This window comes from Sporolactobacillus vineae DSM 21990 = SL153, assembly GCF_000377985.1.
Lineage (GTDB): Bacteria > Bacillota > Bacilli > Bacillales > Sporolactobacillaceae > Sporolactobacillus > Sporolactobacillus vineae.
The window spans coordinates 1-46,429 of sequence record NZ_KB899057.1; the positions used below are offsets into that span (position 1 = coordinate 1).

The 46,429-nt window shown below is 47.1% G+C and carries 39 protein-coding genes and 1 riboswitch; of the genes, 13 read left to right on the forward strand and 26 right to left on the reverse strand.

The genetic code is table 11. The annotated features are described in order from the left end of the window. Positions 1-334: 334 nt before the first annotated feature. On the forward strand, positions 335-1,417 hold the full coding sequence (locus D889_RS0112735) for a BMP family lipoprotein (protein WP_026039116.1): 1,083 nt from the start codon (positions 335-337) through the stop codon (positions 1,415-1,417). Between the two features lie 114 nt (positions 1,418-1,531). Then, complete coding sequence (locus tag D889_RS0112740) at positions 1,532-2,470, forward strand: nucleoside hydrolase (protein WP_010632432.1); 939 nt, start codon at positions 1,532-1,534, stop codon at positions 2,468-2,470. Here the strand turns inward: D889_RS0112740 and D889_RS0112745 are convergent. Both D889_RS0112745 and D889_RS0112750 read right to left on the reverse strand, forming a co-directional pair. Beyond that, complete coding sequence (locus D889_RS0112745) at positions 2,467-3,015, reverse strand: phosphoribosyltransferase family protein (protein WP_010632431.1); 549 nt, start codon at positions 3,013-3,015, stop codon at positions 2,467-2,469. The two genes, D889_RS0112740 and D889_RS0112745, sit on opposite strands and share 4 nt — an antisense overlap. Positions 3,016-3,046: 31 nt before the next feature. Next, positions 3,047-4,630: an APC family permease gene (locus D889_RS0112750; protein ID WP_010632430.1), complete on the reverse strand. Its 1,584-nt coding sequence runs from the start codon at positions 4,628-4,630 to the stop codon at positions 3,047-3,049. Positions 4,631-4,815: 185 nt separating this feature from the next. Here D889_RS0112750 and D889_RS0112755 point away from each other — a divergent pair, with 185 nt between their 5' ends. After that, positions 4,816-6,384, forward strand: coding sequence for a class I adenylate-forming enzyme family protein (locus D889_RS0112755; protein WP_010632429.1), 1,569 nt, complete (start codon positions 4,816-4,818; stop codon positions 6,382-6,384). Between the two features lie 472 nt (positions 6,385-6,856). Here D889_RS0112755 and D889_RS15780 read toward each other — a convergent pair whose 3' ends face one another. The 4 genes from D889_RS15780 to D889_RS0112780 form a co-directional block, all read right to left on the reverse strand. Further along, a complete protein-coding gene (locus tag D889_RS15780; protein WP_202948140.1) occupies positions 6,857-7,054 on the reverse strand; it encodes a hypothetical protein in 198 nt (65 codons plus the stop codon). Between the two features lie 27 nt (positions 7,055-7,081). Beyond that, entirely contained in the window at positions 7,082-8,164 is a 1,083-nt protein-coding gene (locus D889_RS0112770; protein ID WP_010632427.1) for a plasmid pRiA4b ORF-3 family protein, read from the reverse strand. Positions 8,165-8,340: 176 nt separating this feature from the next. Continuing rightward, entirely contained in the window at positions 8,341-9,039 is a 699-nt protein-coding gene (locus tag D889_RS0112775) for a fructose-6-phosphate aldolase (protein WP_010632426.1), read from the reverse strand. A gap of 197 nt (positions 9,040-9,236) precedes the next feature. Beyond that, entirely contained in the window at positions 9,237-10,184 is a 948-nt protein-coding gene (locus tag D889_RS0112780; RefSeq protein WP_010632425.1) for a sugar-binding transcriptional regulator, read from the reverse strand. 235 nt (positions 10,185-10,419) lie between these two features. Here D889_RS0112780 and D889_RS0112785 point away from each other — a divergent pair, with 235 nt between their 5' ends. The 3 genes from D889_RS0112785 to D889_RS0112795 are packed head-to-tail and all read left to right on the forward strand — an operon-like array spanning position 10,420 to position 12,328. Continuing rightward, a complete protein-coding gene (locus tag D889_RS0112785; RefSeq protein WP_010632424.1) occupies positions 10,420-10,890 on the forward strand; it encodes a PTS sugar transporter subunit IIA in 471 nt (156 codons plus the stop codon). Next, positions 10,887-11,210 carry a PTS fructose-like transporter subunit IIB gene (locus D889_RS0112790; RefSeq protein ID WP_010632423.1) on the forward strand — a complete coding sequence of 108 codons (324 nt, stop codon included), beginning with the start codon at positions 10,887-10,889 and terminating at the stop codon, positions 11,208-11,210. The genes D889_RS0112785 and D889_RS0112790 overlap by 4 nt, the downstream gene beginning before the upstream one ends. 11 nt (positions 11,211-11,221) lie before the next feature. Then, positions 11,222-12,328 carry a PTS fructose transporter subunit EIIC gene (locus D889_RS0112795; protein WP_010632422.1) on the forward strand — a complete coding sequence of 369 codons (1,107 nt, stop codon included), beginning with the start codon at positions 11,222-11,224 and terminating at the stop codon, positions 12,326-12,328. A 135-nt stretch (positions 12,329-12,463) separates the two neighbouring features. On the opposite strand, the gene D889_RS0112800 is transcribed toward D889_RS0112795, so the two are convergent. Then, positions 12,464-13,231 (reverse strand): DeoR/GlpR family DNA-binding transcription regulator, encoded by a 768-nt coding sequence (locus tag D889_RS0112800; RefSeq protein WP_010632421.1) that lies wholly within the window; start codon positions 13,229-13,231, stop codon positions 12,464-12,466. Between the two features lie 180 nt (positions 13,232-13,411). On the opposite strand from D889_RS0112800, the gene D889_RS0112805 reads away from it, so the two are divergent. Together D889_RS0112805 and D889_RS0112810 are read left to right on the forward strand one after the other, a co-directional pair. Next, entirely contained in the window at positions 13,412-15,763 is a 2,352-nt protein-coding gene (locus D889_RS0112805; RefSeq protein ID WP_010632420.1) for a formate C-acetyltransferase, read from the forward strand. Positions 15,764-15,777: 14 nt separating this feature from the next. Then, positions 15,778-16,560: a glycyl-radical enzyme activating protein gene (locus D889_RS0112810; RefSeq protein WP_010632419.1), complete on the forward strand. Its 783-nt coding sequence runs from the start codon at positions 15,778-15,780 to the stop codon at positions 16,558-16,560. Positions 16,561-16,636: 76 nt separating this feature from the next. Here D889_RS0112810 and D889_RS0112815 read toward each other — a convergent pair whose 3' ends face one another. Then, positions 16,637-17,482: a MurR/RpiR family transcriptional regulator gene (locus tag D889_RS0112815; RefSeq protein WP_010632418.1), complete on the reverse strand. Its 846-nt coding sequence runs from the start codon at positions 17,480-17,482 to the stop codon at positions 16,637-16,639. Next, the gene (locus D889_RS15015; RefSeq protein ID WP_033403979.1) at positions 17,466-18,488 is read right to left on the reverse strand and encodes a Gfo/Idh/MocA family protein; all 1,023 of its coding nucleotides are present in this window, start codon (positions 18,486-18,488) and stop codon (positions 17,466-17,468) included. The genes D889_RS0112815 and D889_RS15015 overlap by 17 nt, the downstream gene beginning before the upstream one ends. Before the next feature lie 434 nt (positions 18,489-18,922). Between D889_RS15015 and D889_RS0112825 the strand changes: the two genes are divergently transcribed. Then, positions 18,923-19,330, forward strand: a complete 408-nt coding sequence (locus D889_RS0112825; protein WP_010632416.1) for a hypothetical protein — start codon at positions 18,923-18,925, stop codon at positions 19,328-19,330. A gap of 409 nt (positions 19,331-19,739) precedes the next feature. On the opposite strand, the gene D889_RS0112830 is transcribed toward D889_RS0112825, so the two are convergent. Beyond that, a complete protein-coding gene (locus D889_RS0112830; protein ID WP_010632415.1) occupies positions 19,740-22,448 on the reverse strand; it encodes an MBL fold metallo-hydrolase in 2,709 nt (902 codons plus the stop codon). A 202-nt stretch (positions 22,449-22,650) separates the two neighbouring features. Between D889_RS0112830 and D889_RS0112835 the strand changes: the two genes are divergently transcribed. Then, a complete protein-coding gene (locus D889_RS0112835) occupies positions 22,651-23,718 on the forward strand; it encodes a tartrate dehydrogenase (protein WP_010632414.1) in 1,068 nt (355 codons plus the stop codon). Positions 23,719-23,892: 174 nt separating this feature from the next. On the opposite strand, the gene D889_RS0112840 is transcribed toward D889_RS0112835, so the two are convergent. The 13 genes from D889_RS0112840 to D889_RS0112900 all read right to left on the reverse strand — a co-directional run bounded on the left by D889_RS0112840 (position 23,893) and on the right by D889_RS0112900 (position 38,776). Further along, positions 23,893-26,196, reverse strand: coding sequence for a glycoside hydrolase family 65 protein (locus D889_RS0112840; RefSeq protein WP_018962381.1), 2,304 nt, complete (start codon positions 26,194-26,196; stop codon positions 23,893-23,895). 6 nt (positions 26,197-26,202) lie between these two features. After that, positions 26,203-27,084 carry a maltodextrose utilization protein MalA gene (locus D889_RS0112845; protein WP_154649990.1) on the reverse strand — a complete coding sequence of 294 codons (882 nt, stop codon included), beginning with the start codon at positions 27,082-27,084 and terminating at the stop codon, positions 26,203-26,205. Between the two features lie 66 nt (positions 27,085-27,150). Next, positions 27,151-28,002, reverse strand: coding sequence for a sugar ABC transporter permease (locus D889_RS0112850; RefSeq protein ID WP_010632411.1), 852 nt, complete (start codon positions 28,000-28,002; stop codon positions 27,151-27,153). 1 nt (position 28,003) lies between these two features. Further along, positions 28,004-29,308, reverse strand: coding sequence for a carbohydrate ABC transporter permease (locus D889_RS0112855; protein WP_010632410.1), 1,305 nt, complete (start codon positions 29,306-29,308; stop codon positions 28,004-28,006). Between the two features lie 35 nt (positions 29,309-29,343). Further along, positions 29,344-30,612 carry an extracellular solute-binding protein gene (locus D889_RS0112860; protein WP_010632409.1) on the reverse strand — a complete coding sequence of 423 codons (1,269 nt, stop codon included), beginning with the start codon at positions 30,610-30,612 and terminating at the stop codon, positions 29,344-29,346. 98 nt (positions 30,613-30,710) lie between these two features. Continuing rightward, complete coding sequence (locus D889_RS0112865; protein ID WP_010632408.1) at positions 30,711-32,507, reverse strand: glycoside hydrolase family 13 protein; 1,797 nt, start codon at positions 32,505-32,507, stop codon at positions 30,711-30,713. Positions 32,508-32,638: 131 nt separating this feature from the next. Further along, positions 32,639-33,598 carry a LacI family DNA-binding transcriptional regulator gene (locus D889_RS0112870; protein WP_010632407.1) on the reverse strand — a complete coding sequence of 320 codons (960 nt, stop codon included), beginning with the start codon at positions 33,596-33,598 and terminating at the stop codon, positions 32,639-32,641. A 364-nt stretch (positions 33,599-33,962) separates the two neighbouring features. Beyond that, the gene (locus D889_RS0112875; protein ID WP_010632406.1) at positions 33,963-35,228 is read right to left on the reverse strand and encodes a zinc-binding dehydrogenase; all 1,266 of its coding nucleotides are present in this window, start codon (positions 35,226-35,228) and stop codon (positions 33,963-33,965) included. 62 nt (positions 35,229-35,290) lie between these two features. Further along, on the reverse strand, positions 35,291-36,121 hold the full coding sequence (locus tag D889_RS0112880) for a mannose/fructose/sorbose PTS transporter subunit IID (RefSeq protein WP_010632405.1): 831 nt from the start codon (positions 36,119-36,121) through the stop codon (positions 35,291-35,293). Between the two features lie 13 nt (positions 36,122-36,134). Continuing rightward, entirely contained in the window at positions 36,135-36,944 is an 810-nt protein-coding gene (locus D889_RS0112885; RefSeq protein ID WP_274517446.1) for a PTS mannose/fructose/sorbose transporter subunit IIC, read from the reverse strand. A gap of 23 nt (positions 36,945-36,967) precedes the next feature. Then, complete coding sequence (locus D889_RS0112890; RefSeq protein WP_010632403.1) at positions 36,968-37,474, reverse strand: PTS sugar transporter subunit IIB; 507 nt, start codon at positions 37,472-37,474, stop codon at positions 36,968-36,970. Continuing rightward, positions 37,471-37,890: a PTS sugar transporter subunit IIA gene (locus tag D889_RS0112895; RefSeq protein WP_010632402.1), complete on the reverse strand. Its 420-nt coding sequence runs from the start codon at positions 37,888-37,890 to the stop codon at positions 37,471-37,473. Before D889_RS0112895 ends, D889_RS0112890 begins: the two co-directional genes overlap by 4 nt. 70 nt (positions 37,891-37,960) lie before the next feature. Continuing rightward, on the reverse strand, positions 37,961-38,776 hold the full coding sequence (locus D889_RS0112900; RefSeq protein ID WP_010632401.1) for an SDR family oxidoreductase: 816 nt from the start codon (positions 38,774-38,776) through the stop codon (positions 37,961-37,963). 233 nt (positions 38,777-39,009) lie between these two features. Here D889_RS0112900 and D889_RS0112905 point away from each other — a divergent pair, with 233 nt between their 5' ends. The 3 genes from D889_RS0112905 (at position 39,010) to D889_RS0112920 (ending at position 41,735) form a co-directional block, all read left to right on the forward strand. Further along, positions 39,010-39,966, forward strand: a complete 957-nt coding sequence (locus D889_RS0112905) for a sugar-binding transcriptional regulator (RefSeq protein WP_010632400.1) — start codon at positions 39,010-39,012, stop codon at positions 39,964-39,966. Positions 39,967-40,166: 200 nt separating this feature from the next. Next, positions 40,167-40,278, forward strand: a riboswitch (SAM riboswitch). A gap of 124 nt (positions 40,279-40,402) precedes the next feature. Continuing rightward, positions 40,403-41,482, forward strand: a complete 1,080-nt coding sequence (locus D889_RS0112915) for a YeeE/YedE family protein (RefSeq protein ID WP_010632399.1) — start codon at positions 40,403-40,405, stop codon at positions 41,480-41,482. Between the two features lie 28 nt (positions 41,483-41,510). Further along, the gene (locus D889_RS0112920) at positions 41,511-41,735 is read left to right on the forward strand and encodes a sulfurtransferase TusA family protein (protein ID WP_010632398.1); all 225 of its coding nucleotides are present in this window, start codon (positions 41,511-41,513) and stop codon (positions 41,733-41,735) included. 466 nt (positions 41,736-42,201) lie between these two features. Here D889_RS0112920 and D889_RS0112930 read toward each other — a convergent pair whose 3' ends face one another. From D889_RS0112930 to D889_RS0112940, 3 genes are all read right to left on the reverse strand, one after another. Next, on the reverse strand, positions 42,202-44,841 hold the full coding sequence (locus tag D889_RS0112930; RefSeq protein ID WP_158511569.1) for a sigma 54-interacting transcriptional regulator: 2,640 nt from the start codon (positions 44,839-44,841) through the stop codon (positions 42,202-42,204). Positions 44,842-45,044: 203 nt separating this feature from the next. Then, the gene (locus D889_RS0112935; RefSeq protein WP_010632396.1) at positions 45,045-45,827 is read right to left on the reverse strand and encodes an alpha/beta hydrolase; all 783 of its coding nucleotides are present in this window, start codon (positions 45,825-45,827) and stop codon (positions 45,045-45,047) included. 24 nt (positions 45,828-45,851) lie between these two features. Continuing rightward, a complete protein-coding gene (locus D889_RS0112940) occupies positions 45,852-46,142 on the reverse strand; it encodes a PTS system mannose/fructose/sorbose family transporter subunit IID (RefSeq protein WP_018962388.1) in 291 nt (96 codons plus the stop codon). Between the last annotated feature and the right edge of the window lie 287 nt (positions 46,143-46,429).

The following is a 46,429-nucleotide window of genomic DNA, read 5'->3' on the forward strand; positions in this document are numbered from 1 at the left end:
GCCTGTTATGGACAATGTTCTGATCAAGCCCGCCGCACTCATCGTGGTCGGCTGGCTGTTCGTTTTCGTCCTGATTCACAGCGGGCTGCGACAAATCATGGCGATCCAGAGCAGTCCCCACCAAGGTGATTCGTCAAAAGCGGCCATGTGAGCGATAACTTTTTTTCGATTTGGAATAAAAAAGCATGCTGTTTCGAGTGAGCAAAAAAGGCGAACACTAGCGATTCATATAATCTAATTGTTCGCTTTTTTGGTAAAGTGCTCTATCTTTTTCCTCAATAATAGGATATAGTATCCCTATAAATGAATGTTACAACTGACAAGGGGTTGATTCGTGTTGAGGAAATTGACCGTCCTGATCACGTTTGTAGTGATCATGGCAGCAATTCTTTCTGGCTGTGGAAACAGTGCAAGTTCATCTGGAAGTTCGAAGGAAAAACTCTTCAAGGTCGCTATGGTTACCGGAATTGGCGGCGTTGATGACAAATCATTTAATCAGTCTTCCTGGGAAGGGCTGGAACGCTTCGCCAAAGATAACCATCTCAAGACCGGTTCTGACGTAAAATACCTCGAATCCACACAGCCGAGTGATTTTGCACCAAACCTAAATCAGCTGGTCGTACAAAAATATAACCTGATTGTGGCGATTGGTTTCCAGATGCAACTGGATCTTCAGAAGATTGCCCAGCAGCATCCGTACCAGAACTTCGCTCTGATTGACAGTGTCGCAGTAGACAAGAACAATAAGCCGCTAATAAATGTAGCCAGTCTGACTTTTAAAGAACAGCAGGGGTCTTTCCTTGTTGGTGTTGTCGCCGGACTGACAACCAGGACCAATAAGGTCGGTTTTATCGGCGGTGTTAATTCAGCACTGATCAAGAAGTTTGAAAGCGGGTTTAAGGCCGGGGTCAAGACCGTCAATCCTAAAGCTCAAATCTACACACAATATGCCGGCAGCTTTGTTTCGCCGGATAAGGGACGCAACATTGCCGCAACCTTATACAGCAAAGGCGCCGACATCATTTATGCCTCTGCCGGAGATACGGGAAACGGCGTTTTCACCGAAGCTAAATCCCGGGCCAAGAGCGGCAAGAAGGTATGGGTCATCGGCGTCGACAGAGATCAATATGATCAGGGACTGCCGCAGAACGTCACCCTAACTTCGATGGTGAAACGTGTCGATCAGGCAATTGATGACGCTTCAACCAAAGCTAAGTCAGGCAAATTCCCCGGTGGTAAAGTTCTCGAGTACGGCCTTGCCGAAAAAGGCGTCGGTATCGCTCCGACAACTAAGAATGTTAAGCCGTCCGTGCTTGCTAAAGTGAAGCAGTATCAAAAGAAGATCATTGACGGAAGCATCGTCGTTCCGACCACGGATAAAGAATATCAGACTTATGCCGCTTCTCTAACCAAATAAATCAGCTACCTAAATACTATGAAAAGGCGATGGAAATGAAGAGAGCGGTCTTCATCCATCGTCTTTTTGTTAAAGCATTACCATAACAGTCATTAAAACAGGAGCGTGCTTGCCATGAACAAGAAATCCATATATTTTCTACATGATGCCGATGTTGACGACCTGGTATCACTGTTTCTGCTGACGCAAATGGAACACGTCACGCTGAGCGGTGTTTCCGTCATCCCGGCCGACGGCTATCTGACACCCGGAACCGAAGCCAGCCGTAAAATCATCGACCGATTTAGCCGGCAACAAATTGAGGTTGCCCGTTCCAGTTCACGTGGAATGAATCCCTTTCCCAGGGAATGGCGGATGCGCTCTTTCTATATCAACGCCCTCCCCATTCTGAATGAATCCGGGAAGATGGATACACCTGTGAGTCCGTTGCCCGCACACAAACACCTGATTCAGGCAGTACATCATGCCGATCAGCCCATAACATTACTTTGCACAGGTCCGCTCTCAGATATTGCCCGTGCCCTGGATGAGGCTCCGGACATTGAAGAAAAGATTGAACAATTAATCTGGATGGGTGGCACTTTAAATCCGGTCGGCAATGTCCTTGAACCTGAACACGACGGTTCTGCCGAATGGAACGCATTCTGGGACCCTGAAGCCGTCGCCCGTGTCTGGCAGAGCCGTCTGAATATAAAGATGGTGGCACTTGAAAGCACCAATCAGGTTCCGCTGACCATCCCGATCCGCAATCAATGGGCCAGGCTGCGCGAATACATCGGTCTTGACTTTATCGGGCAGTGCTATGCCTCCGTCCCGCCGCTGGTCCATTTTGAAACGAACGCGACTTATTATCTCTGGGATGTGCTCACCACGATAGTAGCCGGCTTCCCGGATCTCGTTCAGACGAAACAAGTTCGGACCAAGGTTCATGTAGAAAAACCCAGTCAGGGAAAAATAGAAACCGCAGAGGATGGCCGCCCGGTCGAGATTGTTTACGACGTGGACCGGGATGCCTTCTTTTCATCGATCATCGATCTGGCCGAAAGGGCTTAATCTCCGTTCACTGGAAAGACCGGTAGTTTTTCAAGATAAATAATGTCCTGGCGATCGGCGGCCTTGCCTTCCGCCAATAGTGCAGCCTTGCCTGCGATGATCCCGCCGGCTTGCTTCACAAGCTTTTCCATCGCCTGAAGCGATTCGCCGGTACTGATCACATCGTCAACAATGAGAATACGCTTTCCCTTAATCTGTTCACTTTCTGATTTGTCCAGGCACAAAATTTGTTTCTTTTGCGTCGTAATTGAGTGAACTTCAGTAACAAAAGGCTCGGCCATATATGGTTTGATGCTTTTTCTGGCAACGAAATAACGACGCTTACCAAGTACTCGTGACAGTTCCTGAACAAGAGGAATCCCCTTAGCTTCCGCTGTAAGCAGATAATCTGCCTCCGGAAGCTTTTTCTTTAATTCCTGAGCGGCATGAACCACCAGTTCTGCATCTCCAAGAATCACAAAACTGGCAATTTCGATCGAATCGGAAATCCGGATCAACGGCAGCTTCCGTTCCAAATCAGCCACTTTCAATGGATAAAAACGCATGGGGCATCCAACCTCTTCTATGTGAATTTTATTAACCCGGACTTTTTTCTGTTTCTTCCGATGCTTTGTCGAGCACGGCTTTCGGCAGGCAGGAAAAGAGTGCCCAGTAATAAGCAATCAGGGAAACAATAACGATGGCCAGCACATCCCATGGCTGAGTGAGCAGATGGTTCCCGCCAAATGTACCGAAGAAAGAAACGACCATCAAACCGATGTAATAAAAGATCAGCCAGAGCGAAGATTTAATCTGCTGCCGGAATCCGACCTGATCCTTCGGGACAATTTTCCGGCAAAGCAAGTAGACCAGATACATCAGAATCTGCGATCCGAGCAGCCAGGAAATCGTCGTCCAGCCCGTCCAATAGGCGACAAGCGAAGCGATGATAAACGATATCGGCCCGATGACCGGCATCCCTCTGAGGTAGAATGGCCGTTCCAGCCCGACAGCGTTCCGTCTCAGTGCCGCCGCGGAAATCGGCGCGATGGCGTAGCTCAGGATCAGTGCCGCCGAAACGACATTGACCATCACCTGCCAGGACGGGAAAGGCAGTGTCCAAAAAACACAGAAAGCGAAAGAGAGCCAAAGCGCCGGCCGCGGAACACCCGACTTTTTATCGATCCGCGTAAATAGCCTGAACAATGTCCCGCTCTTTGCCCAGGCGTAAACCACCCGCGGAGAAGAGGACATGAAAATGTTTCCTGCTCCGGCCGGTGAAATAATGGCATCCATCACAATGATCACCGCAAACCATCCGAATCCGAGCATCAATGCAATGTCTCTGAATGGAAGACGGAACTGATCCGAGATGCCGCCCCACCCCGATGTCAGTGTACGGGTGGGAACAGAACCAACGAAGGCCGACTGCAGGAGAATATAGATGATTGTCGACAGAACGGCCGACAAAATCAGAGCGAGCGGAATCGTCCTTTTGGGATTTCTCGTCTCGCTGGCAACAGACAGAATCGGCGTCAGGCCCAGATAGGCAAACATGACCCCGCCGGTCGATATCGCCTTCTGAACGCCTGAAAAACCGAATGGCGCAAATCCATCAACTGTGAAATTGCCCGGTTTGATCTGCGAGAAAAGAATGAGAATCGTCAGTGTCGGGACAATCCATTTAAAAAGCGTGATCACCGTATTAGACTTGGCAAAAATCCGGACACTCCAGTAATTTAAAGAAAAGAAAATGACCAGAAGCAGAAGCTGGAACAGCCAGCCGGATACCGTCGGAAGCGTCGAATTTTTCTGCGTGAATCCGGGGATCCACGCAGCCAGATACTGCCGCGCCGCTTCAACCTCAATCGACGAAAGACTGGTGAAGGCAACAAGATTCATAAACCCCATCAGATAGCCGATGATTGGTCCGTGCGAATAGACCGGAAAACGGACGATCGCGCCGGCTCGCGGCAGCGCCGCACCCAGTTCGGCGAACACCAGCCCAAGCAGAAGGATGGCGATGCCCCCGATCACCCACGACAGAATACCTGCCGGCCCGGCAATCGTTGCGACCTGGCTCGATGCAAACAGCCATCCGGAACCAAACATCGATCCCAGACCGATAAAGGTCAGATCAGATAGCGAGATTTCTTGCTTGAATTTTCCTTGCTTTGACATGAAGCGTCGCCTTTCTCTTATAATATCGATTTTTAATGATTAAGAACAATTTACCAAAAAAAGCGGCTGATTGGCAAATCGATTGGGTGTTCTGAAGGATTGTCTCGCTTGCCTGTTGCCTCAAACCATCCTATCATTTTAACCAGAGGAGAAATGTAACCGTTTTAAGAGGAGGGGCTGGCAAAATGACTGAGGATACGATGACACTAAGCGCGCTGCTTCATCACCAGGCTGATGTTTTCTCTGAAAAGACGCTGTTCTACTACCAGAACAGATCTTTTTCCTATGGCCAGGTGGATGAGCAGGCATCCCATGTTGCCGCGGCATTAAAACGTCTTGGCGTGAAAAAAAGCGACCGGATCCTTGTCGGACTGGATAATACGCCAGAGGAACTGGTCGCCTTTGCAGCGGTTGCCCGACTCGGCGCCTTATATATTCCTGTGTATACCGCTTTTCAGGTGCCGGAAATTGCCTACTTCTTGCATGATTCTCAGGCCGTGGCAGTGATCGGATCTCCTGATTGGATCGAAAAAGTCAAAAAGTGCGATACGGCAAACAGGCTGAAATGGGTGATTCAGATGGGCGGTACGGTGGATACATCCGTAATTGCCTGGAACGAATTGATCCAGGAGCCTGATCGCTGGTCGGAAACGGTAGCCGGAGACGATCCACTCGCCATTTACTATACTTCCGGAACGACCGGTCATCCTAAAGGCGCTGTACTGCTGAATCAGCGTTTTCTCCATAATGCGTTTCGACTTAAGGATCAGTGGCATTATACTCACGATGATGTGTCCGTCAACACGCTGTCCTACACACATATTTTCGCGCCGATATGCGAGTGGTTTCCATTAATGGCCTGTGGGGGCCGTTTTGTGCTTCGCAACCGCTTCAGCCCTCGCGGTGTCCTTGACGATATCCGCAACTATCAGGCAACATTTCTCTGCGGTGTCCCGTCGATGTATCGATTAATATTGGACGAGCTGATGCGGAAACGGACCGAGCAATCTTTTGCATCGATGCGCTTCGCGCTGGTCGGCGGTGCCCCGATGCCGGTTCCGCTGCAGCAGGAGATAGAAACGATCATGGGCATCCCTTTTGTCCAGGGCTATGGCCAGACCGAAAGCGGGCCGGTCGTGTCGATCGAACTGCTTGACCGCCCGGACGGAAAACATCCCGGGACATGCGGGACGAACAAAATGTTTGAGGATGTGCAGCTCCGGGTCATCGATCAGCGGGGAAAAAATGTGCCTCCCGGTGAAGTCGGCGAATTGCTCGTTCACAGTCCGGACATCATGGCCGGCTACTGGAACCGCCCGGAAATAACAAAGAAAACCATCCGTGACGGTTGGCTGCATACCGGCGATCTCGCCCGTACAGACAGCGACGGCTATTATTATCTTGTTGATCGAAAAAAAGATCTAATCATCACCGGCGGCCAGAATGTCTACCCGGCAGAAGTCGAAAAAGTGCTCGATCACCTGTCCGCAATCAAAGACGCGGCAGTGATCGGTCTGCCGGACCCGGTTCGCGGCGAATCCGTCGCAGCCTATATCTCTTTGAAAGAAGACGCGATACTGACCGAGCAGCAAGTGAAAAATTACTGCAAAAATAATCTGGCTGAGTTCAAACGGCCGCGGCAGATTCATTTTATCAAAAGTTTGCCGAAAACCGTATCCGGCAAGATTCGAAAAGGCCTGCTTAAAGCTCAGATACTGGACAGCCCGCCCGGTATCATCCGGAAATCTGAGTAATTTGGAAAGTTCGGAGCGAGTTCAGTGCAATTCGGTGCGAGTTTCCGTGGTTTCGGTGCGACTTGGGAACGATTAGGTGCAACCTTCCGTGATTTCGGAGCGTCTTGGGCCTGTTTCGGAGCGTCTTGGGCCTGTTTCGGAGCGTCTTCATCTTTCCTGCTCCCCAGACAAAAAGTAATCCCCGCCTGTCCTAGCGCGGGGAAAGAGTGGGGGGATTGTCAGAGTCATGAGTACCTCTGACAGGAGATTTGTCGTATCATGACTTAAATACCCGAATTTTATCTTTCGAAACATAATTAAACCGCCAAACTGTTTACTTCTTCATTCTGGTAAAAACAAGGCCGAAATGATAGGGCGGCAGGGCCACTTTTTTTTAGGAGAAGAAGTCCGGACTGTGCCATTGAAATATCCCCGCACAGAAGATCAATATTCTTCAGGTGCTGCGTCTGGATTTTTTTCTCGCAGGCGTCAATCATTTTCGGATCAATATCAATACCAGCAGCCCTCCCGCCGGAATAAGAAACGTGCCGTAACCGCAGCCGATGTCTACCAGTGTGCGTACTTTTTGATCAACACCGAGCTGCTGTAGAATTTTTACTGGTCTGAAAAAGGTATCCCATAACGCTTCATCCGGCATTCCGGATTCCCTGTACTTCAACTTCCAGGTCACTTCTTTACCAGCATTTTGATTCCCGGTTCACAGAACATATTTAAGTTGATTGTTCACCATTTGCAGATTAAAATTCGCGGATAAATTGTTACCACTCCACTCGGCCATTGTCTGATATTCCGGGTGATGAGGATACGCCATGACTTCAAGATAATATTCATAACCGGGTTCACCGCCGACATCTTCCGGCGGCGTGGTACCTTCCCCGGCGAGACATTCCGGATCAATTTTCGGATAATCTTTATCTATAGATTCAACCATTATTTCATGCTCCCAGTTGTCGCCAAAATCATAGATATAAGTGATTCGTGTGCCGGGAGAAACATATTCTGACAAAAGGTGATCTGTTTCCATAGACATCGGCACATTTCCCGGGAAATCAAAGGATTCATCATCACAGACCAGATTGACGATGGCTCGGTTTCCTTTATAAACAGTAAAATCGTGCAAATGACTGTCTGTCCAGCCAAACACCGTCTGTAATAGTTCATGAAACTGTTCAAAATTAATATCCACCGGAATAACAAGCCGTCGCCAGATTTTATGGTTTCTAAGCTTGAGCGTCACTTTCATCGTTGCCGCCGAACATCGGAAAATCGGCGATCCAGCCAAGCCTTCAAGTTGTTCATACAGTTTTTTTGAAGGATAATAATAATCACCTTTCCCATCGCCGACAAACTCTTTAGCGGCCTTCCGGCTGACAAGGCTCTGGATCATTTGTTCAGGATCCATTTTGTTCATAAAAATCGAGGCATTTACGCAAATTTGAGTGAGCTGCGCGACCCTTTTTCGATTCTTTGTTTTCGTAAAAATACAATGCGGTGAGCTGCCGAGGTACTGCTGGATCACCTCTGGTTTCATTCGTGCATCAGACCAGACCTGACGAATTGCTTCAATAATATGAGTTTCCAGATGACTGAAATCTCCAGCTTTTAACCCATAAAGAATGATGGGATAACGACTTGCATCATTCATCAGAACAACTGTTTTTCGCCGGTTGATCGTCAACAGATTGGCGTGCCAGGAAAACAGCGGCTGTTCCTCACCCGCGATCGGCTCCGGTTGCCGTTTCATCTGATCCAGTAATTTTTTCGTGCATTGAATGAACATAAGCGTAACCCTTTCGTGTCGCACAAGTGAATTCAGTATACGGCCTGTCCCAAGTTTACATGAAAATAGGGGTGAACTACAATAAAGAGCAGCCGGATGGCCCGCACTTGAGACATGTGCTGACGTTCTGGCTGCTTCTGGATCTGGCAGCGCTTACTATTAACCTGGAATTAAATTCAGACCGGGATGTCCTGCTTCAGTGTATAGATTTTTTCTCCCGCGCCATATACGGATTCCCAGTCTGAGGTGAAATCATCAACTGCTTTCTTGATTGCCGGCATACCCAGGGCATTGGCAAGAATGTCTGCGCTCATTGTTGCTGCCTGGGATCCGGCTTCAAAAGCACTGTTTACCTGGCCCACATTTTTGAAACTTGCCGCAAGAATCTTTGTGTGGCTGTGCTGACGCTCAATGGCTCTGGCAAATTCCGAAATGACTGCTCTGGCATCGATATTCATATTTTCCATCCGGTTAAAATAGGGCGCAATATAGTCGGCGCCGGCTTCAATCGCCAGATAGCCCTGGAATTTTGTATAAATTGCCGTGGCCGTGACATGGACCTGCTCACGTTTCAGCTGCTTTATCGCTGCCAGGCCGGCTTCCGTAACCGGAACTTTGATGAACACATTTCGGTCAATATGGTCCAGAATGGCATGTGCATCTTTAAGGATGCCTTCTGTATCGCCAGCAACGACCTGAACATGGAGAGAAGCTTCCGGCCCGATTAATGAACGAACGGCATTCAAATGTTGAAAAAGGTCGACTTTCCCTTCCTTTTTAATAATTGATGGATTCGAGGTCACGCCTGCCAGCGGAATGATATCCACATACTTTTTGATTGACGCCAGATGAACCGTATCCAAAAGAAATTCCATGACTTACACCCCTTTTTTAAGTCCATGCACATATGTGATTTTTCTTAATCTCCTTTGCTAACAAGTAAATGATAGCACATATCTGTCTGAATCAAGGTTGCCGTCTTCTTCCTTTATGGTCTCCGGTTCTAAGAAGCGTTGATAGAGCGGCATTTATGAATATAAAAGCGGATACAAATTGCACATTAGTGCAGCTCCTATTCAAGTATCTTCCGAGCTGTTTCATCATCTGTGATCAGTGTGTTCATCATGCCCGTTTTCATAAAAGCACGAATGGACGGTGCTTTCGCCGCTGAACGCGCGACACCAATTGAGTGCGGTACGTTTTTCAACAGCTCCGGATCGATGCCGATGGTCCGGTTATACAAGCCTTCCTTGATCAGGCGCCCGTCTGAATCAAAGAAGCGGCAGCAGCAGTCGCCGATCGCATGATGATGGCTCAGGCTGTGCTGATCTGCTTGGGTCAGAAAATCACGCCAGATGCTGGTGTGACTTTCAATGCCCAGCGGTCCGCCGATGCCGAACACGGCGATATCCAGGTGATTCCACAGCTCATAGAATTTCTGAAAACCCTGAGATTTCGTGATACCGTCACGTAATAATTTCGAATCCTGAATGGCTCCGGCATTAATGAAGATGCATTCGCCGCCAAAATACTTGGACAGGTCATAAATAATCGCATTCACATGAAAGCGTGCGTTGACGTGGCTCGGCCCGCCGACCAGCGGAACAAAGGTCGCACCTGTCTGCTTATTCCCTTTAAGCTTACCGATCAGACCGGCCAGCGTCTCCCCCCAGCTGAACCCCACAGTTTGTTGCCCGTTGATTAAATGCTTCAGATAATAAGCTGCTTCCTCTGCCAGTTTGTCTGCTTTTTCCGTTTCTGTGTCTTCGGAACGCGTCGGTACCACAACGACATCACGCATTTTGAAACGTTTCTGCAATCGGCTTTCCAATTCAAAAATATCCGGATTAAAATCGTGAATCTGAATATCGACAATGCCTTCGGAACGTGCCTTCTTCAACATTCTGCTGATGGTCGTCCGGTAGATGTTCAGTTCATTGGAAATTTCAGTCTGGGTCGCCCCTTTGATGTAATAGAGATAAGCGACCTTAGTCAGAAGCTTCTTCTTATCTTCCTCCATAATTTTCCCTCCGAGTTGCACGATTGTGTCATATATAATCTGCTTATGTTCATTAAAACGCCTTTGTTAAGCCATTTTTGATGAATTAGCTTGTTTAAATGTGCTACAAATGTCTTTCCATTTAAACATAAGCCTTTATACTGAAGATGTCGAGAAGAAAGAATCATGGTGAAATTAACTGTAAACGTTTTCATTTTAACCACTTTCATTAATTTAAAAATAGGGAGGTTCTCCAATGAACGTCATTAGCGAAAAGTTAATTAACCTGGATATTGTTGCCCACTCGAAACAGGAAGCTGTTAATAAGCTTGGCAGTCTGCTGAGAGATAGTGGAAGATTAAATGATTTTGACGCTTACATTAACAATGTCATAGAACGGGAGAAACTGGCAACAACGGGTATCGGCTTTGGCATCGCTATTCCCCATGGAAAAACAGATGCCGTCAATGTAGTATCTGTTGCAATTGGCAGATTAGTTGAACCTCTTGAATGGAACTCGTTGGATGGAGAAAAAGTTCAAATGATCTTTCTTCTCGCTGTTCCTGAAAAGAGTAAAGGCGATGAGCACTTGCGCATTCTTTCCGAGCTCTCGCGAAAATTGATTCATAAAGATTTTCGTGAACGGCTTTTCCAGGCTGAAAACAGTTCTGAGGTAATCAGCCTTATTGGTGAAACTCTTAACAAAACTTTGGAGGCGGTAATATGAAAGTCATCGGCGTTACAGCTTGCCCATCCGGGGTAGCACACACTTATATGGCAGCTGAAAGTCTTCAGGAAGCATGTAAGGAAAACGGCGTATCAGTGCATATCGAAACCCAAGGATCAATTGGCATCGAAAATGAGTTAAAACCAATTGAAATTAGAGAAGCAGATGTAGTGATCCTGACAAACGACATTGGTATAAAAAATGAAAACCGTTTCAAAGGAAAACCAGTTCTTCGAATCAGTACCAGCGAGTGTATCCAAAAAGGTTCAATCATAATCAAAAAGTTAGCAGCTAAGTTTTCAACAATAAATGCGAATTGAGGCGATAATCGATGAACGACTTTAAAAAATTAATGGCCGGAATGCGAAAGCATTTGATGACAGGTGTTTCGTATATGATCCCATTCGTTGTTGCAGGAGGCGTCTTGCTTGCTCTAAGTGTTCTTCTTTCCGGCAAGTCGGCTGTTCCTTCTGCTGGTTCTCTCGGACAGCTCGCACTCATTGGCAAAGCAGGCCTTTCATTGATGGTTCCTATTCTCTCGGGATACATTGCATTTTCAATGGCTGATCGTCCAGGTATTGCTCCGGGTGTGATCGGTGGACTACTGGCAAGTCAAATAGGAGCAGGCTTCATAGGCGGACTGATTTCCGGTATTCTTTCAGGAATTGTCGTCTTTTATCTGAAAAAGATTCGTGTCCCGTCCGCATTAAAGTCGATCATGCCGATCTTGATTATCCCGTTATTTGGTACATTTATCATCGGCAGTATCATGGTTTATGTGATCGGCAGTCCAATATCTTCAGTAATGGCAGCAATGACACACTGGCTTCAGGGGCTGGGAACGGGCAATCTCGCCATCCTTGGTATTATCTTAGGTGCTATGATAGCTTTTGACATGGGTGGCCCGGTTAATAAGGTGGCATTCAGCTTCGGAGCCGCACTGGTTGGAACCATTAATCCAGCGACTGGACTTCCTAGTGCCACAGCGATGTCAATCATGGCCGGAATTGGTGTAGCAATCTGCATCCCTCCACTGGCAATGGGTACCGCGACACTGATTTCAAGGAATAAATTTACCGTAGAAGAACGTGAAGCAGGAAAACCGGCTCTCGTGATGGGACTTGTCGGGATTACAGAAGGAGCGATACCGTTTGCTGCTTCCGATCCATTGAGAGTGATTCCAAGCAATATGATTGGTTCTGCAATCGGAGCCAGTCTGGCCATGGTCTTTGGTGCTGGAAATCCTGCACCTTGGGGCGGTTGGATCGTTACCCTTGTCTCAAGCCATCCATTTTTCTACATCCTTGCTTCTTTAATTGGTGTTGCAGTAACCACAACAATGATTCTTTTACTGAAAAAAAAGGTCGTTAGTCGAACGGAAAAGTCAGAAATTAATCATGACGATGAGGATTTTGATCTTGATCTGAAAATTATGTAATCCATGTAACCATATTAGAAACATCAGGAACTGACACCGCGGGATCTTCCTGAAAGCTGAAAAAGAGAGTGCTTCAAAGCCAAAAATGAAGCTTGAAGCAGTCTCTTTTTATCGTTCATCAACAGGCAGTATGTTTTATTCTGCTATGATGACTTGTGTCATACTCCTGAGTTCGCGGAGTGCATCCTCAGGAGCTTCTCTATCCGTGATCACATAGTCGATGGCCTCCCAGTCAGCCACTTTAACAAATGAGCTCCGGGAAAATTTTGAGTGATCAATCAGAACCACTTTCAGCCGGCATTGATCGAGCATCGTCCGCTTCATTTCCGCATCCGCAAGACTTGAGGAGCACATCCCGTTACGGTCCAGGATCCCGCTTGACCCGAAAAAGCCGATATCCAGCTGTATATTGTGCATCAGCCCTCCTGCCGCTTCCCCCTGGAACGACATATCGGCCGGCTGATATTTGCCGCCGATACAGTAGAATTCGTTCGTCCCATGGATCAATTCAAGGATGGATGTTAATGAACGGGTTATCACAACTTTGTTTCGATACTGATTCAGTTCATGCGCCAGCAATGCGACAGTGCTGCCCTGATCGAGTCCGATGATGCAGCGGTCTTCAGGAATGAAAGCAAGCGCCCGCTTGACAATTTTCTGCTTGTCTTTGAGAAAAGTCGTGGTCCGCTGCATGACCGGTTCGATAAAATCAGACCGGTCGCTTACCGCACCGCCATAGACCGTGCGCAAGATGCCCTGCCCTTCAAGGTACTTTAAGTCCTTGCGTATCGTTTCATCTGAAACATGAAAGAGATCCGTCAGCCGATTCACTTTGACTTTACTTTGTTCCGCAAGCATGCGGGCAATCTGATCGCGCCGCTGCTGGATTTCTGCTGCTTTCACTGTCTGCCGATACTCCATTCTGATTCATGTTCTGATCCAGGTAAAATCAACGAAATCAATGAAATAGTTTGCACTTATGTGCTATATCGTTATTATAGCACATAAATTCCAAGTTTTTCATTGATTGTTCCCGGCAAACCCTTATACTTAGGATAGAAACAGTAAAGGAGTGTTTCACTAATGGTAGGAATGAAAACGATTACAGAACATAAGCCGTCCTTTTTGACCGTACGAAAAACCAGCCGGATTGATGAAATGAAAGCCAATCTGTTTAAGCAAAAGCGACGTATTTCTCTGGAACGTGCCCTACTGTTCACAGCCAGCGACAAAGAAACGGAAGGCCAGCCGCAGATCATTCGCCGGGCGAAAGCAACCGCATATATTCTTGACCATGTTGCGATCAGTATCCGCCCAGGTGAATTGCTCGCAGGAAACAGGACGATCGCGCCGAGAAGCGGCATCCTGTCTCCGGAAATGGATCCTTACTGGATTATGGAGGAAATCGACACCATCCACAATCGCCCACAGGATGCTTTTGAATTCACTGAAGAAGATAAGAAGATTTACCGCGATCAGCTGCTCCCCTATTGGTCCGGACGTTCGATGAAAGATTTTATCAATGGAAAAATCACTTCCGATGCCAAAAAAGCCGTAGACGACCGGGTGATCAAACTCAATCAGACCGACAAGGGGCAGGGCCATATTATCATGGACTTCGCATCAATTCTGAACCATGGGATTAGCTTCTATCAAAAGCAGCTAGAGGCTAAACGGCAGCAATATCCGGACAATCTTTTTTACCAGGCCGGACAGCTGATCTACGCCGCTATGTCCCGCCATTTTCTCCGTTACGCTGAAAAGGCACATGACCTGGCGCTGCAGCCGGGTGTGACCGAGTCCAGAAAAATCGAATTGAACGAGATGGCGGCGATGTGCCGGCGGCTCAGCACCCAGGCACCGCAAACCTTTTATGAAGCGCTGCAGCTTCTGTGGATGACCAGCATTGTCGGGCAGTATGAATCCAATGCTTCCTCGCTCTCACTGGGACGCATGGATCAATATCTGTACCCATTTTATGACGCATCCGTTCAAGCAGGCGTTCCCTCATCTTTTCTGCGGGAAGTGCTCGGCGATTTCTACATCAAGACCAATGATGTCGTGCTCTTGCGCAGCCGTGAAAGTGCCAAATGTTTCGCTGGATTCCCGACCGGCTATACGGTTGCCTTGGGCGGTCTGGACAAATACGGGCAGCCGTCTGTCAACGAGTTGTCCTATGAGATGCTGGACCTTTACCAGCAGATCCGGCTGCCGCAGCCCAATCTGTCTGTACGCATCAACGAACTGATCCCGAGAAGCTTTCTCGTCAAAACCTGCGAGACAATCCGGCTCGGCACCGGCATTCCGCAGATTTTCAATGATGAAGTCATCATCCCCGGTTTCCTGAGCAAGGGCGTTTCCCTGGATGATGCACGCGACTATGCAGTGGTCGGCTGCGTGGAAACAACCATTCCCGGCCGGACATACGGCCTTCACGACATTGCCCTGTTCAACTTGCTTCGCGTCATGGAGATCTGCTTGTATGAACTGCGCGACCGCAAGCACCTGACCTATGGCCAGCTGACGCACTATCTGTTTGGCCGAATTGATGATTATGTTAAGGCGGTCACGGCGGGTTCCGACATCGTCGACCTCGCCCACAAGGAATTTGCTCCGATCCCGTTCCTGTCCACCTTGATTCAAGATTGCATTGAAAACGGTCAGGACGTCACATCCGGAGGAGCCCGTTACAACTTTTCAGGAGTACAGGGTATCGGTGAAGCGAACTTAAGCGATTCACTCTATGTGATTAAAAAAATTGTTTTTGAAAATCACGAAATGACACTCGGTGAACTTGTAGATGCACTGGAAGCCGATTTTGAAGGCAAGTATGCGCCTCTGCGTGCGCATTTCATTTCTGATTTTGGTAAATACGGCAACGACAATCCGGAAATTGATCAGATCGCCGCGAAAATTTTCCGGCATTTCGCCTGCGAACTGGATAAATACCGGAATATCCGCGGCGGCGTCTTCAACGCCGGGGCCTATACCGTTTCCGCCCATATTCCGCTTGGTGAAGATGTCGGTGCCACCCCGGACGGCCGAAAAGCACAGGAACAGCTTGCCGACGGCGGACTGTCGCCAATGGTCGGCCGCGATAAGCTCGGCCCGACCGCCGTTCTGAAATCCGTCAGCAAAATCGACAACATGCTCGCCGTCAACGGCAGTCTGCTCAACCTCAAGTTTCAGCCGTCCGCTTTGAACGGAACAGCCGGCATCAATAAGTTTGCCGATTTCCTGATGGCATTCACAAAGCTGAAAATCCGTCATGTCCAGTTCAACGTGCAGTCGCGTGAAACGCTCCTTGACGCGCAGAAGCATCCGGAAAAATATACCGGATTAATTGTCCGTGTCGCTGGCTACTCCGCGTTTTTCATCGATCTGAATAAGAAGATACAGGACGATATCATTGCCCGCTGCGAACATGTTCTGTAAAGAAGGTCTGCTTTATGACAAAAGGTCTGGTTTTCACTATCCAGCGCTACTCCATTCACGATGGAACCGGCATCCGTACGATGGTCTTTCTCATGGGCTGCCCGCTTCACTGTCCGTGGTGTTCCAACCCAGAATCTCAGGGGACGGTCCAGCCGAAAGTATGGATGAAAAATAAGAAACCGGAGACCCTCGGCCGCTGGATGTCGGTCGAAGAAGTCATCCGCGAAGTGGAGAAAGATGAAATTTTTTACCGTACATCCGGCGGCGGTCTGACGCTGTCCGGCGGCGAAGTGCTGATGCAGGCCGATTTCGCTTCCGAACTGCTCCGGGCTGCTAAAGAACTGGGGATCAGTACGGCCATCGAAACAGCCGGATCACTGCCCCTGCATCAGTTTGAAAAAGTGCTTCCGTATGCTGACCAAATCCTGTTCGATCTGAAGATTATGGATTCTGCACGTGCATTAGCGATTATCGGCGACAAAATGTCCCTGATCAAAACGAATTTTGAAGCCGCATTGCGCACGAAAACCGTGCAACTCATTCCAAGAGTCCCGCTGATTCCCGGATACACAGTCCGGCAGGAAAATCTGGAACAGATCCGCGATTATCTGAAGGAACAGGGGATTCATGAACTTCATATTTTGCCCTTCCATCAGTTCGGCAGCCAGAAATACGAGGATCTGGATCAGGCGTATGCGCTCAAGAATACACCGTTACTGAAAAAAGAGGACGTGGAACAGATCAGGGAATTTTTTGAACACAGTGCGCTGAACGTCGTCGTCAGCGGTCTCGCCTGAGGAGATTCAATACACGAAAAAAGGAGCCTGGAATGCGCTGGGTCGGCACATTTCAGGCTCCTTTTATTCCTTCTGTTCAGATCTTGTTCGATGCGATCAGCAATTCATGCTTCTGAATGTGCTTCTTCAGCTGCGGATCGTCCGCAATCAGCAGCATGAACAGCGCTTCAACAGCGGTCACCGCAGACACGCGGGAAAAGAAGTATTCCGACATAAAAATGGTGCCGCGGCTCGCCGTCACGATGTTATAATCCGCCAGTGCAGCCATTGGCGAATGGTCACTGTTCGTCAGCGTAATGACGGTCGCCTGATTTTTCCTGGCTGTATTGATCAGCTGGATCAGCCGGCGGGATTCACCGGAGTTGGAAATGACCATGACCACGTCGGAATCCGTCAGATTCAGCGTCTGTCCCATCGCTACTTCCCAGGAAGAAGCCGTAAAGGCCAGCCGTCCGATCTGGTTGAACTTAAAGCAGGCATCAAGCGCCACCGGGAACGTATTGCCCTCCGCCATCACCTGAATCAACCGGGACCCTTTTATAACACGAATGATCTGTTTCGTAGTCTCCGGGTCAAACCCCTCCAGCGTCGCCTCGATCTCATCCTTTTTATCGCCCATCAGTTTCTCCAGGGTTTTATCTTCGCTGTGCAGAGATTGATTATTCTGAGTCTCGTCATTGACGACCGAAACCTGGGCCAGCATGACTTTTAAATGATGAAACCCGTTCAGGCCGATCCGTTTACAGAAACGGGACACCGACGCCTCACTGATTTTGGCCCGCCCGGCAAGCTGTGAAATCGTCGCATTGATCACAAACTGCGGATCGTTGATGACCAGATCGACGATGCTCTTTTCCGATTTGGAAAACTTGCCCAGGTGTGAATAGATACGATTGACAAATGCCTTATAATTTGACTCCATATTTTTCTTCCTGTTCACTCTTTATCTGATCAAAGGGATACTTCATGCCCCATTGATTCCGTACATTGGTCAGGATATTCATCACGTCGAACGACAGAGCAAATTCGCCGTCGTCATGGCCCTGCTCGATATAGCGCTGCATATCCCTGACTTCATACTGCAGGGCAAGCGATTCATCACCGGCAGTGATCACATCATGGGTTTCCGTGTGCGCATCTTCGGTGTAAGTAATCGACGCCCTGGTTGCCCGCGGATAATTGCTGATTTCAATATATCCTCCGGTTCCGGAAATCACACCGCGTTTCGGCTGTTTTGCCCGCATTGACAGCGCCATCACCGCCAGCTGATCATCGAGATTTTTCAGAATGATCCCCGACTGTTCATCCACGCCGGTTTCAAAATAGTCGACCGTCGTCAGTACGCTGACCGGCTGCGACTTTAAGAAGGAACGGGCAAAAGCAGTGGCATAACCGCCGATGTCCAGCAGCGCGCCGCCGGCCAGATCCTTATTGAAGAAACGGTTCCGGACGTCGTAATCTTTCAGGCTGCCGAAGTTCACCTGAACCAGTTTGATCTGGCCAAGTTTTCCAGACTGGATCAGCCCTTTGATCTTTTTGTACAGCGGCATGTGCAGCAGTGTCAGGCCCTCAGTGACAATCAGCCCTTTTTCTTCCGCCAGTTTCCGGACATTGTTCAGCTGCTGCGCATTCACCGTGATCGCTTTTTCGGCGAACACGTGCTTGCCCGCCTCCAATGCCTTCATAATATAACCATAGTGGAAATTGTGCGGCGTGGCAATATAAATCACGTCAACATTCGGATCGTTGATCATTTCATCCGGATTCAGATATGAATGCTGAATGTGCTTTTCGCTGCTGAATGTGCGCAGCGCCTTTTCATTCACATCCGCCACCGCATAAATTTCTCCGTTAACACTGTTCAATGCATCTGCCATTTCATGTGCGATCCATCCAGTACCAATCATACCCCAGTTATACTTTGTCATCTTATTCATCCTCCTGATGTTTGATTTTTTACTCACCGGCAAAAAGGTTTGCGATGCAGAATCCATAAGAAGTGCTTCCATCCCCCTTTTTCCCTTTTAAAAATTGAACTAATTTCAATTAATTATTTATCTCTGAAACTAATTTTAATATATACACTCAGAGCCATTTTGTCAACGAAAAACAGTTGGTAAATGAAAACGGTTTTACCGGCTTCACAAAATTGCCACAGGTATGAAATCCAGTCAAAAAGAACACGTTGATCATGTGCTGCCCTTCGGCCTATACGAGAAGACATCCTTTGGAAACAGCACTGTTCCGGATCCAAACGGATCACAACCTGTAGTGCATGCGATCAAAAAAAATATATACGAGCCCGGCATTTCCAGATATAATATTTGTGTCAGGACAAATCCACGTAAGGAGGTGTGAAACGATGAATGACGAAGTGAAGCTAATCCTCACAGAAATGCAGCACGGGTTCGATAAAGTCAATCAGAGACTTGATAAGTTCGAAGTGAAATTCGAAGAAATCGACCGGAAGTTCGAAGCTATTGATCAGCGGTTTGGTGCAATTGAACGACGGCTCGACGCGATGGATCAGAAGTTCGAAGCCATTGATCAGCGGTTCGGTACGATGGATCAGAAGTTCAACGGTATTTATGAGCGACTGGATCGGCTTGAAAGTAAAGTTGACGCAATCCAGGATCAAGTTGTAAAAAAATCAGAAGCCATTACCGAACTGAACACAAAATTTGAACAGCATTCAAAGGTACTGACCACTCTTTCATTACGGTCAATTGTCCATGAAGGTGAAATCAGAAACCTGAAGCAAGCGCAATAATCAACATCCTCTTGTGTTTCCGAAGCAAGTATGCCCCCGAACACATCTTTAATGATTTTCCCAGATCGCATTGGACGAACATTACCCGGTATATTTAATAATTTGAGCGTTTACATGTATGCCCTGTCGATTCAGAGTCTGAATGCGGCAGGGCACATTTTATTTTCATCGTGAATGACCGAGTTTTGGTCCAAATCAGATAAAAAATTCTGCTGTTCAGGCACTTTTTCAGGAAAAATGAGCCGTTCATAAGTAAACCTGGCAAATCAGGGTTACAAAAACGATACTTTTTTGAATAGCAGCAACACATAGATCAGCCGAAATAGTGAATTTTCAACATGGGCATGCTGATTCTGCTGAGCTTCAGCCTAAATTTTTCCGCGAACCGTGTATCCACGGCCTCCAGTACCTATCGCATATCAATAATCAACCGATAGCCGGTCAGCTGTTCGATGGTATCGCAAATCTGCTGCAGTTCTGCTGCGGGTGGCTGTTCTGGAAGCCGGACGGAGAGTTCGGCCTGAGCGGTATGCAGCGATGGGTTTTTCGTCATGCCCCAGGATGCCGGGATTTTCTCCGAAGCGATCCGAATGATTTCGTTCTGCTTCGGATTCCGGGCATAAGTGACCGGACGGCCGATCCGGTAGGACAGCTCTTCCAGATCCGATTCGTGACGCCGGGCGACTTCAGGCGTAATGAAGTGGACCTCCATATAAGTCTTTCCACCCGTCTGCTTCAGGCTCGCTTTGTAGAGCGTGATTCCGCGGTCTTTGGCCCAGCGGCCGGTCTCGCGGATCGCTTCATTATTTTCCATAACCGGTGACGGCGTTTTCGCCTGATAAAAGGGATCCTGGCCAGCCGATGGTGCTGCCGCTTCGCTGTCACTTTTGAAGACGACGGTAAATCCGGTTTCTTTGCGGATTCGCTCGATCTTGTCCGCCGCATGCTCCGGGCGGGCGATCGGGAGACCAGCCGTCCGCGATTCCAGATAAATCGACGGCGAGCCGCTCGTACCGAACTGTTCATTAATCAAAGCCTGAAGCAGATCAATGCGAACGGATTCAGAAATAACCGCAGTCCATCCGGTTTCCGACAGGATACGCTCCCTTAATCGTTTCCGTTCATCTGAACCGATAACGGCGGGAAAATCAAAGTAAAGCGTGATCTGTTCACGCCCGTCCGACGAATCAACGCCGCAGCGCAGAAAATGCCTGTTGGCCGCGAACAGTGTACGGACCTGATCCATCGCCAGCGCTTTATTCATCTTCATCCCCTGGATCGGCAGCGCCAGCTGCGACAGCTTTGTTAAATTTTCATGGTTGAGCCGATAACGAACGCATGATCCATCTCGCTCGATGGATGCAGCAGATAAACTCTGAAGAGCCAAAGCCAGGGTAATCCGCAGTTTCAGATCATCCTCCGGCAGGCAGAGACCGGCGATCTTCTCAAAAGTGTACGTCCCCTCCGCCACATCGTCCCAGCGGATTTTTTCCAGAAAAGGACGCGAAAAACGAAGCACTTTATCAGCTGATTCTTTCAGCTCATCGAATGATCGGTTCCAGCCGCCAAGCGTTTCGGTGACCTGTTCGGCAACGAGGCGGATCATCTTCCCTTTCGGTGTCCGGCAGACAAACGACCGGGTCTTTCGGTGCAGACCGACACACAGCGCTATTTTCAGCTCATCCTGAACGTCTTCACGGTAAAGAAGAACCTTGCCGACCCTGTCATCCGCGCCATGCGGCTGCTCCATCTGTACTCCGGCCGGCCTTCCCGGCTCCCTTTCAAACGTATACGTCTCCATATTTTCCGACAGCATCGGCCGGTTGCGGCGGTCAATCCGCTCCTGAAGTGCCACGCGGGCATCATCGTCACCATGGACGATTAGTGTTCGGGACGGCCGGACCATCGCGACAAACCGGGTCAGCTCGCCGGCATCGGCGTGCGCGGACAGACCGTATTTACCGACACGGCAGCGGACGGGGTGCAGCGTACCATTGAGCTCAAGCTCCCTGCTCTGACCTTCCGCGAGACTGAGCAGTTTGCGCCCTGGACTCTCTTCATCCTGATAACCGGTAATGAAAATAGCGTTCTTATCTCCGGAAACCAGCCGTTCGGCATACCAGACGCTGGCGCCGCCGATCAGCATACCGGAAGAAGCAACGATGCAAGCGGGTTTCCCCCTTAGAACGTTTTCCCGGTCTTTCGGTTCAACAGCTGTGCATCTGCCTTCAGTCAGAAAAACGTCACCGTGCATCCGGATCCTCCGGGCAACCGGACCCTTGAGATACTGTGGATAACGGCGATAAATTTTACAGATTGGCGTCACGAGTCCGTCCACGTAAATCGGAAATTCGGGAATCAGCCCGCGGTCCATATAGTCCTGGAGGATCAGCAACACTTCCTGAGCCCGTCCGAGGGCGAACGCCGGAATCAGTGCAAAACCGCCTCCGGCAATCACTTCGGCCACGTTGTCCGCCAGCCGCTTTTCCTCCGTATTCCGGTCCGAGTGTTCCCGGTTGCCGTATGTCGATTCAATCAGCATCGCATCCGGCCGTTCACCGGACGGCACTTCCGCCCCGGGAATCGTCCGCCCGGCATTAAAGCTTAGATCACCGCTGACGAGCAACTTTTCCCCGCCGCCTTCGAGAACAAACATCACTGCTCCGAGAATGTGGCCGGCACGGTGCAGCCTCACCGACAAGTCCCCAAACCGAATCGATCCGCTTGCAGGAAACAGGCGGACAGCGCGCAACGTTTCCTCCATTTGTTCCTTCGTATAGGGAATCAGCGTCCGCGTATCCTGGCAGCGCTGTTTCATAATCTTAAAAGAGTCGTGCATCATGATCTGCATCAGATCAGCAGTCGGCGGTGTGGCGAAAATCGGCACGTCCGGATAAATCCGGTGAATCACCGGCAATGCGCCGATATGATCGGCATGAGCATGGGTCACGAGAATGGCGGCCGGCTTGTCCAGCTGATCCAGCATTCCCGTCGCCGGCATGACATCATCCCCATGCACACGCATTCCGGCATCAACGATCAGGCTTGTCCCGCCGATCTGAATATAAGTGCAGGAAGCACCTATTTCATTGCCCCCGCCTAAAATAGTCACTTTCATTGATTCAATCCTTCCCCTTATCCTGGATCAGAATCCTTCACGTATTAAAATGATCCATTCTGCTATTTTTAATTGTACTACAAAATTAATAAACTCCTGTATGACGCAGCCGGGCAGGCAGGATTTCTCGCAGTAAACATCAAAGTATGTATATATGAAATCAGCAATGACACTTAACAACTGATCAGAAAGGGCGTGCGGGATGAAGAATCTAAAAGTCGCTGTGATCCCCGGGGACGGGATTGGAAAAGAAGTGGTTCCTGCTGCGATTCATGTACTCGATACGTTATGCCGCGTTCGCGGTGGGCTTAAATTTCAGTGGACCTGGCTTCCCTGGAGCTGCGACTATTATCTGGAGCATGGAGAAATGATGCCGGATGACGGGCTGGCATTTTTGAAAAAATTCGATGCCGTCTTCTTAGGTTCCGTCGGCGATCCGGCAAAAGTTCCGGATCACTTATCGCTTTGGGGGCTTCTGATCAACATCCGCCGCGGATTCGAACAAACCTTGAATATCCGGCCGGCAAAATATCTCGACGGCATTGCATCGCCGCTCGCTCATCCTGACAACTTTGATATTCTGTTCGTCAGGGAAAACAGTGAGGGTGAATACAGCGAAATCGGCGGCCGGATCTTTCGCGGAGACAATGAAATCGCCATTCAGAATGCCGTTTTTTCCCGAAGAGCGATAAAAAGAGCGATGCGCTACGCCTTCAAAGCGGCGGAATCGCGGAAAGGGCATGTCACTTCAGCAACGAAATCGAACGGCATCACGTACACCATGCCCTTCTGGGACGAAGTCTTTCATGAAGTCGCCGCAGAATTCCCCGATGTCCGGGCCGACCAGTTTCATATCGATGCCCTTTCCGCGAAACTTGTGATGCACCCTGAATTTTTCGATGTCATTGTCGCAAGCAACTTATTTGGGGACATTCTTACAGATCTGGGCGCCGCATTAATGGGAAGCATTGGTATCGCCCCTTCGGCAAACATCAACATGGCCGGCGAATTCCCATCGATGTTCGAACCCGTCCATGGCTCGGCACCGGATATCGCCGGAAAAAATCTGGCGAACCCGATCGGTCAGATATGGACTGCCAAAATGATGCTGGACCATTTCGGCGCGTTCGAGATGGGGAAGCTGCTGCTTGATGCGGTGCAGCATACCCTTGAGAAGGGTATAAAAACACCGGATATCGGCGGAAGAAATACTACGGACGAAGTAGCCAAAGCAATCCAGGACGAATTAAGCGGTCAGCATGAACTTTAAAGCTGCCATGGATCCGTGACCACCTCACCCCGGAAGGTCAACTTTGAGAACAAGCCGTCACTTTACAGGTCATTGAAAAAGTCTGGCTTCCCGATTAAGGAAGTCAGACGCTCCCATACCTGAAAAAATTTTGCCGTATCTGTACGCGTACCAGCAGGCTCAAAATAGCGTTCTTCATGAATCGTTCATCCCGTGCGACGCATTCGTTTTCACGGAATGCCGGCGCTCCAGCAGGACAGCCTTACCTAACACCTGAAGATGAATCGGCACTCCAGACAGCAGGAGCAGTTCAACCCGTTCCTGATTCACGGAAACCTGAATCCGCCGCCCGCGATAATTGACCTTGAACGTATAGGATGACCAGCCGTCGGGAAGATATGGGGCAAAGGCCAGTGTCTCATGAAACGTTCGCATCCCGCCGAATCCCTGGACGATCGCCAGCCAGCTTCCGGTCATCGACGTAATGTGGAGACCGTCGGACGTATCCTGATTATAATTATCCAGATCAAGCCGTGCCGTCCGTTTGTAAAGCTCGAGCGCTTTTGTTTTCTTTCCCAGTTCAGAAGCCAGGATCGAATGAACGCAGGGCGAGAGACTCGACTCATGCACCGTCATCGGCTCATAGAACGCAAAGTTCCGCTTTTTTTCTTCCATTGTAAACTGATCGCCGAAAAAATAAATGCCTTGAAGAACGTCGGCCTGTTTGATAAAACAGGAACGCAGGATCCGGTCCCACGACCAGTGCTGATTCAGCGGCCGTTCCTCCTCAGGAATGTCATCAGCCGGTTTTAATTCTTTGTCCAGAAACGTATCATGCTGAACAAAGATTTTAAGTGTGTCGTCATACGGCTCATACATATTGCCGGCGATCTCCCGCCAGTGATCCAGCTCCCCTTGCGTGAGACCGAGCGCCGCATATTTTTCTTCACTGACCAGGGGCATCACGCTGAGGGTATAGTTCAGTGTCCACGCGGCGATCCGGTTGGTATACCAGTTATTGTTCACATTATTTTCGTATTCGTTCGGACCGGTAACCCCGTGTATCATATACTGCTGTTTTCTTTCCGAGAAATGCACGCGGTCGGCCCAGAAGCGGCAGATACCGGTCAGGACATCGATGCCGTACTGATTAATATACGATTTGTCACCGGTATAATTCACATAGTTATAGATGGCATAGGCGATCGCGCCATTGCGATGGATCTCTTCAAAGGTGATTTCCCACTCATTATGGCATTCCACTCCGTTGAAGGTCACCATCGGATAGAGGGCCCCCTTAAGGCCCTGCATCCGGGCGTTATGACAGGCTTCCGGCAACTGATGATAGCGGTAGAGCAGCAGCTGGCGGGTCACGTTCGGATCGGCGACACCCAGATAAAATGGAACCGCATAAGCTTCTGTATCCCAGTAGGTCGCACCGCCATATTTCTCGCCCGTAAACCCTTTGGGACCGATGTTCAGCCTTGCGTCTTCCCCATAATAAGTGGAGAACAGCTGAAACAGATTGAAGCGGATCCCCTGCTGCGCCTCATCATCGCCTGTAATTGTTATATCCGCCTTTGCCCAGCGTCTTTTCCAGGCTGCACGGTGCTCATTTTTCAATTCATCATAACCACTGGCAATGGCCTGCCCGAGTAATTCCTTCGATTTTCCGGCAAGCTGCGCTGCCTCATAATCCCTGCTTGTGGTTAATGCAACGAATTTATCCACGGATACTGTCTTACCGGGTTCAATGCGGGATTCGAGAACTTTGGCCACATACAGCTTACTGTCTTCGGCTGAAACGGAAACGGCTCCATCCGTCTGCAGTCCCATCGCGGCGGTTGCATCGAAGACCGGCGTGCCAAAAGAGTTGTCGATCGTCCGGACAGCCAGCCCGGATTCCTGATTTTCAGAATAACGTCCGGTTTCCAGCCAGAACATCTCGTCATAATTTGCATCTTCATTATGCACGGAACCGTTCAGATAGGGCACCAGCCGGACAGACGCCACACCCGACTGTCCGGTGACCCGGAAACGGACGGCACAGATTTCCCGGTTAACGATACTCAGAAACCGTTCCGCCTCAACGCGGACCGTCACGCCTCGCTTTGTCACATCATAGGAATGGCGCAGCACCCCCTCCTTCATGTTCAGTTCAAGTTCATAATTTTCTAACGTATCCTGATACAAATCGACCTCTTCACCCTGAAGAAACAATTTGACGCCAATAATATTCATCGCATTGATGACTTTGCCAAAATAGTCCGGATAACCGTTTTTCCACCAGCCGACCCTTGTCTTATCCGGAAACCAGACACCAGCCAGATACGTTCCCTGATGATGATCCCCGGAATACGTTTCTTCAAAATTGCCGCGCATCCCCATGTATCCATTTCCAAGAGAAGTCAGACTTTCCTGAAGGCGCATCTGATCCCGATGCAATTGATTGGTCCGCAGCACCCAGGGATCGACCGCAAACAAACGGGTATGTGACATTTCATCTCATCTCCCACTGCCGACAATAAACAGTTTTTTTTCATGTAATTTTCGGGTGTCCTGAAAATGCGTTTGCCGGAAGACAAAGGCAATCATCAGCACAACCCCGGAAGATTGAACCATCGTCAGCGTTCCGATATCGAAGTGGACCAGACCAAGCATCATCGCAGCTATTGATGGCACACCGGCCGATATCAGCACGACCGCCGCCGCCTCTCGAAGCGAGTGAATGTCTGAGATTCGCGTGCGTTTTGTCAGCCAAAGAAAGACCGCAGCTGCACCCAGCATCAGAAGATTAAAAATCATCACACCCATAAATCCGAGAAAGGAAACAACACCCAGAAAATCGCTTTTGTACTGACTGACCCACAATTGCGACATTTCTTTTAACAGATTCTCTTTTGATCCATCAAATGTGATCTGCCCGTTTCCGGGATACATGATCTGAAAGCCAAATCCATTTTGATCACTGAGCATCAGACGATCCTTCTGAAAAATCAATGCGTTCTGATAACCCCTCACAAACTGGTGATATTTATTCCCCTCTATATGCCATTTGCCATTCAGATCAATCGCTGCAATATTTCTTGCTGACAGCCGTTCATAGGGTGGCGCAGCCAGACGCCCATTGACAATCGAGTAACCGGCGATTTGATTCAGGAAATTCTGATCCGCCACCTGACTCACATGCGGGGCCACGAGAGATATCGGCACACGCTTTACTTTGACCAGTTGAAGCGAAACAGGAATCATCAGACAGCCGGAGAGAAACACAAAGAGAAAAAGGATCTGCCACCACTTAAAAACGTTTCTTTTCTCAAAAATCTTCTTCGGACGCCACATGTAAATGAAATAATTTAATGGAAATCGATCTCCTGCTGAATGCACAAGCCTCACATCCTGTCTTCGGTTACCCATGCTGATTCAGTTGAGAAAAGCGGATTCATCTTTTCATTAGCCTTTTGTTCCCCCGGCGGTCAGTCCGCTCTGGAAAAAGCGCTGCAGGAAGAAGAATAAAATGACAATCGGCACGGACACAAGAAACGACCCGGCAGCAAACAGCGACACATTCTGGCTCGTCGGATTCGAAATAAATTGTTGCAGGCCCACCGCAACGGTCAGATGTTCCGGTGTACGCATTAAGAACGCTGCCATGAGGAAATCCCCGAAAGGGCCCATGAAAGCCCACAAGGCCTGAACCGCGATCATTGGCATGGCAAGAGGCAAGTTAATCTGGCAAAGAATACGCAGATGCCCTGCACCATCAATTCTTGCCGATTCGTCCAGGTCACGTGGAATCGTATCAAAGTAACCTTTCATCAGCCACGTATTCATCGGAATGCCGCCACCGACATAGACCATGACCAGATACCAGTACTGATCAAGTCCGTTGATTAACAGTCCGAGAACGAAGAATGCGATCAGTGCAGCCATCGTCGGTACCATTTGAATAATCAGGAAGAAAACCAGGCCGTACTTTCGTCCTCTAAACCGATAGCGACTGTATGTGTACCCCGCCAGCGTAACGATCACCACCTGGATGATCATCGTCCAGACGGCAATCGTCATCGTGTTTTTAAACCAGGTCAGATACAGCGTCTCTGAGAACAACTGTTTAAAATTATCCAGCGTCCACTGAATCTGCGGATCGAGAGTGAATGCAGCGAGACTTGATGCGTTAAACGCGGACTCCGCAGTGATCAGTAAGGGATAAATAATCAGGATACTTAGAATAATCAGGAACAAGTAAGTGAAAAAACGGCTGAAGAATTTACCTGACCGGCGACTTCTGTAACGTCTCTTCATCTCACATCATCTCCTCATTGCTAAATGAGTGCGTCTTTTTGAAGGCAATAAGGGAAGCACCGATCACAATGATTGAGATGACCATCGTTACAGCTGAAGCCAGTGCATACTGCGGCGATGTTCCGGTCGTCAGTTTGTAAATCCAGGAGATCAGGATATCGGTTGACCCGGCACCTCCGCCGATGTCGCCTGGTCCTCCTGAATTAAACAAATAGATAATGGAAAAGTTGTTGAAATTAAACGTGTACTGGGTGATGAAAACAGGTGCCGTCGCGAACATAATCATCGGCAACGTGATTTGATTAAACTTCTGTATAAAATTAGCGCCGTCGATTTCCGCTGCTTCATAAAGGTCGTCAGGTATCGACTGCAAGACGCCTGTAACCATCACAAAAATATAGGGGAATCCGAGCCAGGTCTGAATCATGATTAATGCCGTTTTCGTCCAGAAAGGATCGGTTTTCCACGGTATGCCCTGAAAGTGAAGATAGGGAATATAGTTGATCAATCCCAGAACCTGCTGGTTTATGGCACCAATACTGTCATTAAAGATATTGGAGAAGCTCATGATTGTGACAAATGCCGGTACCGCCCATGGGAGAAGAAAGATCGTTCTGAAAATGCGCCTGCCGACGATGAACTTCTGATTGGCCACAACGGCCGTAATGATGCCCAGAGCAATCTGGCACGTTGTCGCAAGGATCGTCCAGATAATTGTCCAGCCCAATACAGAGAAAAAGGTAGCCCGATACGAGCTGAGAAAAATCATGTTAAAGAAATTCTGAAATCCGACCCAGTCAATCAATTTTACCGGAGGAATGTGGTAAAAATCATAGTTGGTAAAGGCCATGAACAAGGTGACAAGTACAGGAAAGACAATAACGAAAATCATAAAAGTATAAGCCGGAATGGTTAATAAATAGGGAAAGCCCTTCTCCCAGGCATTTCGCAGCATTGAAACCGGGCTTAAATTCACTGATTTTCCTGTATTCCAGAGTCCGGCAACCCTTCTGGCATCACTGACGCTGAATAGCAGAATCACAAGAAAGATGAATGTAATAATGATCTGCAGTGTTCCCTGAACCATTAAGAAAAGGGAATGGTCCCGGATCGGAACCGTTCCCAATGTGACAAAGCCCAGAAAAGCAGGTAACCCGATGGTCACAAACTCGGCAACAAAAGCAACGGTGACGAGGAGAAACAGAATACCCTTGATCATCTGGCCATTATAAATCTGTCCCAGTCCGGGTATGATGGACAACAAACCCGCTTTTCGCACGCTTTTCCTGTTTTTTTGATTTTTCATCGTGCTTCCCTCGTTTCAAACAACGACGTTCGTCATTATTGTCCGTTATACTTTTGGGCAATTGTCTTATGCAGTGATGAAACCGCATCGTCAAGTGTTTGTTTCGGCGTCTTCTTCCCGGAGGCTGCATTAAACATAGCCGGTTCCATTGTCGTCCAGACTTCAGCCATCTGCGGGATCGACGGCATCGGGATTGATGCCGCATACTGTTTAATGACTGATTTTGCAAGCTGATCATTGGACTTCAGAACTTTGGCCTGAGCCTGCGGATTGATCGGTATTTCTTTAGTATCCTGATAGAATTTATATGCGTTCACCTGATCCGTTGCATAGCTCAGCCATTTTTTGGCCAGTTCCGGTTGCTTTGTATAAGCGGAAGCGACCCACGCCTTACCGCCTGCGAATGGCGCATAGTCTTTCCCGTTCGGGAGGGTTGGAATTTTCGCCACACCATAATTAATCTTGGCCTTTTGATAGACAGCTGCCTGCCAGGGCCCGTCAATCACTGCGCCTGCCTTGCCCTGGACAAACTCATTCGTCACAAAATTTCCGGATGCTTTGACATCCTGCATGCCTTTTGGCCAGACATTCTGAAACCAGTTTGTTGCATAAGTAACGGCTTTAACCGAACCGGCATTGTTCAGACCAATGTCTTTAGCATCCGTATTGTTCTTCCCAAAGACATATCCGCCGTAACCTTGATACAGGCCGGCTGCAAAATAGAAGTCGGTCCATTTAGCCAGGAAGCCGGTATTTTTGCCTGGCTCTGATTTAAAGGCAAAACGTTTGTCTTTCGCCAGTGCTTCAAGATCTTTAAATGTTTCAGGTGCTTTCTTAATCAGATTTTTATTGTAGAACAGGACAAGTGCTTCAACGGTCAAGGGAATACCAAAATATCTTTTCCCGACAGTTACCTGATGCTGACCCTTCTGATCAAGAAAGCTGACCATACTTTTGTCAACCGGAAGCAGCTGTCCCTGTTCCCCCAGCGCACCGACACGATCATATGGGGCAAGCATAACATCGGGACCTTTTCCTGCCGGACCGTCCAGTGAGAGTGCGGTCAACTGATCAAACATCGGTTTTTTCACGACTTTTACGGTGACATTATTCGCTTTTTCAAATTTCCCTTTGATACGATTAATGTATGTTGCGTAGGTGGCGACTGATGGATCAACAGAAACAGTCAGGACTTTCTTTGTCCCTGAACTTGCCCCGGAACTCGTGCCAGAACCACAAGCAGCAAGCGTCATGATGAGACCAAAAATAAGAAACACAGAGATCAGTTTCTTCATTCGTTTCATTTTCTTGCCCCCTTTTTATCCTTACACGTGCATTATAATGTATGAATGTAACCGTTTACAATTAACTTCATAATGTTACCGGTAACAGATTTAAACGGTTATAGATCCGTTCCGAGCACAGCAAATTGTCCGCCTGCAACGGTTAAGCTCCCAGAGACAACGATCCTGTGATTCCAGATATCTGTGACTTTTCCACTAACCCCGTTCAGACGAATCGCCCGATCGTTTTTTCCATGATTGAAGATAAAAATGAGTGTCTGTCCTTTAAATGATTTTCTGAATACCAGCAGACGCTTCTCATCATCTGCTGTCAGCCATTCCAGTCTGCCGTAACTGATCAGCGGCTGATACGCTTTCCTCAGCCGAATCAGCTGCTTCGTAAAGTCCAGCATCTCCTGATCCTGCTTTTCTTTATCCCAGATCATGCATTTGCGGCACAGCGGATCATTGCCGCCATCCAGACCGATTTCCGTCCCGTAATAGAGGCACGGTGAACCTGTCTGGGCAAACAGAAAGGCAAGGGCCTGTTTGACTTTCTGTTTGTCTCCGCCGGCCTTTGTTAATATACGGGCCGTATCATGACTGTCGAGCAAATTGAACGCAACTTCATTAACAGGCTGCATGTACTTCTGAAAATGTTCATTAATCGTACTGACGGTATCGGTCGCCGTTGTCTTATCTTCCAGAAAGAAGTTAATAATCGATTCCGTGAGCGGATAGTTCATCACGCTGTGAAACTCGTCGCCCTGAAGCCAGTTCCTGGCACTGTGCCAGATTTCCCCGACGATATACACATCTTTTTTTACCGAGGTGACCGTCTGATAAAACTTCTTCCAGAAGGCGTGATCGACTTCATTAGCCACATCAAGCCGCCAGCCGTCAATATCAAATGCTTTGATCCAATAGACAGCAATATCGAGGAGATATTTCTGAACCTCCGGATTCGCTGTATTCAGTTTCGGCATGGAAAGCGTGAAGCCAAAAGTATCAAACGACAGCGTCGTCCGGCCCTCAATATTCCCATTTTCTCCGGTTCTGACTGGAAACGAATGAATATGGAACCAGTCCTTATAAGGCGACTGATCTTCATTCCTGACAACATCCTGCCATTGCTTTGACGCGCTCCCGATATGGTTGAATACGGCATCAAGCATGATCCGGATTCCGCGGCGATGGGCTTCATCAACCAGTTTCCGGAACGTCTCTTTATCTCCAAAATGAGGGTCCACTGACATGTAGTCCAGCGTGTCATATTTATGGTTGCTCGGTGACGTAAAAATCGGATTCAGATAGATCCCATTGATGCCAAGCTGCTGAAGATCATCAAGATGGTCGATAATGCCCTGAAGATCCCCGCCAAAGAAATCTGAAACGCCCGGATCCTTACTTCCCCAGGGCAGCGCATGATCGGGTGAAAGCGACGGATCGCCATTGGCAAATCGTTCCGGAAAGATTTGATACCAGATCGTCTTCTTGACCCATTCGGGCGCTTTAAACCGATCGATTTCGTGCATGTAGGGGAATTTGAAGTAATTTTCGGGAACTGAGAGCGTCTGTTCATTAATAGTCAGGAATCCGCGGTCACCATAGAAAGCATTCCGCCCCTCCTGATCGGTGAGGGCAAAACCATACTGGGCCCGATGAAAGGGCGGTTTGATTGCTGCGAACCAATAATCATGAAGTTCCGTCTGTGCCACCATTTTCATCGGAATTTTCGTACTTTGCCAATGAAAATGATCAAGATGATCTTTCACGAACGCATATGGATCGCCAAAGATCAGGGAGATGGCCCGGATATCATTCTTCTTTGTTCTGATCTTCAAATGAAGCGTATCCCGGTCATAACAATAGGCATACTCGCTGCCCGGCAAGTGCAAAACTGCTGCTTTTTCCATGGATTGGATACCCCTTTCAAAGTGATGCCGCCATGAGGGCATCTTCAACGCTTAACCCCCACCAGTAATTATAAGGGAGAAACAATTACAAGCGCAGATGTTAGCGGTAACAGATTACACGGGGTACGTTGTTAAGGACGCCAGGTTGATTCACGAACGATTAATACGGGCTGAAAGATACGGCTTCCTATACGGGCACCATCCAGATCGATTTTGTTTAAAAGCATCTTTGCGCATTCCTGACCCATTTCAATGACCGGCTGACGGACTGTGGTCAGTTTCGGATAGGAAACTCTGTCCAGAAAAACACCGTCAAAACCGGTTACAGCAACATCCCTGGGAATAGCCAATCCCATTTCCAGAACGGCACGGACAACTCCGATTGCCAGTCGGTCTGATGCGCAGACAATAGCCGTTGCTGCACCCTGCAGCATGGCCAATTGTTTTGTTGCTTCGATCTGTGCCGCACGTGAACTATTCTTCATACAGATCACCTTCCCATACAGCCCATGATGCAGAACAGTTTCCGTAAAGCCTCTGATTCTGGCCATCATAAAAGGCTCATCCAGAGAAATGCCGAAAAACAGGATATTGGTAAAGTGCAGCGAAATGACATGTTCCGTCGCCATCCGAATTCCCCGTTCATTGTCGACATCCACAAAATCGTAAGCCCGGTCTGTCTGTCCGAACAAAACAATCGGCCGGTCCATCGGATCAATGATCTGACGATAATCATCAGCACGCATGCCTGTTATGATTAGGCCATCGCAATCCCCGATACTGTGGGAATTCCTGGTGACAAGCTGCAGCGCATAGTGATGTTTATCAAGCTCCATAGCGATGCCGTTAAGAAGGTTCATATAATAGGGTTCAGTTGTGTCCATCTCTTCAAGAATGAGTAATTTAATCACTTGCGTCCGATTATGTACCAGCGCTCTGGCCGCAAAGTTTGGAACATACTTTAATTCCTTCATTGCCGCATAGACCAATTCCCTTAATTCTGATGAAACCTGATCAGGATGATTAATGACACGCGAAACCGTCATTTTTGAGACAGCTGCTTTCTTTGCAACATCGGACAACGTCGCCATCGTAACACCTTCTTCTCTGACTTCCCACCTGATTATAGCACGGCTTTTGTAACCGTTTACATCGTTTCTCCCTTCACCTACCAGGTAATAAAGTGTATTCATTGCGTCTTTGAACATTGCTCTGAATGTCTCACTTCCTGATCCATTTGATTCTCTGTCAGTCTTTTCTTGTACAGGAGTATCCTCCTTAATCGGCGCAGTAAAAAGGATAACTTTGCGGCAACTGGTACCAACTGTCTGGGATACTTGTATGTGACATGTATTGCTGTGGATTACATCTGAAACAGAACCAAAAAGCCACTTCCCGTGCCGCTTCGTTGACACAGGAAATGGCTTTTTCAATTCCTACCTATTTTAATGCCTCTCAGATATCTTCTCCATTTTCCAGAACATACTGTTCAGCTTCTTTGGACCACAGTCCCTTATTGCTGAGCAGAATGTCTTTAAGTCCTTGATAGAACGGATCCTGAGTTTCTCCGGAAGCGATTTCTTCCAGGGACTTGCGCGGCAGCCGTTTCTGCACATAGATGAGTTTCTTGCCACTAGGTAAAAGGCCCGGAAGATTCAGCGTTGTGTCGGCGACAGCGTTCAGCCCGAGAATATGGGACACAACCTTTTCGACCCTAACCTTTCTGTCTTCAACCAGTTTGATCGCTGCACGCATATCATCAGTGTTGCCGCCTGATGTGCCAACATAATGGGTAAAATTGTAGTGCACATCATACATGTTGATTTCTGCCTGAAAGTGCTTGTCACGCGGACCGGCGAAGAAGTTCAGGCAGCCGTCCTTGGCGAGTAAATTCGATGCCTGGGTGACCAGCGGCTTGGCCGGAACAAGAACCATAATATCGTCGTAGGATTCGTTATTTACAAGCGACTGCAGATAAGCTTCCTGATCTTCAACTTTGCCGACATTGACATAATGAATCTCGACACCTGCCTCTTCTGCATCTTCTTTGCTGTACAGGCGTTCGGCATTTTGCAGCTTCTCATCGGTAAGATCCGTGATAACCAGTCTCATCGGCTGAATCGGTCCGTGCAGCGCATAATCAATCTGAAGCAGACCCATCGGACCGGTACCGCCCATGATCAGGAGATTGCCGCCTTCTTTAATCCCCATCTTGTGGTTATAGGTGCCTTCAATTAAATGATAGTTTGCATTAAATCCGCCGATGACGCAGGAAAGTGGTTCAAGCAGTGAACCTTCGAAAAAGCTGTCACCATTATATTCAAGCAGGCAATTCTGTTCCATGACTTCCCTTGGGATCACAACGTACGTCGCATCTCCGCCAATAAACTGGAAGGAATAGCCCGGGCAGTCCGGACGATCCGGCAGCTGCAAATTCGGCTGAATCGCGTATTTATTACCGGCATGGAATTTATCTTTCCACTTGTCTCCAACCTTAACAATCTGTCCGCAGAATTCATGACCGACAATAATTGGATGCTGAGCAACATCATTCGGTACTTTCTTATGATCAGGTCCAATTTTTGCTTCCTTCCAGGAAGACATGCAGATGCTGTCCGTGACCACTGTCGCCAGAATTTCATCATCTTTAATTTCCGGAAGATCAAATTTTTCCAAACGGAGATCTTCTTTGCCATAGAGTCTGAGTGCTGTCGTTTCCATCATTTCATTCTCCTTTTGAAAATATTTTTTGTGTATTATTTATCTGGCTTTTGTTCAGCCATTTATTTTAATATCCCGAGCCAGTAGCCCAGAATACCCACACCAAACAGGGCGAAGATCAACACAATCGGACTGACTTTCTTTTTCAGCAGATACATCATCAGCAGTGTTAAACCGAGCGCGAGCAGTCCCGGGCACAACTGGTCGAGAATGCCCTGAACGGTCATCGTGGTCTTCTGGCCAACCTGGTTGGTCGTTTGAGAGATCACGATCGGCACATTGATCTTTGTCCACTTCGTTACCAGCACACCCATAATGAACAGTCCAAGTATACTGGCGCCTTCAGTCAGCTTTTTCAACTTATTCGATGCCATGTCTTTGACCACATCCATGCCGGCGACATAGCCATACTTTAAGCCGTACCACTTCAGGGCCAGCCGGACTAAATTGAAGCTGAAGAAGAACAGTAGCGGGCCAAGCAGATTACCGTTCAGTGCCAGTGTGGCACCTAGTGCTGCAGTGATCGGTCGCAGCGTGCCCCAGATCAGCGGATCGCCAACACCGGCCAGAGGGCCCATTAGGCCGACTTTTAAACTGTTAATGGCTCCGTCATCGATCGCTTCGCCGTCCGACCTTGCTTCTTCCATCGCTGCAGTCACGCCAACTACCGGACCGACAACTGCCGGGGTTGTGTTGAAGAATACAAGATGTCTCTCCAGAGCGGCGACGCGTTCTTCCTTTGTTTTATAGAGTCGTTTGATTGCCGGAATCATATCGAAACAGAACCCAAGTGCATGGATACGTTCATAATTAAAGGATGCCTGCTGAAAATTGGTCCTGACGAACATGTTAAACAGGTCGCCGCGGGTCAGCTTTTTCGTTTGATCAGCCAATTTCATTCACCTCTCAGTCTTCCAGCATGTCATCAGCAAGCGGTGCCGATGCATCCGGTTTGTTTTTGTCTGAATGATTGGAATCGGAATCATGATAATTCGGATTCAGCTGAATATAGACGATCGCAACGATTAATCCGATGGCGCCGAAAGCAACCAGACTGAAATTCAGATAAGAAGCCAGAAGAAAACCCAGGAAGAAGAACGGCATCAGATACTTGGTGCCCATCATATTAAGAACCATTGCATAGCCGACAGTGACAATGAACCCGCCGGCCACATTCAGTCCACCTGTAACGACAGGAGGGATTGAATGCAGCATTGTCTGAACGCTGCCGGCACTCATGAAAATGGCAACCAGCAAGGCAGGGATGGAGACACGCAAAGCTTGAACCAGCAAAGCCGACAAGTGCAGAACATCGAGAAGATGGAAGTTGCACCGCTTGGCGGCACGATCAGCTGCGTGCTGAAAGAATACGGTAATTGTCCGTGCGAATACAGTCAGCACCTGACCGGCAGCGGCCACCGGAAGCGCAATGGCAATGCCGGCTTGAATGTCCTGCTTGCCAACAATAACCAGAATCGCCGAGATAATGCTCGCCAGTGCTGAGTCAGGAGACTGCGCCGCACCAATGTTCATCCAGCCTAACGCGATCAGCTCCAGCGTTCCGCCGAGAATAATTCCGGTCTGCATATCCCCTAGAATCAGACCAATCACGGTACACGCGATCAGCGGCCGATGCGTCTGAAATTCATCCAGGACACTGCCCATACCGGCAATGCAGGAGAAGATAAAGATCAGTACAATCTGGTAACCTTGAATATCCATCACGATTCACCTGCTTTTCACGATTTATTAGTCTCGTTGAAGCTGACATCTTTCAACTTCCTCATCAAATCAACCGGGCTATCACTGTCGAGTACCCGAAGGTCAAGATGGACACCAAACTGATTTAATTCTGTAAAAGCGGTTACATCTTCCGGCCCGACAGATACGGCCTTCGTAATCTGCTTTCTGCCTTCTCTGAAGGCCATGCCGCCGATATTGATCGAATGAATCGGGACATCCTGTCTGACCATTCTCAGAACATCTGCGGGATTCGTGAACAAGAAGAACACTGTTTCATTCTGATAATAAGGATTCTTATAAACCTTTACGGCTTTATCCACTTCACAAATATTGACCTTCATACCCGGCGGCGCCGCCTGCTTCAGCAGCATCTTCCGTACATTATCCGCAGCTACTTCATCGCTGCAGATGATAATCCGATGAGCGTTCGCTTTTTTCGCCCAGACTGTAGCAACCTGTCCGTGAATCAGCCGGTCATCAATTCTTGCAAACTTGATAATCATAATGATTCCTCGCTTTCCTGTGCAGCCAGAACATCTCTGAACGATTTAACTGTATCGGGAGCAATCTTCTTGATATGCGCCACGATCTCAGCAAGTGTGCTTGTGTTCTGTCCTGAAACCGCCTCCAAAATGATCGAAAGATTAACACCACTGACCACTTCAACCGATTGGCGATCAAAAGCAATTGCGGCGGCGGCATTATAGGGACTGCCGCAGAACAGATCAGCCAGAATCAGCACATCAGTCAAGTTATTTTGCGAAATCACAGCACTGATCTTTTTCTTGATATCTTCAAGATTCTCCCCGGGAACAAAACGTACAGGGTAAAATTTGTCCGTCTTCCCGAAAATCATTTCCGCGGACCGCTTAAACGATTCTGCCAGATCACCGTGTGCACAAACAATGATTGAATACATGAGTCAGCCCTTCTTTCTATCCAGTAAACGGTGGATCATTGCGTCTGATAACTGATGAACTACTGAATAATTAACCTCTGGACTTGCCGCCGGCGATGTTGTAGGTCGTGCCGGTAATGTAACTTGCCCGATCCGAACTTAGATAGGCAACCAAATCGGCGACTTCCTTTAATTTTCCGTCTCTTCGCAGCGGAATCGATTTATTCGTGTATCCCTTGCGGAGCTGTTCAACAGTAATGCCTCTCGTATAGGCCAGCGCTTCCTCATAGGCTGGTGTCCGTAATCCCGTTTTCTCGAGAATACCCGGAGCAACGCCAACCACGCGAATATTAAACTTGCCGAGTTCCTTGGCCCATGACCGCGTAAAGCTGTATAATGCTGCTTTCGTTGCCGCATAACCGCTCTGCCCTTCTGATCCTTCCAGACCGCTCTCTGAAACCATGTTGACAATGACCCCTTTCTGGGCCTTGACCATCTCTCTGCCGGCAATCTGTGAGCAAAGAAAAACGCCTTTCTGGTTAATGCTGATCATTTTGTCCAGCACATCGTCACTCAGTTCAAAATGTCCGCCTGGCTCTTTTGCATCGACGAGCAGACGTGGAAGATTGATGCCCGCATTATTGACAAGTACATTAACTTTACCGAAATTTTTCACTGCCTGGCCAACCAGATTCTCAACGCTCTCTCGGGAAGCAACATTGGTCTTCACGAACAACAGTTGTCCTTCGCTCCCTTTCTCATACGTCTCATGATCCGGTTCCTGAAGATCTGCGACCACAACATTCGCCTGATTCTCCAGTAATGTCTGCACAACTGCGCGCCCAATGCCTGAAGAACCGCCTGTAACGATAACTGTCTGATGATCAAGTCCAAGCCAATTGCTCATATTCTTATCCCTCCCTGGAATAATCAAAATCACATTTGTGATTATTTATCACATATTTTCTTTTACATTTACAGTATAAAGCGTTTTCACATGAAGTCAATCGCCAAATAGTTGAGAATATGTGAACCTTATGCAATAATGTGCATAAAGAACACATCAATCATTGAAATAATCCCGGCAACTCATATAATGAATGAAGAATCTCAGCTCGCCTTTAAGAATGAGAGGTATCGATGAAAATGATTGATCTGGAGACAAAGAAGCAATATATACAAATCGCGCAGATGTACTATGAACAGAACATGACTCAATCGGAGATCGCTGCTGCTGTCGGTATCAATCGGACGTCGATCAGCCGCATCCTTAAGAAATTACGGGAAGAAGGCATTGTGAAGATCATCATTAATTACGCGGTGAACGATATTTCGCTTGCGCAGCGCCTGAAAGACCGGTTTCATTTGAAAGAAGCAATTGTTGTGCCTGTCCAACAGGATGATAAGCAAATGAAACTCACGGCGATTGGCCAGGCTTGTGCCAAATATCTGGATCACATTACACAAGACAACGATGTGATCGGCTTCTCCTGGGGCAGCACCCTGGCAGAAGTCGTCGATGCCTTAGATATTAGCTCACCGAAGCATCACGTATTCTGCATTCCGCTCATTGGCGGTCCGTCCGGCAAACTGGCCAGCCGTTATCACGTCAACACAATCTGTTACGCAGCCGCTCAGAAATTTAATGGCCACTCCTTGATGATTGATGTGCCGGCAATCGTGGAAACTTCATCTTTGAAAAAGGAATTTCTGGAAACAAAGTATTTCGGGGAGATCAATCATATGTGGGATCAAGTCAACATCGCTGTGTTTGGTATCGGCTCACTGCAAATTGCGAAGAGCTCCATCTGGTTCGAATTCTACGGAAATGATTCGGTGGCAAAATTTAGTGATGAGAATGTGGCTGGGGACGTCTGCTCGCATTTTTATGATCTCAACGGCGATGAAATCCGTACGCATATTACGGACCGGACCATCTCCATACCACTGGATAAATTAAAACGAGCAGAATATTCAATCGGTGTTGCCGAATCGAGGGAAAAGGTTCCGGGCATTATCGGCGCACTTAATGGACACTATGTTAATGTACTGATTACAACGAAGGAAACGGCAGAGATGGTTCTGGATAATGCCTAAGGATCCGGGAAATAATTCCATGCTGCAATGCAGATCTTGAACGGAACAATCGTCAGTCTTTTAGTACTGGACTGCGCCATGATTTCCATCCAATAGAGAACTGCTTAATCCGAAATAAATCGACACTGAGAAGCCGAAAATGTTGAAATAATCGAACAATTGTTATAAACTAAGAATCAATTTCTAATATGCATTGCGTTTTCTTATCTAGAGAAGCCGAGGGACTGGCCCGATGACACTTCAGCAACCGCCGTAATTAGGGCAAGGTGCTAACCCCTGCAGACAGTCAGTAAATTGTCTGATGGATAAGGAGAGGTTTGAAGATTCCGCCCTCTTCTTTATGAAAAGGGCTTTTCGTTTTTGATTTTATTCATACTGTTTTGCCCTACTTAGTTGGCTATATTCATTCTTATATAATTTTTTTTGAGGTGATCGTATGCTTTTCATGGTTATTTCTGGCCTTGCTACGGGGACTGCTTTTGGTTTTGTATGTCAGCGCGGAAGATTTTGTGTCACCAGTGCTTTCCGCGACCTTTATTTAGCAAAAGACAGCAAAATGTTTATCGCTTTTTTGATCGCGATTACTGTACAGAGTATCGGATTATTCACACTGTCTGCACTGAATGTGGCAAAAATCCCAACCGAACCCTTCCCATGGCTTGGCGTCATTACCGGAGGCTTTATCTTCGGACTCGGCATGGTCTATTCCGGAGGCTGTGCCGCCGGAACTTATTATCGGGCTGCGGAGGGATTGATTGGAAGTATTACCGCACTGATCACCTTTATGATTTCAGCAGCCGTTATGAAGTTTGGTCTCCTGTCACAATTCACAGGTGAAGTTCTTTCGGTCGGATATGCAAAGACAACCATATATCAGACTTTCAGCCTTTCTCCATGGATTCTTGTCAGTATTCTTATACTGGTCACGGGCTATCTGGTCTGGAACTATCGTAAAAAAGAAAAGAAGTTATACATACCAGAGATGGTACCCCAGCGTAAGGGCCTTAATCACTTATTGTTTGAAAAAAGATGGCATCCGTTTATTACCGGTATTCTGATCGGCGTCATCGCACTCGCTGCCTGGCCGCTAAGCCTGGTTACCGGAAGAGTAGGCGGTCTCGGCATCACGACGCCAAGCGCAAACTTAGTTGTCTTCCTTGTCTCCGGAAATTACAGTGTCCTGAATTGGCCTGTCTTTCTCGTTCTTGGTATCCTCGTTGGTGCTTTTGCTGCGGCAAAACTGAGCGGAGAATTCAAATTCCGTACTCCGGATACAAAGACGATGGTGCATAGTCTTGAGGGTGGTGTGCTAATGGGCGTCGGTGCCAGTCTTGCCGGCGGTTGCTCCATTGGAAACGGCCTTGTTGCCTCCGCCTATCTGTCCTGGCAAGGATGGATTGCGATTCCATCGATGATCCTGGGAACCTGGGCCGCGTCCTATCTGATCATCATTCGTCCAATGAGACATCCGCAAATTACAACGCCACATCAGACTCAGACTTCAGCATCGAATTAAACTAATTTTTATTAAGGAGGAATTGAGCATGATTAAAAAATTGGAAGTATTAGGATTAGTTTGTCCCTTCCCTCTTGTCAAAGCAAAGCAGGAAATCTCTCAGTTAAACAGTGGGGACGAATTGGTCATTGATTTTGACTGTACCCAAGCTACCGAAACAATTCCCCGATGGGCAGCAGAAGCTGGTCATCATATTACTCACTTTGAGAAAACAGGACCGGCTCAGTGGTCAATTACGCTGAAGAAAAAGTAAATTATCCTTTATAAAAGCAAGTGCTGATTGAGTGACAGTCTTGATTCCTCTCGATCTTAAAATAGCGAGAGGATTTTTTTATGAATGATTTAGAAGAAAGGGCAAAGCTTCCACTATTTGGCTATTTACTGTTCTTTTGATCTAATAACGATTATTAATACACTGATGGCCTTGATCATTGTCGTTCAGTTTATGGATCAGATTATTGTGTCTTTTATCTGGTCAGCAATCAGTCTGGCTGTGATCTGAACATTAATCAGCATTAGCATATTTCTTATCTGGGCACATCTCATCACGCCTGAACTGGCTCGTTCTTATTTTCAACAGGAGGCCAGTCTGTACGGCGCTATTGAATTAGCATTGTCTTAATAGATATGCAAAGCTTATCCAAGCACGCATCATGGAATGGATTATTTTATAATCGCTTGATCATATGAGGTCCGCATTTTTGCGGACCTCATTCTCTTCATGGATTCCCCTTACCGAAATTCATTTTTATAATTTCAAAAATCATTAATTTTTCCGAGACAGGAATAACGATATGATATTTCTTTGTTACTTTTTTAAAGACCTCATCTGAAAGATCGCAGAACTCACTTTGCTGTCTGGAAACATTCTCCTGAACGTGGCCATTTACTTTCTCACCTATGATTAACCTTTCAATCATGGATGAAATGTGGAGGAAAAGATTCATCTTAACATAACTTTGAAAGTGCATATCATAAAATGCTTCAAATTGATGAATGATGTCTTCAATTTCATTAACAACTAAAACAGGATTCAGAAACTTTAGCCTGGATGCTGCTCCTTTTACCGTAAACAGCTTCACAATGTCATCAATCATATGATAAAAGTTGTTCTCATTCATCAATCCTGAAAAATAGTGTTTTAATATATCATGAAAATCGTCCCTTATAAGTTGATGGACCGTCAGAAATGGAACATCACCGGTGTCAAGAGGCGTTGTAGAAATAATAAATCTTGTCTTGCGAAACATTGAATATTTGTGTTCAGCAAACATTTTTTTCAATTTTAAATAGCCAATGGTCACGACATCGACGTCATCAGCCTGCAGGTATGATTTTATTATGTGACTTATTTTTTTCGCGATGCCAATGCCTGAAATACATGAGACGATAATATTATCGTTCATCGAAAGGCCTTCATAGTATCTAATCTTTGTCGTATACGCAGAATCCGCTTCATGGATAATGGTTTTCATGGGAACTTGATTTTTGATTTTCATGCCGACGTCAATTGCCATTGACGTAGTGATATTATTAATGATTAACAGGTCCCCCTGCAAGTGAGCTTTAATGGGTTCATAGAGATCGGTCAACGAGCCCATATCAACGAGTACGATCACGCCCAGTTTCGTCTCAACGTGAGTCAGAAAATGGTTAACCTTATTAATGACCGTTTTGGTGTCTGACTCTAGGGGCATATCAAATGATTCAAAGAGATATCCACCACATAAACGATTAGCTACACTGGCGATACTTGAGGCAGTACTTTCACCGTGGGCAACGACAATTCCTTGAATATCGTTGTCAGAGAAATAATTGGATTGGTGAAAGAGCAAACTCAGATAATGTGTCAACAACTCACCTGTATTCTGGTTAAACGTGATATTAAATTGGATTTCCAGATTTTTAATGATCTTTTTGGCTAATAAATCCGCTTTAGAAAGTTGATTTGCATGAGCCATATGGTTTTTCGAAAATAGTTTTTCCGTTTCATAATTAAGAAAATAATTGACAAGCAGGAACACCGCTTGCTTGATTTTTTCATCGAATTTCAAGCCCGTTTGTGTGCCAATTCGGATGAGACTTTCGTGTACGCAGTCTCTTAAATAGATAAAATAGTAGCCACAGGAATAGTTCTCACCATACTTTTTGATAAAAAAGGAATTCAACGATTTATTCAGAAGGTTTACATTCATATCTTTATTAAAAGACTCCATCAGATCTTTACTATTTGCTAAAGCTTCATGATGATCATAAGAGCCGTCATGCTCATGAATACTTGGATCAATTTTAACTAATTTTTCAGGCGTTACACTCTTTGTACCGGTGATAACACGTGTCAGGCGTTCATTTTCATTCATCAACATTAAGTCTGAATGTCCGGATTGGTTTGAATAAGCCTCTGCACAGAGTACCTTAACCTCACTCTTAACACTGCCAATATTACCTTTGCCATTAAAGAACAGCAGAGATTTATACAATTCCTGCGTCACCCATAAAACTCGATGAAGTCTGACTGCCTCGTCATAAAAAAATCGATGAACAATGTTGTCCCTTTCCATGAGGGGCCTTGAAAGAAAACTCGGTAAAGTTACTTTCAATGGAATTCTTCTGCGAAAGGTCTCCAAAAATGTATCTTCAATATTTTCTGTCGTTGCAAAAATAAAGCGAACATCGGAAGAATGTAATAGCTTATTTTCCCCTAATCTTCTAAACTTGCCCTGATCTAAAAACAGAAATAATTTCTCCTGATTTGCCAGTGATAATCGATGGACTTCATCGAGGAACAAGAAACCCCCGTTCGCCTGGTCTAATAAACCTGTCGATTCATCAATTGCTCCCGTAAATGCACCTTTTTTATGTCCAAACAACATATCTGACATTAATTCCGGATTATTTGCATAATCGGCACAATTCAGCGTGATAAAAGGGCTATCTGGGGCAACCGTCCGCTCATCACAGGCAAATTGATAAATAAGTTTTGCCAGAAAACTTTTTCCGGTACCGCTGGAACCGCTAAGAATAATGGGTAATCCGTTCGTCGGATAATCTACAGCTGCCTGACATATGCCGATCTGTTTTCGTAAGGAACCGGAAGCTCCGATGAATTCAGAAAAAGCACCGCTATTTTTTACTTTTCTTGCATTTTTGATGATCGAATCTGAGAGCGAATAACAGACAGGCCGTGAATCTTTCTTATTCAATTTCTTTTCCTCAACCAACCTATTCAAATAATGACTGACCAGGTTTCTCTTTTGTCCCGTCAGTTTCTGAATGGATGCCGTAGTAAACTGACGCTCTATAAGCCCATTGCTGTATCCGCTTACAATTCTATCCAACATAGAGTCCTTAGATGTCATCATATTCACTTCCATACTTTTCTTGTCGAATAAGAACCCTGTCATCTATTATTTTATCAGTATAACTCCAGATGATCAGTCACGTCATTCGCTGGTTTTTCCAATTCATCAATAGTGTTAAAAAAAGCCGAGTGGAAAGCCAGTCAACTTTCTGCTCGACTAAAATTAAAATGAAGTTATTGCAGAGACTTCTTAATCTGTTTTTATTGGACCTTTCTTAATGGAAACCACTCAAGAGCTCTCTGAATACTCTGATCCCAAAATATCCAATCGTGTCCGCCGCTCCATTCCTCGTACGTTAGGTTGATGCCTTCATTTTCAGCGAAGCGGTGAAAAGTTTCATTATATTTATAAATCGGATCCTCAGTACCGCAGCTTTGATAAAGCATTGGTATTCTTTTTCCCGACTCTTTAAGCTGTTTAGCCAAATAGAATAGATCATTCTTCGTACCGCTGATCTTATCCACTCCCCCGAAAATAGCATCGGCAAGTTTAGAAAATTCATCTTTATTGCCTTCATTTTCCGGCAGAAACAGGTTAGCGATATCTAAAGCACCTGAAAAACTGGCAACGGCAGCAAAACAATCGGGCTTATTCAAAGCAAGTTTAAAGCTGCCGTATCCGCCCATTGATAATCCAGCGGCAAAATGATCTTCCATTTTTTCAGACAATGGGAAAAATGAACGTACAATGGATGGCAGCTCCTCACTGACAAAAGTCCAATATCTATTTCCATAACACATATCTGTGTAGAAACTTCTTCCTACCTGAGGCATGACAATCGCCAGATCATATTGCTTGGCATATCTCTCCAGCGGCGTCCGTCTGATCCATTTTGAATGATCATCACCCAGGCCGTGCAGCAAATATAGAGTCTGTAATTTACCTGTACCCGAATGAATGGCATCAGATTCAGGTAAAATGACATAGAACGAAGTTGACGTCTTCAAAACTTTAGAATTCACATTGCAATGAATTAATGCCATACGTATTCGACCTCTGCCCATAGGTTATTTCAGAATACCGAGTGAACCTAAGACTAATCCTACAACAAGAATGATCAGCATGGCTACCGTATAATTTCTTTTAACTTTTTCAAGATAAAGGTATACTCCTGTAACTGTCAAAAGAGGCAGCAAACCTTTAAGAATTTTGTCCAGAATGTCTGTCTGAACAGCAATTTTCGTTGTTGCCGTATGGATGACCAACGGCGTAGTCACATTGACATAACTTGCTGCCAGTCCGCCCATCATGATTAAACCAAGGATACTTGCGCCAATAATTAATCCTGAATTATTCATAGAGCACTGTTTCCCTGTCATTTAGGCGGTAAAGCATAATAAAACAAGTGCATTTTTGTCCAAAACGGATCTGATGATCACCTGTTCTGTTTTTAAACGGGTTCCTCATTCCTTTTATACGATAAGGTCACTTTCCAGACGCCATTTGGGCAGACGGGTCCCGTGTTCTCCGAGAATGCATTAAATTTGATCCAATTTCTACCTGGATGACATTACTCTGGTTCCGGTAATCGATGGATCTGCAGCAGCGTCTGCCAAAACACTTTCTGGTAGAGGCAATGACTGCA

Bases quoted from the DNA above. Each gene is read 5' to 3' on its own strand.
- D889_RS0112740 (WP_010632432.1), top strand. From the start codon at position 1,532: ATGAACAAGAAATCCATATATTTTCTACATGATGCCGATGTTGACGAC.
- D889_RS0112745 (WP_010632431.1), bottom strand. From the start codon at position 3,015: ATGCGTTTTTATCCATTGAAAGTGGCTGATTTGGAACGGAAGCTGCCG.
- D889_RS0112750 (WP_010632430.1), bottom strand. From the start codon at position 4,630: ATGTCAAAGCAAGGAAAATTCAAGCAAGAAATCTCGCTATCTGATCTG.
- D889_RS0112755 (WP_010632429.1), top strand. From the start codon at position 4,816: ATGACTGAGGATACGATGACACTAAGCGCGCTGCTTCATCACCAGGCT.
- D889_RS0112770 (WP_010632427.1), bottom strand. From the start codon at position 8,164: ATGTTCATTCAATGCACGAAAAAATTACTGGATCAGATGAAACGGCAA.
- D889_RS0112775 (WP_010632426.1), bottom strand. From the start codon at position 9,039: ATGGAATTTCTTTTGGATACGGTTCATCTGGCGTCAATCAAAAAGTAT.
- D889_RS0112780 (WP_010632425.1), bottom strand. From the start codon at position 10,184: ATGGAGGAAGATAAGAAGAAGCTTCTGACTAAGGTCGCTTATCTCTAT.
- D889_RS0112785 (WP_010632424.1), top strand. From the start codon at position 10,420: ATGAACGTCATTAGCGAAAAGTTAATTAACCTGGATATTGTTGCCCAC.
- D889_RS0112790 (WP_010632423.1), top strand. From the start codon at position 10,887: ATGAAAGTCATCGGCGTTACAGCTTGCCCATCCGGGGTAGCACACACT.
- D889_RS0112795 (WP_010632422.1), top strand. From the start codon at position 11,222: ATGAACGACTTTAAAAAATTAATGGCCGGAATGCGAAAGCATTTGATG.
- D889_RS0112805 (WP_010632420.1), top strand. From the start codon at position 13,412: ATGGTAGGAATGAAAACGATTACAGAACATAAGCCGTCCTTTTTGACC.
- D889_RS0112810 (WP_010632419.1), top strand. From the start codon at position 15,778: ATGACAAAAGGTCTGGTTTTCACTATCCAGCGCTACTCCATTCACGAT.
- D889_RS0112815 (WP_010632418.1), bottom strand. From the start codon at position 17,482: ATGGAGTCAAATTATAAGGCATTTGTCAATCGTATCTATTCACACCTG.
- D889_RS15015 (WP_033403979.1), bottom strand. From the start codon at position 18,488: ATGACAAAGTATAACTGGGGTATGATTGGTACTGGATGGATCGCACAT.
- D889_RS0112825 (WP_010632416.1), top strand. From the start codon at position 18,923: ATGAATGACGAAGTGAAGCTAATCCTCACAGAAATGCAGCACGGGTTC.
- D889_RS0112830 (WP_010632415.1), bottom strand. From the start codon at position 22,448: ATGAAAGTGACTATTTTAGGCGGGGGCAATGAAATAGGTGCTTCCTGC.
- D889_RS0112835 (WP_010632414.1), top strand. From the start codon at position 22,651: ATGAAGAATCTAAAAGTCGCTGTGATCCCCGGGGACGGGATTGGAAAA.
- D889_RS0112840 (WP_018962381.1), bottom strand. From the start codon at position 26,196: ATGTCACATACCCGTTTGTTTGCGGTCGATCCCTGGGTGCTGCGGACC.
- D889_RS0112850 (WP_010632411.1), bottom strand. From the start codon at position 28,002: ATGAAGAGACGTTACAGAAGTCGCCGGTCAGGTAAATTCTTCAGCCGT.
- D889_RS0112855 (WP_010632410.1), bottom strand. From the start codon at position 29,308: ATGAAAAATCAAAAAAACAGGAAAAGCGTGCGAAAAGCGGGTTTGTTG.
- D889_RS0112860 (WP_010632409.1), bottom strand. From the start codon at position 30,612: ATGAAACGAATGAAGAAACTGATCTCTGTGTTTCTTATTTTTGGTCTC.
- D889_RS0112865 (WP_010632408.1), bottom strand. From the start codon at position 32,507: ATGGAAAAAGCAGCAGTTTTGCACTTGCCGGGCAGCGAGTATGCCTAT.
- D889_RS0112870 (WP_010632407.1), bottom strand. From the start codon at position 33,598: ATGGCGACGTTGTCCGATGTTGCAAAGAAAGCAGCTGTCTCAAAAATG.
- D889_RS0112875 (WP_010632406.1), bottom strand. From the start codon at position 35,228: ATGGAAACGACAGCACTCAGACTCTATGGCAAAGAAGATCTCCGTTTG.
- D889_RS0112890 (WP_010632403.1), bottom strand. From the start codon at position 37,474: ATGATTATCAAGTTTGCAAGAATTGATGACCGGCTGATTCACGGACAG.
- D889_RS0112895 (WP_010632402.1), bottom strand. From the start codon at position 37,890: ATGTATTCAATCATTGTTTGTGCACACGGTGATCTGGCAGAATCGTTT.
- D889_RS0112900 (WP_010632401.1), bottom strand. From the start codon at position 38,776: ATGAGCAATTGGCTTGGACTTGATCATCAGACAGTTATCGTTACAGGC.
- D889_RS0112905 (WP_010632400.1), top strand. From the start codon at position 39,010: ATGAAAATGATTGATCTGGAGACAAAGAAGCAATATATACAAATCGCG.
- D889_RS0112915 (WP_010632399.1), top strand. From the start codon at position 40,403: ATGCTTTTCATGGTTATTTCTGGCCTTGCTACGGGGACTGCTTTTGGT.
- D889_RS0112920 (WP_010632398.1), top strand. From the start codon at position 41,511: ATGATTAAAAAATTGGAAGTATTAGGATTAGTTTGTCCCTTCCCTCTT.
- D889_RS0112930 (WP_158511569.1), bottom strand. From the start codon at position 44,841: ATGACATCTAAGGACTCTATGTTGGATAGAATTGTAAGCGGATACAGC.
- D889_RS0112935 (WP_010632396.1), bottom strand. From the start codon at position 45,827: ATGGCATTAATTCATTGCAATGTGAATTCTAAAGTTTTGAAGACGTCA.
- D889_RS0112940 (WP_018962388.1), bottom strand. From the start codon at position 46,142: ATGAATAATTCAGGATTAATTATTGGCGCAAGTATCCTTGGTTTAATC.